Origin of the sequence: Acinetobacter sp. S4397-1, assembly GCF_024129285.1 — a bacterium.
Lineage (GTDB): Bacteria > Pseudomonadota > Gammaproteobacteria > Pseudomonadales > Moraxellaceae > Acinetobacter > Acinetobacter lwoffii_C.
In genome coordinates this window covers 1-51288 of the sequence record NZ_JAMXXZ010000017.1, presented here as the reverse complement: position 1 = coordinate 51288, position 51288 = coordinate 1, and the positions used below count along the sequence as shown (strand labels likewise).

Here is a 51288-nt window from a genome sequence, read left to right as displayed (position 1 = left end):
AGCTAAAAGACTCGGTTTGAGATTCAATCTAATTGCTGGAATTTATAACTTGGAGCTGAGTAAAAAATGACTTATGAAAGAAATCTATTATTCTTAAAGATATTTTGATTCGTAATTTTTGTTTCCTGAGATTGTAGAGCATCATATAAAAACTCATAATTTTGAGCGAAAAATTCCGCATCGAAATTTTTATCTTTTTTCATTTGATTTAAATTATCTTGTGCTTCTTCAGCATATTTTTTATAGTCAGAAATTTCATTAGCTGTCGTTGTATTCGATAAAACTATAATCTGGCCTGGTTCAAGTGTACTTGTAGATGATAGATCTAATATATGAGGGTTATTTTTTTTAAGAATTTCCCAGTCAGATTTTATTAGAGGCTGCTTGAATATTCGTTTAGACCAATTAATTAATTCCTCCTTTTTCTTTATTAAATACCATGCTACTTCTGCATTATTAAGATAAATCTCTCTAATATTTTTCTTTTCTTTTTGTGTTTGTTCTACGGTTGTTTTAAAATCAAAAAAAACTCCAATTATTAGGCTGAGAATAAGCTTTTACTGCTATTTTTTGAATAACTTCATTTCGATAAAAAATTAGATATATTAAGGTGTTTTGTGGAGAATATATATGAAACCACTTAGTAAAACCTTTATCATCAAATTCTCCTTCATATGTAAATATAGTTTTTTTAGTAAGAGGGTTACTGACCATAAACTTATAAGTTAAGTCTTTTAATTTTAAAGGAGGATAAACTTTAAATTCTAATCTAGAATATTTTATAGACATTTAATTAATCCTATATCTTTTTTGCATCTTGGGCTTCTTCAACCTCATTTATTAACACTCTTGTAATAATTTTTTGGGAAGAGCCTGTTCTTTTAATTTTCATAAAACCTTCAGAGTCAGTTATTCCTTTTTGTAAACACCCATCTTCATCTATTAAAATATATGGTGTATTTATTAAAGGAGTTTTTTCTTTGTTTTTAACCTGATATTCCAAAATATAAGAATTATCAATGATTGGTAATATAGGAAATTTTTGAGAAATTTTTTCACTATTTTCAAATAAATGCTGCCCCGCCTTTACCTCAAACTTGCCACCCGTTGTTGACAAAATTCCCGCACTACTGATTTCAATCTGTGACCCGCCCGCAGTTAGTACAATCTTTTTGGCTGCAGTAATTTCGATCTGATCTTCAGTAGAGATAATTTTGACGCCTTTACGCGCAATAATGTCCATCTCATTATTCTGCGCCTGTAGTTCAACTTTACCTTTTGCCGCATACGCTCTTACACCTTCTTGAGCGGCAAATAAACTTATTTTTGAAGCGGCATGGCCAATAATATGTTTTTGTGAACTCAGGTTAATACTGTCGGCTGCCTGATGGCTGATCTGGCCATCTGCAGATAAATGAATATCCTGCTGGGCACTCAGCGCAATGGATTGTGGGGCTGACAGAATCATAATCGCCTGTTTAAAGGCAGCTGCTTTGTCTTGATCCTTTTGTTCAATTTGCTCAATAAAGCTTTTTAAATTCTCAAAGATTTCAAGCGGATCAGTTTGCTGATTTTTAGCCACCTCACTCAGTGCCTGACTCGCCTGCAGACCTGATTCCAGCTGGTTTTTTGCCGGTTCAGCATTCATATGTGAGCCATCTGCAGCTTGCTGTTTATGAGTCGAGATCAATAAACCTTCACCGGCACGAATTGCGCCCCATTGGTCAGTACGCAATTCAAAGCCTTCACCCCGTCCTTCACTTTCAGCCTGTTCTTTCGGATGACTCAAATTACCCAGATTGAGCTGACTGGCCGCATGACTGCTGTGCAACTGTGCGCTGATCTGCCCGGTGGTATCATCAAAACGCAGCTGGTTAAAACCTTGCCCCTGCACTTCTTGCGAACGAATACCACTGAGTTTTTTAGTCTCTGGTAGCTGTCCTTTCTGATCAAACCTGGTCGGTGAACGTTGACCTTCATGAATCCGGCCTACCACAAAAGGCCGGTCAATATTGCCATCAAAAAAGTTAATCACCACAATTTCACCAATACGTGGCAAGAAACGGACCCCATAACCTTCACCGGCCCACGGGGTCAGAACATCCACCCAGGCTGAATCGGTATCGCTGTCATTACTACCTGCGCCACTGTCATGGGCATGGTCATCTGAACGGGTAAATAGAAAACGGATTTTGATTCGCCCCCATTTATCGACATGAATTTCCTCCCCTGCTGGCCCGACGACTTTTGCCCGTTGCGGATAGGCTTGGGGTCGATGCAATATAGGTTGATATTCAGGCACGACGGGAATATTGCGACGTTGCAAGACTAACTGATTGGCCTGCCGCTCATCAGCATCCTTAACTGCTGTCACCTGCCAGTGGCTTTGCTGGATTAACGCACTGACCTGTGCATTCAGGTCTTTCGGCAAATTATTCTGGTTATAGAAGTGCTTGGAGATGATTAAAAATTCTTTATCTGCCGCCTCATGCTGGTCAATTTCAGGATGCTGATCGAGTCTGAACCAGTAGCCGACCTGAGCATCACGCACCGTCGATGTCGCTAGAAATTGCTTGGCCTCAGCGGCATAAAAATGTTGTAAGTTCTGGTTGACCTTCTCGATTTGTGCAGCTGAGGCTGGGGTGGCCTGATCTTCCTGCTGAAGGTCGGTCACCCATGCTGGACTAATATGCCAGGCTTGTTCCAGTCCCAGACTGGCATTGTTCTGCATCTGGCTATGCTGATGCTTGCTTTGTACTGAACCGGCGCCTTCTTCCTGACTCAGGCGATCGGCATGCCAACGCTGGATATAGACAGCGGTCGGCTGTAACTGCCGTTCGGCAATAAAGCTGCTAATGCTGTCCACCTGCTCTGTCGCACTGGAACGATGAAAACGGATTGCCCGGCGACGTAGTGCCTGATAGTGGCGATTATCATCAATCAGTCTGAGCTTTTGCGCTGCAATCGGTGCAGAAGAATGCACGACCATCAGCTCAGACTCATCAATCAGCCAATTAATCCCTTCACTGCGCCATAAACGGGTTAAAAAATCATAGTCGGTTTCATTCGACTGCATGCTAAAAGGACGCACATCATAAGTCTGCTGCAAACCGGATAAATCTAGCTTAAGTGCAGCGGCAAATAGTGGACTTTTACTCTGCCATTCTTTAAAGATAACTTCAGTAATCTCACGGACATTTTTGTCCATAAATACGCGGCTATTACGGCGTTTATGCCAGAGCGAGGTTGCATCGTCTAGAGTCAGTTTATAAAGCGTTAAGGCTCCATCACTTTGCCCCTGAGCAGCCTGGGTGATAATCCCGGAACTGCGAAACAGTTGCCCCTGATCTGTCACCTGATCGACGGCGACCTGTGTGCCTATAAACTTTTTTAGCGGAATCAAGGCATTGGTAGATAGACAGATGAGCTCAACCTTCATGCCCCAATTCAGAACATGCTGACCATCAATGCGTTGCAGGAAAACTTCTGTATTGAGTTGCGGATGAGAAAATTGAACATGTAAAGCACGTTTCTGCGCACTTAAACCCAATTGTTCAAGTACCTGAGCAATAGAAATTCTTATCATTTTTAATTTTTATGACTATTTTTTCGGCATTATAATGAATTTAATTGATTAAGCCTAGCCTGTTTTATCTGACCTGTTTATTTGCTTTCCTTATGAGTTGAGCTTGAAGGTAAAAAATCTTTATTTAACTCTTCTTGTTTTAGTTCAAGCAGGTTTTCTATTTTAAATGCAGAGGGTTTACACAGCCGTAGAACCTGTATGTACTTAAATAGAAAAGGCAAATGATCAAGTTCATCTGCCTAAACTCGATTAGCCTTTCTTCACCAGATAATGAAATTCTTTATTGCCATTTTCATCTAAACGTTCTTCCTGCAACAGCAGTTCGTGCCCCAAATGCATACAGAACTTTGGAATATCCCAAGACGTTGAGTTATCCGTTGCAAAAACCTCAATCACATCACCGGCTTTGGATTTACGGATCGCCTGATGCAGCATCATTACCGGCTCAGGACAGCGCAGACCTCGGGTATTTAATTGCAAGCTAGGCGTCATTTCAGCTTTAGACATGGGCAGACTCAGGAGTTTAAAATCGGGCTATTTTAGCATAAAGTGACTCAGGCATTGCAGCATCCGGTTTTAGTCGGACGGTGAAATACTTGTTGACCCATCTGATCAGGATTTTACAGCACAATTACAATAGACAAGTGTATTTTCTGCGGTATGATAAAATCACGTTTTTTTAGATATTAAGAGTCTTTAGGAAAGATCATGCACGAGGAATCAGGCCCGTCGTGGGGTATGCGCGGCTTACGTAAATGGCTGGGAACTGCACCCGAAACTCGCGACGAACTGCTAAAACTAGTACAAGATTCACGTCGATTTTTAGAACCCGATACTGTTGCCATGCTTGAAGGCGTTCTTGATCTGCCTGCAACCAAAGTTCGCGAGGTCATGACGCCAAGAACATCCATGATCAGCTTGCAAGAAGATGATGAGTTGCTGGATATTCTGCATGTTCTGGTGGAGTCCGCACACTCACGTTTCCCGGTCTTTTCATCGGATCAGCCGGATAATGTGGTGGGTATTCTGCTGGCCAAGGATTTATTGCCGTTTCTGACCGAGCCATCTGCAAAAGTGGATATCCGTGCGTTGATGCGTCAGCCGCTGTTTGTACCAGAAAGTGCGCGTTCGGATCAGCTTCTACGCATGCTGAAAAATACCCAGACTCATATTGCCATCGTCATCGACGAATATGGCACCACCTCTGGTCTGGTGACCCTGGAAGATATTCTGGAAGAAATTGTCGGCGAAATTGAAGATGAGCATGACAATGCGGATGAAGAATCACAATATATCGTACCAGATCAAGATCCAGCGACCGCCAATACCTGGATTGTTCAGGCGCTGACCCCGATCGAGTATTTTAATACGATGCTGGATACCCAGTTCTCAGATGATGAAGTGGAAACCATGGGCGGATTATTGCTACAGGAAATTGGTCTGGTAAGTGATCTGGAAGGTCAGGTGATTGAACTGGGCAACTGGCAATTTACCATTCTTGCAGCAGATTCCCGTTCTATTCATCTGATTCGAGCAGTACGCCAATGAGAGCGTCTTTTGACAAGTTAATGCATACTTCATCGCCACAAAAACCATTACCTCTGATTTATCCCTTATTGATTGCCCTGTTTGCAGGAGCCATATTCAGCTTAGCATTGGCACCTTATCATTACTGGTGGCTGGCCATTTTGTCCCCTGCATTGCTCTATGCCTGTGTACGCGGACGTAGTGCCAAACAAGCATTTGCTATCGGCTGGGCTTATGGAATCGGCCTCTGGTTTGTGGGAGCGTTCTGGCTATATACCTCTATCCATGTCTATGGTGATACCAGCGCGGTTATGAGTCTAGTCATGATCCTGATCATGGCCATGGTCATGGGTTTATTTACAGCGGTGCAGACCTTTGTTTATCGCCGTTTTTTCCCGGAAACCCCGCTCACGTTTGCCCCACTGTGGGTACTTTTTGAATGGGCAAAAACCTGGGTATTTACCGGTTTTCCGTGGCTCTTTGTCGGCTATGCCTTTACCGAGCGTTATCTGGATGCCTATGCGCCATTATTTGGGGTATTCGGGGTGTCGTTTGTGGTCATCGTTCTGGCATGTGCGCTGGTCGAAATTCTGAACAAACGCTTTTTCTGGGCTATTCCTTCAGCCATCTTGTTATTGGGTGCATGGGGCGCAGCACAACTGAGCTTTGTCGAGCCAAAAAATCAGAAGCCTTTAACGGTTTCCCTGATTCAAGGCAATATTCCTCAGGATCTGAAATGGTTAACCGAATATCAGGTTAAAACCCTGCTGATCTATGCCAATCTGAGCAAAACCGAATGGGGACGTGATCTGATTGTCTGGCCTGAGTCCTCAATTCCCATGTTCCAGACCGATATTCAGGAATTTTTAGAGTCCATGAAAGTACAGGCAGAAAAGTCAGGTACAGCATGGATTACTGGAATCCCGTACTGGGATCTGGAAGAGTCCAAGACAGCAGGCTATCCAAAATACTATAACAGTATTATGGCCACAGGTGACGATTCTAGCGGGCTTTATAAGAAACAGCGTCTGGTGCCGTTTGGTGAATATATCCCCCTCTCCGGCTGGTTAAGCTGGGTTTTGCCTAGCCTGCAAAATGACCCGTCTATGAGTGGTTTCTCACGTGGTGCTGATAACCAGCAGCTGCTGAATGTGAAAAATCAGCATCTCGGTTCGGCCATCTGTTATGAAGTGGCTTATCCCAATTTAACCCGTCGTAATGCCAGTCAGAGCGATTTTCTGGTCACTGTTTCAAATGATGCCTGGTTTACCGGCACAGCAGGCCCATTGCAACATTTACAGATGGTACAAATGCGGGCCAAAGAAAATGGCCGCTGGTTTATTCGCGCCACCAATACCGGGGTAACTGCGTTTATTGATCACAAGGGGCATATTGTGAAAAAAGCCCCGATGGATCAGGAAGCCATATTACGGGGTGAACTTCCAGCCATGCAGGGCCAGACCCTGTATACGAAATTCAGCGATTGGCCTGTCATGATCTTCTCAGCTCTGCTATTGCTAGTCGGCTGGCGTTTCCGTCCGCGTAAGGTAGATGTCAGCTTCAAGTCGAGACGGTAATTGAAATGAGAAAACAAAAAACCGGGACCTATAGTCCCGGTTTTTTAATTTCAGTATTTAGAGTTGAGTCGCCAAATAAGAGATCATACTGGCCAGAGTGAGCATCGGTACATGACGATAAATGTAAACGACTGCCTGTTCAAATGCTGAGCTTTGCTCGGCCTGAATGCGAATAACACTCACATTTAATGCTGACCAGAAACAGAGAGCGATTAAACTGCTCATCACACTGATGGCAAAGAAAGCTACTATAATCTGGCTGCTACCTTCGGTGTTCTGCCATAAATGAACGATTCCCTGACTGACCGGCAACATGCTTAAAACCAGAAGAACAGATTTCAGCATCAACCAGTGAAATTGGTTGATTTCATCTTTCAAGATAAATGCTTTCATATATTTCTCCGTTGGCGAGTCAGGTGCCTTTCAGAGCATTATGAGCTTTTTCAAATAAATAGAAAGTGTAGCTTTATTCATATCTTACGAGAATTGTAATAGATAAACATGGGAATAATTCTTATTATAACTCGCATATCGTTTCTATTATTTAATTTATATAATTTTCAAAGGCTTATATTATATTTTATAATTAATACCTATTATCACTTCACTGAATACAAAAATAAGCGATAAAGTGAAGTGATATATTCCATTCAGTGAGAATTTATAATGATTCTCGATTATGGCTGATAATAAATATCGCTATCCGTTCCATCCCCACCGGCCTGACCATCTGCCCCAAATGAGTACAGATCAAAAGCACGGCCCTCGGTTCCCGGCATCACATATTGCAGTTCATTTTCCCAACTGTCTTTTGGATAGCCCCCTTTAACATAACCGCCCGGTAGCCAGTTTTTCGCAGTTGCCGGCTGATTCACCAGAGCATCCAGCCCCCCGTCCTGCATACTTGGATATTTACCATTATCGAGCTTATATTGATCCAGTGCACCTGCAATACTTTGCAGTTTGATGACGGTGGTATCGACCTTGGCTTTTTCACCCCGCCCCATCACATTCGGTACAATCAGTGCTGCCAGCACTCCCAGAATCACAATCACCACCATGACTTCAATCAGGGTAAAACCTGCAGCCCTCTTGATTCGCATCGTATTTGGAATACCTCGACTCTGGTTCAGATTCCTTTTCATTTAATCTCTCGCATGTGTTTATATCGTTCAGAATATTCGGCTTCAGGTCAAGCACCTGAAAATTTTAACCGGTTTCTGTTTAAATCATATTATTCATATTTACAATGGGCAGCATCACTGCAATCACAATCACCAAAACAATACTGGCCATCAGCACCAACATCAGCGGTTCCATTAAAGCCAGCAAGGTTGAGATCAGGGTGGTGACTTCACGGTCCTGCATCTGGGAAGCCCGATCCAGCATCCGGTCCAGTTCACCCGAGGCTTCACCACTTTTGATCATTTGTACCATCATCGGTGGAAAATAACCACTGCGATCCAGCTGGGTTGCCAGGTTGCCGCCTTCGGTGACTTTTTCAGCGGCCAGATTTACCGCATCACGGATCACCCAGTTGTTACTGACAGCTGCACCAATCCGCAAAGCATCGACCAGCGGCACACCGGACTGGGTCAAAATGGATAAGGTACTGGCAAAACGCGCGGCATTAATGCCCCGGGATAATTTTCCAAACAAGGGCAACTTTAAGGTCAGGCGGTCAAAGGCATAATGCCCGGCGGTGCTTCTTAAAAAACGTACCAGCAGGAAGAAACTGGTGATACTGCCTATCAGTAAAAAGGGCCAGGCAATCCGGATAAAATCACTGGCTTTCATTAAAGCGACAGTAATCCACGGCAAGGCATCCTTGCTCTGGTCAAAGGTCTTGACAATATCCGGCACCACATAGGTCATCAAACCCATCACAATCGCAAAAGACATCAACAGCAGAATAATCGGGTAGATCATGGCACCCTGAATTTTTTTCTGCATGGCGAAACGGTTTTCCGTATAATCTGCCAGTTGATCCAGAATCAGATCCAAATGTCCGGAGCGCTCCCCGGCGGCAATCGTCGCGGTATACAGTTCAGGAAAACGTCCCGACTGCTGTAAGGCCTGAGCCAGGCTATGTCCTTCCAGCACTTTGGAGCGCACCGACATCAGCAGGTTTTGCACATGGACTTTTTCACTTTGTTTGCCAACGGCACGAATGGCTTCTTCCAGCGGAATGGCAGCCGCCACCAACACGGCTAATTGCCGGGTCATCAAGGCCAGATCATAGGCTGTGATACTTTTTTCAAACCATTTACGCTGATAGTGCTGGTCTTTTTTCTCGACCGGATCGACAGAGACCGGAACCAGTGCCTGATCTCTAAGCTGCTGCCGGATCTGGCGTGCAGAATCTCCCTCAAGCACGCCCTTTTGCTGCTTTCCTGAAGCATCAAGCGCAATAAACTGATATGCAGGCATTGTAATGCTCTAATTTTCCAAAATTTTTGCTTAACGCGGTTGCGTCAGACCACCGAAATCATTCATATTCTTTCATATAAATTATCCGCTCACTCTAACACAACTGAAATTTGAGCACGACGAAATTTCATCAGGACCTCTTTCATCATTATGCCGAATTCTGCTCCCCCTTCTGTACCTGTTCACCGTGTTCGCGTTGCGGTACCGGTACGTCTGTTTGATTGTTTTGACTACAGTTTAAGTCAGGAACAATATCAACAGGCCGAAGTCGGTGCCCGGGTAGCGGTTTCCTTTGGCCGGCAGAATCTGGTCGGTGTGATTACCGAAAAGCTGCCGCTGGATGCGCCGATTGATCCCAGTTTCAAGCTTAAGTCGATTACGGAGCTCCTGGATGAACGCGCCATTTTAGATGCTAAAGTTTTAAGTTTGTTGACATGGTCCGCACAATATTATCAATTCCCGATCGGTGAAGTGATCCAGACCGCGCTGCCGACATTATTGCGTCAGGGAAAACCCTACAATCTGCTGGCCCGGACCTGGAAGCTTCTAGAGCATGAGGCCGAAGCCAAAATTCGCCGCTCTGAAAAACAGCAGGAAGCTTACCGGATTTTAAAACTGCATCCGGTCGGTACGACTGAAAATGTACTCAATCTGGCCGGGATTGAAACCGCCACATTAAAAGCCCTGGAAAAAAAAGGCATTTGTTGCTGTGTACTGGAGCAGCAGGATTTCAGTCCTCAGCCGATGCAGCTGGCACAGATGCCACTGACAGCCAATCCTGAACAAAAGCATGCGATTCAGCAAATCCTCAAATACTGCAAGAAATATCAGGCTTTTTTACTGGATGGCCTAACTGGAAGCGGAAAAACTGAGGTTTATTTGCAGGTTATGCAGCAAGTGCTGAAGCAAGGCCAGCAGGTGCTGGTGCTGGTGCCCGAAATTGGCCTTACCCCCCAAACGATTAGCCGCTTTCAGTCCCGTTTTCATTGTCATATTGCCCTGCTACACTCCGGGCTGAATGACAGCAAGCGTTTGCAAGCCTGGCAGGCCGCTGAAACTGGTAAAGCTTCGATCATACTGGGCACACGTTCCGCCATTTATACGCCAATGCCGAATCTGGGCCTTATCATTCTGGATGAAGAACACGATCTGTCCTTTAAACAACAGGAAGGTTTTCGCTATCACGCCCGTGATGTTGCACTGTATCGGGGACATTTACAGCAATGTCCGGTGATTCTGGGTTCAGCAACCCCCAGTATTGACAGTTATGCGCTGGTTCAGCAAGGCAAAATGCAGGTGCTGGAACTCAATCAACGTGCTGGCAGCGCCTTAATGCCCAAAATCCATATTCTGGATTTAAAAGTCGCCCAAAAACAGCATGGCATCAGTCTGCACCTGATTCAGGAAATTAAAAAACGCCTGGCTAAAAAAGAGCAGGTGCTGGTCTTTCTTAATCGTCGGGGCTATGCCCCGGTACTGATCTGTGGTAGTTGTGGCTGGCAGGCCCAATGTCCCCATTGTGATGCCAATTTCACTGTACACCGCCAACCGTATCAACATTTGCACTGTCATCACTGTGGCACCATTCATCGTCTACCTGAACAATGTCCGCAGTGCCAGCATACCGAGCTGGTGACTTTAGGCATGGGCACCGGCAAGGTTGAAGAACATCTGAATGAGCTTTTTCCCGATTCTGAAGTGATCCGGGTCGACCGGGATTCCACCAGCCGGGTGGGCAGCTGGCAAAAAATCTATGACAAGATACAAAAAAGCGAGCCGGCTATTTTGCTTGGCACCCAGATGCTGGCCAAGGGACATCATTTTCCTTATGTCACGCTGGTCGCCATTCTGGATATTGATTCCGGTTTGCTCAGTGTCGATTTCCGGGCCACTGAACGTACTGCACAGCTGATCATCCAGGTGGCAGGACGGGCAGGACGTGGTGAGCATAAGGGCGATGTCTATTTACAGACGCTCAGACCGGATCATGCCTTACTGAATACGCTGGTCAATGAAAACTACCGCGCTTTCGCCAAGCAGACGTTAACCGAACGACAAATTGCCCAGATGCCACCGTTTCGTTATGCCGTGCTGATCCGCTGTGAATCCAGAGATCAGGCACAAAATACTGAATTCTTACAGAAACATGCGGCCCTACTCAGGCAATATCCTGATCTGGTACTGGATATCTGGGGGCCGATTCCTGCTCCTATGGAACGTAAGGCTGGACGCTATCAATCACATATGGTCCTGCTGTCTGCAGATCGTGCCCGTTTGCATTATTATGTCAGGAGCTGGTGGCAGAACCTGTTGCAGGAAAAGCCTTCCAGCATGAAACTGACCCTGGATATTGATCCGCAGGAACTCAGTTAAGACCATTGAAGCTGTCTGTATAAATAAAAGCTCAAGCGGATCGGATGAAAATAAAATTTAAGGCGGAAAAATGTCGATACTGTTGCAAATAACACTGGTCCTGGCAATGGCACTGATTATCGTGCCTCTGAGTAACATGCTCAAATTGCCCAAGGTCCTGGGCTATCTGTTAACAGGCCTGATTCTGGGACCCAGCGTTTTCACGCTGATCCAGTCACCCACTCTCCTACACAGCTTTATAGAGCTGAGCCTGCTGGGGCTGCTGTTCTGGATCGGGCTGCAACTTCGACCTCAGCGTATCCTGCAAATTCCCCAATCCAGCTGGATCATGGCCAGTTTACTCGTATTCGGTTCCACCCTGTTTTTTAGCCTGATGGCCTGGGCATTCTGGCAGCAACAGCTCTTGGTTAGTGTAGTCATCGGACTGGCCGGCAGCCTGTCTGCAATGACTTTGGTGACCCAGTACCTGAACGATCAGGAACAGTTGGCCAGCAGTACCGGTCAAACCACCTATTCCATTTTATTGATTCAGGCCTTGCTGGCAATTCCAGTATTGGCAGCGATTCCTTTATTTGCTGGCATCAACTCGACCGAACATGGCGTGGCTTATTTTGCCGCTATCATGACCACGTTTAGCGGCCTGTTCCTGTTCAATCATTATCTGATGCGGCCTCTTTATCGCTGGATTATAAAAACGGGCAGCCATGATTTACATATGCTGGTGGCTATGTTCATCATGCTGGCTCTATTGGCCCTGATGCATACCTTGGGGCTCAGCCTGTTTCTCGGTGCCCTGTTTGCCGGGATTCTGCTAGCAGACTCCGATTTTCGTCAAACGGTAGAAAGTAGTATCCAGCCCTTTAAAGGTATCGTGATTGGTCTGGCATTTATTGGACTGGGCATGTCCTTAGATGTTCAGGAACTATTTGATTTCCCCCTCACCATTCTGGCTGGCACGGCGGCCTTGATGCTGATCAAATTTCTGCTTGGGCTAGGCTTGGCACGTTATTATCAGCAAGCATGGCGCAAGTCTGCCCTGCTGGCTGTCAGTCTTGCCCAAGGTGGCGAGTTCGCCTTTATCGCCTTGGTGATGGCAAGCACTCACCAGCTTATGGATCAGGTCTTAGTATCTAGCCTTCTGTGGATGGTCAGCCTGTCGATGTGCTTGACACCGTTATGCTATCGGCTGCTACATAGCCAAATTCTGCCGCGGCTGGACCGGCAGAATCATCTGGCGGCTACTTTTAATACCGAGAGTGTGCCCTATCCACCCACGCCGGTTCTGCTGATCGGATTTGGGCGTTTTGGCCAGATCATCGCACGAATTTTAAGACAGCAACAACAAGCTTTCAGCGTCATGGACAGTCATGTCGAAGCCAGCCATGTGCTGTCTGAATATCATATTCCGTTTTATCAGGCCAATGCCACCGAACCGCACAGTCTGTATCGGGCCGGTATTGAGCAGGTGCAGCATGTTATCGTGGCAATAGATGACATTGAAGACAATTTGCTGGTGGTCCGGCATCTGCGGCTGAATTATCCAGATATGACCTTATGGGTACGTGTCCGTGACCGTCATCATGTACAGTTACTGCAAGACCTCGGTGTAGAACGGATCTGGCGGGAAACTTATGCCTCAGCACTGGAACTCGGCCAGGCCCTGCTGGAAGATTTAAATCCTGAAATGGAAGCGGACTTTTCGCAGTTTATCCAGACCTTTCGCCAACATGATGAAAACCTGCTCAGGCGTCAGTATACTTTAGACAGCGAAGATGCCCTGCATACTGACCGACACCGGCATCATCTGGCAGAACTGGAATATTTGTTCAGTCAGGAGCCGCTACACACACTGCAACCAGATACACAGCAGCAACAGGACATCAACCGCTCAGGAATTGATGCGACAAGAGATGATCTGGCATAACTTGTGTTTTACAATAGTGTCACCATTAAAGCAGGGTTATGGAGAATTTTATGTCTGATTTACGCCAACGCTTTTTTATTGAAGATAGCCCTGTTCGTGGTGAAGTGGTGCATCTTGAAGAAGCTTTACAAACTATTTTAGCCCAGCGCGACTATGCGCCTGCCGTTAAAATCCTGTTGGGTGAGATGCTCAGTGCGACAGCACTGCTGGCGAGCACTTTAAAAATCAAAGGGCGGATCAGTCTGCAAATTCAGGCCTCTGGTACGTTTAAATGGGCCATGGCTGAATGTAACCATTTGGGTGAAGTGCGTGCGCTGGCAGATTATGAAGAAGATCCACATTTTCAGCAGGCAAACGACAGCAGTACGGTACTGAAAACCCTGATCAATCCGGTACTGTTTATTAATATTGAGCCTGAATTGGGTGAGCGTTATCAGGGGATTGTTCCTCTGGATCAGGAAAATCTGGCCGGCTGCCTGATGCAATACTATGACCTGTCTGCCCAGATTCCGACCCGCATTGTCCTGGCCAGTGATCACCAGCGTGCAGGCGGCTTATTGATCCAGCTTCTCCCCCGCAATAGTGAAGAAGAACAGCGCCGTGTGGATGAAGACCTGTGGCCGCGTCTAACCATCTTGACCGAAACCTTAAAGCTAGAAGAGCTGATCAGTCTGGAAGCCAACGAAATTCTTTACCGTTTATATAATGAAGAAGAAGTTCGCCTGCCCGAAATAGAACAGCTGAAGTTTGGCTGTACCTGTTCTAAAGAACGTTGTGCAGTTGCTTTACAGCAGATTGGGGTCGAATCAGTACGTGAAACCCTGGAATTTCAGAATCCGATTGAAATGGACTGCCAGTTCTGTAACAGCCATTACACCTTTACTGCTGAAGAAGCATTAGGCCTGTTTGGCGAACACCTAAGTTAAGTCAGTTTCAAAAAAAAAGCATTCGTCAAGAATGCTTTTTTTTATTTATATTTCGATAACATCGTTGCAAATTTCCTCTTTTAAATAAAACCGACCTTTTGATTTGTTAATAATTAATTACCTTATAACAAACACCATTCACTTTATTTTAAATAAGCGAGATGCTTGTCACTGTTCATGGTATTGATTTTGTTAATGATTGCAAATAAATTAGAGTAATAAATCTAATACGGATAATCATTAGTCAACAGGCAAGTTATGATGAAAAATTTAAATCGTTTAATAATGGGGTTCACCTTGGCAACAGCGGCAAGTTTAAGTATTGCAGCCGATGATCCATTACTGGGGAAATGGAAAACGATTGATGATCAATCTGGATATTCACGTGCAGATGTTGAAATCCGTAAAAAACCTGATGGCAGCTATGAAGGCATCATCGTCGAAACTCGCAGTTTGCCGGGTGCAGAAAAAATGGGGATCTGCCATAAGTGTCCAGGTCAGCTCAAAAACAAGCCTTTCCTAGGTTTGCCATTTATCTGGGATTTTAAAGCAGACCCAAAAAAGCCGCGTGAATACCATGATGGCAAGGTTTTAGATCCGATCAGCGGTAAAGTCTACAAGGGCAAGGCACGTTTAAGTGCCAACGGTAAACGTCTAACCTTACGCGGCTATGTCGGAGTTTCAGTTATTGGTCGTAGCGTAACTTGGGTAAAATACTAATTCTCTAAGCTTTTTAAAGCTCCTCTTGCAGGGGCTTTTTTATTGGTCATGTTTTGAAACAATAAGGTACAAATAATAACTGTTTCAATATTCAGAAAATCACAATAATGGTTGGAAGGCGGTTAATTTTTATTCAAAAATGATGATCAAGCTTCAGTCTCGGCTTCAATTGCTTTGGATGGTTCAATTACAGTTCAAAGTTGGCACCTGTTTCTTCTACCAAGTGACTAAGAAGGGATGCAGGAGCGCAGGTCACAGTACCCGCATAGAAACTCGACAGCTTGCTCTTAAACATATGAAGTCTAACCGTTTTAAAGGCAAAGCTCCAGAGGAGACCCTGTCGGGTTTCATCTTGTTTCATTTCCAAGCTTTGGCAGCTGCTATAGCATGCCATTGGGGGCAGAGCAGCGAGATTTGGGCTACTTAAGCTTATCTCACTCTTCAGCATCATTTCCTGTTGAAGCTCTCGCCTGGCTGTTTAAGGAGTAAACCTATGACTACAATTCAGTATCAAGAGAATTTCTCACACGGTTCTATCCCTTCTGAAATTATGGATGATCGCACCTTTGATTTGATTCATTTTTCTGAAGTCTGCGGCCAAAGTCCGGAATGGGTCATGCAGCTGATAGAACATGGCATTTTACCGGATCGCTCCACCACACAAACGAGCTTCTTTTTAGGTGAGGATATTTCGCGTGCACAACGTGCTTACCGTCTGCAGCGCGATTTTGACGCTTCTTTCAGTGCAGTGGCAATGATGCTGGACCTGATTGATGAGGTACAGGAATTGCGCCGTGAGATTAAACACTTACATTTTAAATAGGCCTTTTCTCATGCCCTGTTCCTATTCAAATTGCTGAATAAAGTCAGGGCATAGTATGTTTTTCTTTGATTTTGAGAGTTCCTGAATTTCTATGAAGACTAAAGACTGCAATAAAAAAATGAAATATATGTTTCCCGAATATCGCGATTTAATTGTGCAGCTTCGCGAAGAAAATCCACATTTCGCCCGCCTGTTTGAAGAGCATAATGAGCTGGACAAAAAGATTGTCCAACTTGAGCTCGATCCGGTGAATCATGTGAATAATGACATTGAAGTCATTAAACGTAAAAAGCTTAAACTCAAAGATGAAATTTACCGTCTCCTGAAAAATGCAGAAGCTGATCCTCTGGAGTAAGACTCATCCTTAAAATGTAGCGCTTCATCCGGTTTAGCTATTAAGCGCAATCGGCATTTTTAAAGATCGTCTGGCAGAGATACATTTTTCTATTTCAGGCGGCTAAACTTTTCCATCATTTTCATGGTCTTCACTGTGCCTTTGACGGTTCCGGTCAGGCTGTGTTTAATCGGCTCATAGCCGATAAACCAGAGTAAGTTCATTTGCTGATTCACCTGTTCCTGTGCCAGCATATCAATCACACTTTTTTCACCACGTCCCACCAGATGCCGGCGATAAAAATAATAAACGAGCAAGACGGTAGTGATCAGCATAATCCCCAGCATGATCCAGAAACCTGTAGGCGACTTGAGTCCGGGAATATATTCAAAGTTCATGCCATAAATACCGGTCAGCAAGGTCAACGGTGCAAAGATCGCCGTGATGATGGCCAGAATACGCATATTCTCATTGGTCTGGTTGGCAACTGCGGAAAAATGTAAGTCAATCGCCGTTTGTACTGCTCCACGCAAACGTGTGGTGTGTTTTTGAATTCTTTCGATATGGCTGGTCAGGTCATCCACCCGTATCAGCATGATTTCCTGCTTTTCATTGCGTTTTTTTCCTTTAAGATGCGGATAGTTATCCACAATTTCATCGCGTAGCTCCTGCAGAATTTCAATTTGTTCTTCACATAAATTTTCTACCTGCTGGAAAGCCATATTTTCCTGTAACAGCTGATGCCATCTGGTAAAGCGGCGATGCCCCTGCAAGAGTTCCTGTTGCCAGAACTCTACCCGCTTGGTCAACGGAGTACGCAGATCCAGATAACCGTCTACCATGTTATTCAGCAAACGCAAGGCTAAATCTAGCGGAGTAGCCGGCAGTTTCCGTGGCTTATAATGCTCCTCGACTGAGCGGGCCAGCAGTGTACTAATGCGCTGGATATAACTCTCGACTTCTTTATTGCCCTGTTCGCGTATGCTGACCAGCACCTGCGGTGTCATGATCAGGCTCACTGGAGTGGTGGCCAGACCAAACACCCGTTCGTGTTTTTCATGAATCTGGGATTCCAGCTTGATCTGATCCTGCGGACTGATCAGCTTACGGAAGATCAGCAGGTCATAATCTTCCAGCGTATCAAAAGTGCAAGGATGTTCCAGATTTAAAATATCACGCAGATGGTATTCATTGACCCAAAGCCCGGTTTTGGCATACAACTCCTGCTGCCATTGCTCGGCCCGGTTGACCACATCTTCACGGGTACAATCCAGCCAGATAAAAGCAGGCTCAAGCTCAGGATTTAGGTGATCATGCACATAAATATGCTGGCTAGTGGAATGATGATAGAAATAATACTCTTGCATATCTCAATTATTATTTTGCAAATTTTATTACATCATGCCATAAAAAAGCCCTGTGCAAACCCAAGTCATCACTCAGGTCATACACAAGGCTGATTTTTTCAATTCACATCAGCTTACTGATGTGAATGTTTAAAGATTAAGCTTGTTCGATGTCTTTCATCGTCAATTTGATACGGCCACGGTTGTCAACATCGGCAACCTGTACTTTCACTTCCTGACCTTCTTTCAATACATCGGTCACGTTTGCAATACGTTCGTTCGAGATTTGAGAGATATGCAGTAAGCCATCTGTACCCGGAAGGATATTAACGAAAGCACCGAATTCAACGATACGAATTACTTTACCTGTATAAATTGTACCCGGTTCAATTTCAGCAGTCAGTGCCTGGATTTTGGCAATAGCCGCTTGTGCAGCAGCTTTAGTTTCACCAAATACACGTACTGTCCCGTTATCTTCAATATCAATTGCAGCTTTGGTCTCTTCAGTGATCTGACGAATAGTCGCACCACCTTTACCAATCACGTCACGGATCTTGTCCGGGTTGATATTGATGACCTGGAAGGTCGGCGCATGCATCGAAATCTCTGGACGTGCACGTGAAATCACCTGATTCATTTCGTTCAAGATGTGCATACGACCCGCATAAGCCTGGTTTAATGCAGACTCCATGATCTCTTCAGTAATCCCTTCGATCTTGATGTCCATTTGTAGCGCAGTAATACCGTTTGCAGAACCTGCGACTTTAAAGTCCATATCACCCAGGTGATCTTCATCACCCAGGATGTCAGAAAGAACTGCGTAACGCTCGCCTTCTTTCACCAGACCCATTGCAATACCGGCAACTGGTGCTTTCAGTGGCACACCTGCATCCATCAGTGATAGAGAAGCACCACATACGGACGCCATTGAAGACGAACCGTTTGACTCCGTAATGTCAGACACAATACGGATCACATACGGGAAGCGGTCAGCGGCAGGAAGAACGGCTTGAACACCACGACGCGCCAGACGGCCATGACCGATTTCACGACGTTTAGGACCAGATTCACGACCAGTTTCACCCACAGAGTATGCAGGGAAATTGTAGTGAAGCATGAAGTTATCAGTTTTCGTACCTGCAAGGGTATCCACCATCAACGCATCACGGGTATTACCCAGAGTTGTGGTTACCAGTGCCTGAGTTTCACCACGTGTGAACAATGCAGAACCGTGAGCACGGTCCAGTACACCCACTTGTACGTCGATTGCACGAACAGTTTTGGTATCACGTCCATCAATACGTGGCTTACCAGACAGGATGTTGTCACGTACGGTACGGTATTTAAGATCTTCAAATAATTCGTTGACTTCGTCAGCCAGACCGGTTTCGTCATTTTCTGGAACGAACTGAGCTAAGGCTTCTACCTGAAGTGCATCAAGGGCCGCATAACGGTCCTGTTTGATTGCAATCGTATAAGCTTCAGAAATTTTCGCTTCGAATGCTTCTTTCAATTTGCCAAGAAGTTCTTCGTTTTTAACCGGAGCCACCCAAGTTGACTCAACTGCACCAGCAGCTGCAGCAAATTCTTTGATCGCCTGGATCGCAATCTGCATTTCGTCATGACCGAACAATACAGCACCCAGCATCTGGTCTTCTGAAAGTTCTTTCGCTTCAGATTCAACCATCAGTACTGCAGATTCTGTACCCGCAACCACAAGATCAAGATCAGACTCTTTGAGTTGTTCTAGGTTCGGGTTCAGAATATATTCGCCGTTGATCAAACCTACACGTGCGCCGCCGATTGGACCACGGAACGGTGTACCTGCGATAGACAATGCTGCAGATGTACCCAACATTGCAGCAATGTCAGCATCCATCGTTTTGTCAGAAGAAATAACGGTTGCGGTGACCTGAATTTCGTTGAAGTAACCTTCCGGGAACAACGGACGAATTGGACGGTCGATTAAACGTGAAATTAAAGTTTCAGCTTCAGACTGACGACCTTCACGCTTGCCATAACCACCCGGGATACGGCCAGCAGCATATTGCTTTTCTTGGTAGTTAACAGTTAAAGGGAAGAAGTCTTGTCCTACTTTTGCTTTAGGTTGTGCAACAACTGCTACAAGCACCTGTACACCACCCATGGTGATTACGACACTGTTTGCCTGACGGGCCACACGACCGGTTTCTAAAGTTACAGTGTGCTGACCGAATTGAAATTCTTTACGAACAATATTAAACATCGACATGTTTTATTTTTTCCTGATTTTATTCTAGTGGAGACCCCTAAGGTTTGGCATTCACAGTACAGAACCGAGTAAATGACAAAGCTTAGAAGCCGACCTCACCAGAAATAAACATGATTTTTAAACACAAAGAAGGAGCGAAACATTCGCCCCTTCCTCTAACCTGACATTTGCCAGGTCGAACTTTGTTTTCATCAATATGGCATTCAAAATGCAATAATCCGAAAATAAAGATTTAAATCGAATTAACGACGTAAACCTAAAGCAGCAATCAAAGCGCCGTAACGAGTAGTGTCTTTACCTTTAAGATAGTCAAGAAGCTTACGACGTTGGTTAACCATACGGATCAGACCGCGACGGCTATGGTGGTCGTGTTTGTGCTCTTTGAAGTGACCTTGTAAATCATTGATTTGAGCAGTCAAAAGAGCTACTTGAACTTCTGGGGAACCCGTGTCGTTTTCAGCGCGAGCAAATTTAGCGATGATCTCTGCGCGATCTGCGTTTGTTAAAGCCATTCGATTTCTCCGAGATGCTTATATATCTTGATAAAAATCAAAGTAATGAGAATTCAAGACCTTGACTGCCGTGCATCACTACAGCAAGTTGCATATTTTAAGGGAAATTCAGCCAGATTGCAAAAATAGATCCGGCTTTTATCAATAGATGTCAGACTATTTTTCTTTGTTTCTGTCATCTTTGCTTCAATTCAAGCAATCACACCCTACAGTGATTTTTTATAAAGCCCAGAAGAAATGGCTTTACATGCCATAAACCTGATGAGGTCAAATACAAAAACGAGAATATTTAATATAACCCGAATCGCGGATAAGAAATGGACTTGAAAAACAGAAGGACTAGAGCCATCAGTTGAGTTACCACACAAAACCCACAACTCTAGTCCCGATGTTCAATAGTACCGAATTATTCTGTGTAATTGATGATTTCTTTCTTAAATTTGAAGCAACCTACTGGAAATTCCTCAAGCAAAGCCATCACTGCTTAAGAATCCGAAAAGCGCAACTGAGTATCTCTGAAATCATCTTTATCGCCATTTGGTATAAGTGTTCTCACTTCAATAATTTCAAAGCATTTTTTTCATGGCTGAAACAGGATAAAAGTCATTTATTTAAAAACTTACCTTGTTATCAACGCATGATTCACCTGATTAATATGCATCAATTAGCACTACATGCTTTACATGTAGCCTTAATGAAAGGTCAACGGAGCCAATATTTATGGGTTGACTCAACCACTTTACCTGTTTGTAAAAACCAACGGATTCAACGCCATAAATCATTATCTAAAATTGCTTCTCACGGTAAAAGCTCAATGGGCTGGTTCTACGGCTGTAAATTACATGTTGTGATGAATCAACTTGGAGAAATAGTTTGTTCAGCATTATCCAATGGACATGTGGCTGACATAAAAATGGTTGAGCATTTGGTTGAAGGCTTAGAAGCAAAGCTTTACGCGGATCGTGGTTATATCAGCCAAGATTTAAAAAGTAGGTTGAAAGATCAAGGTATTGATTTAATTACTTATCATCGAAAGAATATGAAGTTTATTCAACTACAAGAATCTGATGAATATCACTTAAAGCAGCGCAATAAAATAGAAACGTTATTCAGCTTATTGAAAGGACAGTACAATTTAGTGACGAGTAGAGTACGTAGTGTTTGTGGATTTCTAGGAGGGATTTATGCTTCATTGTGCGCATATCAATTGAGCCACAGAAATAAGCCAACCATTCGAGTAATCGAATAGTTGGCTTAAACAGGATTCAGGTAATATAAAAGTTTTTAAGCCGCGCATGCAGTGATAAACATCGATAAAAAAAAGCCCGAGTAAACTCGGGCTTTTTCGCGCTGTGGTCTCTTCTTTATCATATTATTTATTGTATTTTTTATTGCGTTTTAGGCTTATTATTATGTTAAAGATACATCCTGTAATTTAACAATCATCGTCCTGATATGGTAGATTTTGCCATAATCGAGAATTAGAACTAGAGGTGTTTATCCTCTGTACGTGTAAGCCATTTCATACAATAAGTTACGCAAAGCTTGCACAATGTTACACTGATAACCTATTTAATTACCCGGCTTACGAAATTTTATTGCGTAATTTTCTGTACTTAAATAATTCATTTAAAGCAAAATTCATTAAAAGCAGGCAATAAAAAAGCCCTGTAGTCTCTCCCAAAACTACAAGGCTTAGCGGCTGTAAGTTTCCTCATTCACTTACTTCACTGTAAGTTCGCTGTCGTTAGACATTCTTGTTGTTATTATGCGATTTATATTCAACTTTCCTTGTTGAACTCTTTGTGTGACCAATCTTCTCAAATCTTATGCAAAAGCTCTATGCGGCAATTTCCTGAATGCTTGTAAGCTTTTACCTACAAAGACTTCGTCTTTTTTGCCAACAAATTACTACAACATTCGATAATTTTTAAACTCAGGCCACTGTGCCGTGTGGTTCTTACACAGAGGGCCTGTATAAAGGCCTCCTGATCAACCAGCAAGCTTACTACTTTTTTTGCCCGGGTAATCGCGGTATAAATCAGCTCCTTACTGAGCAGACTTTTGGCCTGCTGATCCAGCACGACCGCAGTATGGGTAAATTCTGAACCTTGTGACTTGTGAATGGTCAGGGCAAATGCGGTTTCGATATTCTTGGGTAAACGCGTAGCAGGCACCCATTTTTCCAGACTGGGGAAATATACTTCAAACTGGGCCTGATCCTGCTGCTCTCGCCAGAAACAGATGCCGATATCGCCATTAGACAGGCCCAACTGGTAGTCATTATAGGTCATCATCACCGGACGGCCTTTATACCATTCCCCTTGCTTTAGCTGTGCTGAGGCCTGTAAAAAGCGCTGCTCCATCTGCTGATTAATCTTGTTTAGCCCGAAGTCTCCATGCCGGATAGCCGTTAAAATCCGGTAATCATCAAAGCAGCTGACGACCTGCTGGACATAGGCTTTAAAATTAGTGGATGAATCACCTAAGACAGCCTTGACATAGGCCTGATAGCCATACATCAGCTGCGCATAATACTGCTCCAACATTAATGGATCGGGTTTCGCTTCACGCTTTGGTAAATATTGCAATTGCAGCAGATCGACAGGCACCTGATCGGGTTGAATGGCCTGAAGCTCTCTTTCCTGGACAATGGCCTGCTCAAAGTGGCTGAGTACCATTGAAGGCGGGTGTGACTGCTGGATAAAATTGGCCATCGCACCGATCCTGGCACCCGGCGCAAAACGGCGTGTGGTGATCAGATGGACGCGATTCTCTTGCAAGACCGGAACCTGTTGCAGGTCAGCCAGCACGGTGCCGACATCCACTGAAGCCAGCTGATCGGCATCCCCCAATAAAATCAGCCGGGCATGATCAGCAACTGCTGCCAGCAGCATCTGCGACAGGTTCAGATCCAGCATGGAGGCTTCATCCACCACAATCACATCATAAGGCAAAGGCTGTCTGGCATGAAAACGCGGCTGGCCCTGATGTCCAAGCCCCAGCAGGCGGTGCAAGGTAACAGGTTGTACCTGTTTCAATGCTGCCAGGTCAAATTGCTTTAGGGCTTCACTCTGTAGGGCGTTTTGCAAGGCTTCCTTCATACGCTGTGCTGCTTTTCCAGTCGGAGCCGCCATAGCAATCCGGATATCTGGAAGAGTTTCGTGCAAGACCGCAATAATATGCGCCAAAGTATAAGTTTTTCCGGTTCCCGGCCCCCCGGTGATAATGCTCAGCGCCTGTTGAGCCACCATTTCTAGAGCTTTTTGTTGCTGGGGATCCGTTAAGAGCTTACGTTCACACGCAGTTAAGGCCAGTGTCGGAACAGCCTGCAGCTTGATTCTGGCAATGTGAGCTGCGACAGACTGCTCCAGCTGCCAGTAACGGTACAGATACAACGACTGGTTTTCAAAAACAAAAGGCGCAGCACCTGTAGCGGAGGATTCACACTGCCAGACCAGATGCTGCAAGAACGCTACCTGCTCCACGCTCGCTGGTATACAGCTGTTCCCTTCCTGCATGGCATCCAGCACCTGTTGAATGAGCTGTTTCGCAGTTTCTTCCAGTGGTGCCGGGCTAAAAGGGGGCTGACATAGATAGTCAATCCATCCCCTCAAAGAAGAGACTGGCTGCGACACGTGAATCTGCTCATTTTCCACACAGTTATCCTCAAAGTTATCCACAGGCTAGTTTTCTGTTTAAGCTGTATAAATTTTCCAAAATCGCTACCTTAAGCCCGTTTTTGCTGTTCAAAGTAACCCAAAATTTGATCCAGTTTTAACAGGAATTCTATGTCCGGCTGCCAATGATAAGCTCCCTGTCCGGCCTGACCATTCATCCCTCGCAGATACAGATAAGTCGCTCCACCCAGATGCTGCTGTATAGCATAATCCTGCATATTGGCTGACAGATAACGATGCAACGCCACCAGATATAAAGCGGCCTGCAACCAGTAACTGGACTGGCTCATATTCTGCTGAATGGCTTCTGCCGCGTAATGTTGCTGGTCTGGCCCCAGAAAGTTACTTTTATAGTCCGCAATATGATAGCGCTGGCCATCAAAATACACCAAGTCAATTGAGCCGGTCAGATAGCGGGCCGATTTGGCCTCATTGAACTCGCTCATGACAATGCCCTGTTCGGCAAACAGCTGATGAATCTGGCGGATTTGCAAGGGTGCATCGGTCAAGGAAAGATAAAATGGAAATTCTGACAAATACGCCTTTGCCTGCAACTGCTCCAAGGCAAAATCAGCCTGTAGGGGGGTCGACAGGATTTCCTTAACCCAACCATGCATCAGATTCAGTACCATATCTTCCAGAACTTCCTCCATCAAGGCATGAAAGGCATCCTGAAAAACAACCTCAACATTTACCGGCACGGTTGAAGCCGCTGCACTCAGCTGTGCAAGTTCCTGCTCAAAAAACTGAATAAAAGGCTCATCATCCAGCTCGGAAAAACAGGGCTGGAACTGAGCGAGAAAAGCTAAAAATCCGGCCTGTTGCAAATGCTGTACCGACTTGAAAAACAACTGCAATTCCTGCCGGTAGCTGTCACGCTGGCCATGCAGGCGAATACCGGTCAGAATCTTATAGTTCAGACTGGAAAGTACACGGTGCATACTCTGTTGCAGGGCTTCTGCCGAAAACTCCGAGTGCTGCGCAACCTGAGTCAACAAGGTCTTTAGATTCACACAAGCATGCTGATAATCCTGTGCAAACGCCTGCTCCAGCAAAGCTCGCAGCTGAAATGCCTGCAGGAATTTTTCTTTGAGTTCCTGCCAGATCTGCGGTGCCGTGTTTTTAAAACGGCGACGAATTTCCAGATTCCAGTAGCTGCGATCCTGAAAGTCAAGATGCTCAAAAATGCTGTGCAGGAAAGTTCCGGCAACGGTGCCCTTGGGAAAATTCAGCTTGAGCCAGTCCAGTGGCTCCTGAGCCGGCTGATCCAGATGGTTAATCTCTATTTCATCGGCCGCACTGTCGACGACTTCTGCATGGTTCACCAGATCATCCTGGAGCACAGCAGGTCGAAGCTGATGCTGGGCCAAAGCGGTAAAGCTGGTCCGGCTGCGGGGATAAAAATGCCGCTGCGGCAAAGCCTGTGCCTGCATTTCAGGCGGCGTTTGCTGCTGCGCCAGAATACGGGCGGGTTCCTGACTTAAGGACTGCTCGATCAGACTGTAAGGATGCTGAAAAGCTGCCTCGCCCTGCCCACGCCAGAACGCCAGACCTGCCTCAGTCTGTCCGCTTTGATCTTGCAATAGGGCATAAACCCGATGGCTGGCCCGGGTCAGCGCAACATACCAGAGCCGGTGATTCTCGGCAGCATTACGCGCAGCATTTTGCTGAATGGCCTGTGCATGCAAATCCTTGTGATTGACCCTAATCACCCGGGACTGTTCCAGTATATTGTCCTGGCCCGCAGTCGCAAGCGAAAAATTCAGGTTTCCTTTATGCATATCAGTCGCGGCATCCGCGCCCAGCAAAAAGACCACCTTGAACTCCAGTCCCTTGGAGGCATGAATGGTCATTAACTGAACCCCATGATCTCCCGACAGCTTGCGTTCTTTTTCATTGTCTTTGCCGGAAGGAGACTGCAACTGGCGCAAATACCAGTGATACAGCTTTTGCGCGCCCTGATAATATTCACTCTGCTGACACAGTATGTCGGTCAGATGGCGGACATTTACCACCACCCGCTCATTGTCCAGACTCTGACTGGCCACCAGATTGGTCCAGACCTGGAACAGGTTCAGCGCATACGTCCAGGCCGTGAGAAAGCCTTTCTCGAACCACATCTCCCGAATACTGTCCAGATCGGCAATATAGCGATTTAAACCCTCGCTCTGCTGTTGCAGGTCAATCAGTTTTTTCAGATTAAATCCCAGCAGCCGGGTCAAGAGTGCACGTTTGACTTTGGCCTCATTAAACGGGTCCATGATGGCGGTTAAAACCGCAGCAACATCCTGAGCAGTCGGGCTGGCAAAAACACTTTGTCTGGATTCCTTATAGCAGGGAATTCCCATGCGCTGCAGACGCTGCTTGACCTGCTCCAGCGGAAAGTGACCAAAAGACAGCACGGCAATGTCATCAGCGAACAGTGGCTGTAGCGGGTCCTGCTGAAAATAAAGCTGCTTCTGTGCCGAGCGATTCAGCAATTCCCTAATTTTCCAGACCACCTGATCAGCTTCAACGTCCTGCTCCCCCAGCTGAATCCAGCGCAAGGGATGCGGATTTTCCAGCTGGTTTTCAACCAGCGCCGGATGAGGACGGCTACCCGCCTGAATCAGGGTATAGTGCACCTGCTCACCAAAATCCATCTGGCATTGAAATAGCGCATCGACCACCTCAACCAGCGGTTTCACCGAGCGGTGGTTTTGCATCAGGGTGTAAATCCGGCCCTGCTTTTGCAGTACATCCGCACGTGCCTGGTTATAGGTCAGCATGTCTCCGCCGCGGAAACCATAAATCGCCTGTTTCGGGTCGCCGACCATGATCATGCATCCGGCTTGCACCCGTTTGGCATCGCGCCAGATTTTGGCCAGCAGGTCATCCTGATCCTGGTTGGTATCCTGAAATTCATCGACCAGAATCAGCGGATAACGCGCCTGTACACATTCGGCAAAGCGCTGGCCCTGCTGTCCTTGTAAGGCTTCGGCTAGCGTGCGGATTTGCTGGGAAAAAGTGGTTTCCCCCTGTTTCTGCAAGGTTTGCGGTAAACGGGTCTGCACGCTCTGAATCAGATGAAGTTCCAGATATTGGGTCAACTGCTTGAGCTGCTGATCCAGCTTCTGCTTGATGTCACATAAATGATCAATTGCCACAATCAAGCGACTTTGCAGAATCTGCTGCTGCTCTACTTCCGGACAACTTTTGTTAAAGACCTGCGTACTGGGCAGAAAGTCGGTTTTCTTGCGGCGCAAATAGCACAATTCCAACAATACCTGCGCAAGCTCGGGATCAAAAAAGCTCAGTGCCCCTTGGGTCTGGACTGCTGCCATCCACGTCATAAAGTTTTCACATATACTTGTTAACTTGGTGAAAAAACTCTTATGAAAATACTTCGGGGTGTCCTGACAATAGCGACGCAATAACGCCAGATCATCTTCATGGATGCTGAGCAGACGTCCCACACAATCTTCAAGCTCGGCCAGATCCCACTTGACTGCTTCAAGTTTTTGAAAATGTTGAGCCTTAAAATTCAGGGCATCCCGTACCAGCCCCATATAATGCTCTGCCGGTTTTAGCAGATTGTGTAAATAGAGATGATTAATGAGATATTGTGGCTGCTGCTGAATCCATTCCCTTAATCCATCATGCAGCAGTTGCTGGATATAAGCATCCTGATCTTCCGTCAGCTCTGCACGTTCAATCTTGCCGCTTTCAAAGGCAAATTCACGTAATAGCTTCTGGCTAAAACTGTCCAGTGTTCCAACAAACAACTCATCCAGCTGGTTCAATACCAGACGCAAGCGGCGCCGGGCATAGTCCATCCGTGAACCATAATCTTTCAAGACTTGCTGGAACAGCGGATCATTTTCACGTTCCAGTTGAGCAGCCAGCTGAACCGAATTCAGCTGCTGATGGCGCTGAATATAAGCTAAGGTTTCTTCGACTCTTAAGCGCACCCGGTTTTTCAGTTCAGCGGTGGCCTTACGGGTAAAGGTGGTTGCAATCACCTGATGCGGATAATACTGGTCCAGAAAAATCCGCACCATCAAACTGGATAAAGTATAGGTTTTCCCTGTCCCCGCCGAAGCCTCAATCCAGTGGAGACCATGAAAATGCATATCCTGAATTGGATTGGTCGAAACACTCTGCTTCTGGTTTTCTGACAGCAACATGTTCATTTTACCCACTCCAGATGGTCATGAATGGGCGCATACAGGGCATGAGCAAAATGATGACAGCACGTTTCCAGAGCCTGATCCGGGTCCTGATCCTGCAATATAAACTGCCAGTCCTGATGCAGCTGGTTAGATTCATCACTGGTCAACGGCCTGCTACTTTCATAACGATTATTCCAACCGTTCAGCAATTCCTGCATTTCGACAATCGTCATCTGCCCGTGTTCATTTTCAGCCCACTTCCAGTTTTTTTTCATCAATAATTCAGCTGGCAAGACCAGCGGCTGTTTTTGTCCAATTTCCCAGGCTTTGAACCAGAACTGTAAATACTCACGTGCCTTACTCGAACTTAGCCCGGAAAATTTCAGGGTTTTATCGCTGAAAATGACGATACGTTCCAGCACCGGGGCGCGCGCATCATCATGAATAAAAGCCAGCCACAGCAGATATTCCAGCCAGACCTGTGCCCGGCGTTTTTCCGATGCCGAAGAAGATTGCATACTGAGCCAATAGGCACTGTGCGCCACTTGCGGTACGGTAATATTTAACAAAATTTCAGAACTCAACTTCCAGGTCTGCTGAGTTACCGGGGTCAGCTCTTTATCCAGCTCAAGCAGGCGCTGCTGCAATCGCTGTTGCTCCTGCTGGCTACTCAGCCAGGTAGCCTGACGGGTTTTGCCAACCGGCAAACGATCCAGCATTAGCTCCGGCTCGATTTCCTGTTCTTGCTGTAACAGAAAATCCCGGACCTGATACTGTTCCAGTTTATTCAGTAATAAAGGCTCTCTGGCACTCGGCAAGTCGGCATATTTGACACTGGAAATCCCGACACTTTTTAAAAATAAGCGTGCGGGGAAAATCATGTCCCGAATCCACTCCTCGCCTTTGAGCACTCGAACTTCCTGAGGCTCCAGCGCAGGATAGTGCGCATTGATCCAGCTGCTGCGCTGGCCGGCAGCGTTACGGATATATGCTGCTACAGCAAACCACTGGTCCTGAAAGCGCGGTGTGCTGGCCACGGTAAATCCGGCCGGGTCAAAAGGCTGTAAAGGATGGACATGATACAGCTGCCGGATATGCTTGGCCACAGTCAGGCCATTGAGTTCCACCATAGCATCGACTTCAGCATCCGGCTGCTCTGACTCACAGATCAGGCCAATATGCTGGATCAGCTCCTGCAAGGCCATGGATGGATCACGCGCTTCACCATCATCTACATCGAAGCCATTATAAAATAGCCATAAATTTTCCTGTGCCAGCAACAAGGCATCTAAAAAAGCTCCCTGCTCATCATCCAGACGTGAACGGTCGCCAAGCTGCGGCTTGAGCATACTCATCAGGTCAAAAGGCACTTTCTGATGTCGGCCCGGAAACTTGCCGCTGTCCAGATTCAGCATGACCACCAGTTTATAAGGCAAGGGGCGGATTTGACCGATCTGGCTAAAAGTAATCTGCCCGCTGGGTTCTGCCTGTTCCAGCTGCATGTCGAGCGTATTCTGGATTTCTTCCAGTACATACGGCAGCGGCAGACTGAGCGCGACCAGTTCCTGACTGGCATACAGATCATCCTGATCGTGATAATCTGCCAAGGTCAGCATCCGCAGCTGCTTGTCAATAATTTCGGCCACGGTTTTCAGGGCGTCTACCCCCGCCTCCCGAAATTCATTCAGATCATTCCATAAATATTCCAGCCAGGTTTTCACCGGCGTACGCTGCCCTTGCTCATGGAGCATCAGCCAGTCCCGACGCTGCACCAGATCCTGATAAATCTGAATAAGCGTTGCAATTAAAGGGAAATCACTGCTTAGCACCCGAGCATAGCTCAAGGTGTCCTGAAACAGGCGATGCTCGGGCATCGCCATACCCAAAGCCAGACGGTCTAGGGCGAATTTAAAACTGTAACGGTAATCTTCATCCCCACTGCTCAGACTTTGCTGTAAATGCTGCTGGTCCAGCCCACGCTTAAAACCAGCCTCAGCGAGCAGCTGCAACATGCGCTCGACCTGACTATAGTCCAGTGCATAACGCTGCTGGGTGGCGTTCAAGCTCAGCCAGTCGGCAAAATCTTCAATACTAAAACGCTGATGCACCAGCTGAATCCGGCCTAAGACTGCGCGCCATGCATTGCTGACATCCAGACGCGATACACCGGCAATCTGGATCGGTAAATACAGGCTGTCTTTTTGCAGTCTGGGACTGCCTGGCTCACGTTCGCGCGGTGGTGGCGCAAACACACTACGAATCGCGGGTTCTAGCTCTTTCAGATTAGGGGCCAGCACCAGAATATCACTCGGTTGGCGCGGCTTTTCTTCCGTTCCCTGAGCCAGCCAATGAATCATCTGCTCTTTCAGGACTTCCAGCTGGCGCAAGGAAGAATGACAGACATGAATTTGTAGTGAATCATCGTCAGGTTTGAGCGGATACTGATGTTTTTCAGGTTCCAGCAGATACAGGATATCGGACTGTAACTTGGCCAATAAGCAATCTTGATATTCATCCACAAAGGCATCCGCCCAAAGCCCCTCTTCCCCCGAGGACAGTTTGGACAGAAGTGAGAAGTGATCGCGGGCCTGCTTGCCAAAACGGGTCAGCAAGGGATGACGGGACTCACGGTCTTCGGCATTGAAATTCAACTGAAATGCACTAAAAAAATGCTGGATTTCTTCATCACTTGGCTTGTGTCCCCGGCTCTGCTCATATTTACGGATAAAGCGTTCCTGCACGCCGAGGTCATAACGCGCCTTCCAGTCGGGGTCAACACTATCAGCCCAGTATTCCTGTGAAGGGTTAAAATGGAAAATATAAATATCAATGTATTGGCCCAGACGGCGCAAGAAATCCAGCTGGCCTGGCGGCAGTTCCAGCAAACTAAAGACCACCACTTGAGCGGGCAAACGTTTCAATACCTCAGCCTGAGATTCCGGATTTTCCAGCCGTTCCCAGTACAGCTGTTCAATGTCCAGAATCTTGGCATAATCATCCTGAAACACATGCTGCCATAACCAGCGCTGCCAGGCTTCCAGCTCACGTGCCTGGATTTTGACAAAATCCCCGACTGGAATGACCTGCCCGTTTTCATCCTTTGGCATATAGATCATCTGTTCAACATCCAGGGCAATATCTTGCCCCCAGGCCTGCAACCAGTTCGTCGGGCAGCTACATTGCTGGGGAGGGCAGCCACGTGCGCAATAACCGCGATAGTCCATATAATGGCTAAACAGACGCGACACCTGTTCGGCCACCCAGTACAACATGCTCTGCTTTTTCAGCTGTTTTTCGGTGCCCTGCTCCAGACGGTCAGCACTGTCATAAATCCGCTTGATAATAGAATACAGCGGATGGTCTACATCCAAACACATCTCAGCGGGTAAAATATATTTACGTAGGGCCTGAAACATCCGCCACTTGATGATAATCCGGGGAATGTTGGCCTCACGCACCTGTTCAACTTCCTTAGGACTGTTCAGCACCCACTGATAGGAACTCCATTGAAAGGCACGAATGCGGTGATGAAACTGGGTATTGGCACTGATCCCCTTTTTTTCGGCAATTTTCTGGGTCAGCCAAGCTTCCACCGCCGGTGATGGCACAATAAAATGTCGCGGCTGTAACACCTCGAACGGATTTTGTGCTGCCTGATTGACAATACGCAGCATACTATCCAAAAGTACATCAATACGTTGACTCTGAATAACATGAATTGCCATGGCTTCCCCTGAATATAAAAAAATGCAGCCTTAGTACAAAACAATAAAGATTATTTACTATACTTCGCGACTGGTCTATGCGACTTTAAAACCCATATTTTGCTCAAAAATTTCTTTGAAAAAAGCATCTTATTGATGTTTGAATAGAAAAAAACAACATACAGCTTTAAGGTAGCCCCCATGAAATTAGATAAAATTCCTGACCGTATTGATCCGAGCCTCGATCTGGACCGGATCCGCAATGAATGTTTAGAGATCGTCAAAAAACGCGCCTACTGTTCGGCCGGTGCAGCCGTAATTCCCGTTCCATTTCTGGATGTGGTGATTGATGTCGGTATCTTGTCGCAACTGATTCCCGAGATCAATGCCCGTTTCGGCCTGGCACCCGATCAGATCAGTGTCTATGATGCTAAAACCCGTCAAGTCCACTGGCAGGAACTGCGTAAACGCGGAGTTGAGTTTTCCGGTCTGGTGGTGGCACGGACCGCGGTCAAAAAATCGTTGAATAATGTTGCAGCGAAAGTGATCACAAAGCAAGTCACAAAATTCATCCCCCTGGGTGGTCAACTGGTTGCGGCCAGTCTGGGTTATCTCATCATGAAGAAAATTGCGGAAGCACATGTCAACGACTGTTATCGTACTGCTAAAAATATCCAGCAAAAACAGATTGCTCAAAATAAATAAAATGAAAGGTGAGAAAGAGCAAGGATTATTTCCCTGCCCACCTACAACTTCAGGCAGACGATTCTGCCTGAAGTTGTTTTAAAATGGCCTTTAAGACTTCGATCCGAGCGGTGTTTTTATCGTCAGTGGCAATAATATGCCAAGGCGCAAGTTCGGTTGAAGTCCGCTCAAACATGTCTGCGGCGGCTTTCAGATAGTTTTCCCATTGCTCCCGGTTACGCCAGTCTTCTTCGGTAATTTTAAAACGTTTATGCGGAGTTTCTTCACGTGCCTTGAAACGCGCCGCCTGCTCTTCTTTGGAAATGGCCAGCCAGATTTTGATAATGACAGTCTGATGTTCAACCAGACTCTGTTCAAAGCGGTTAATTTCCCCATAGGCCCGTTGCCACTCAAGCGCACTGGCCAAACCCTCCACCCGCTCGACCAGTACCCTGCCATACCAGGAACGATCCAGAATACAGATATCATCATCGGTTTGTAACTTGGTCCAGAAACGCCATAAATATGGACGGCTGAGTTCATATTTTTCTGGTGCCGCAATGGTATAAATTTCATACTCACGTGGATCAAGTTTTTTTACAATCCGCTTGATGGCCCCGCCTTTGCCGGCTGCATCCATACCCTCAAACAGGATCAGGACATTGCGCGGATCATCACGTAAGGCACTGGCAACCCTGGAAGTCAGCTTTTTAAGTTCTGGCTTATAATCTTCCGCTTCGGCAAGGCGTTGCTCAGGTGATTTTAACCGCTCTGGAATTTTAGCTTGCTGCCATCTGCCGAGGGCTCTCTTCGGGTGCGCCGGACAATTTTTTAAAGCATTCAAAATGGCCTGGGCAAACTGCTGATCACGCTGTTTTTCATCTGCACCGTCAATAATCAGCCAGTCATCGCTAAAGCGCTGGCGCAGCTCCTGCACAGTGTCATATTGCTTCTTGTTACGCCAGTCCAGTCCATGCAGTTTATGCCAGCGCAACTCGCTGGGCTCAATCTGATCCAGACGGGCTTGCAACACCTGCCACGACAGGTCAATCCAGATTTTGACCACATCCACGTGATTGTTTTTCAGATCCTGTTCAAAAGCGCGCATCTCATCAATATAAGCATCAAATTTGGCCTCGCTGATGGGTTGTGTCGGCTGCATTGCCGTACTGATCAGGTCGCTATACCAGGTACCAAACATCACCATAAGCTGACCTTCCGCCGGAATAAAGCGTACATAAGGCTGCCAGAAAGGTTGTTTGTTATGCAGCATCAAGGGTCGGTCTGCTTTTACCCCCAGATAACGCGGATCGACCCACTCACGCAGCTGTTTGACTGCCTCCCCTTTACCGGCCAGCTCTATCCCATTCACCAGGATCAGTACACTTTTGGCATTTTTTCGGCCCTGGGTATTTTTTAAATTGTATTGTGCATCAATCAGCTGGAGGGATAACTGGTCTTCATCCATAAGCTGAAAAGGCGATTGTTCTAAATCCATACTGAGCCCTTTTCTCTTCTTCTTATAGGCAGTATAACGGGGAAATTTTCCACTCAAACAGGGCCAGCAACGTTTTTCACACGATTAGTTTGATTGTTTAAACAGCGAATTGACCTGTAAATCAGGTTTCATTGGTCAATTTGTCATGGCGAGATCCTTCAACACCCTCTAAGATTCTGACATCGTAAAAAATATCTGAACTATCATGTCCAAACTTGCCGCACTTGATGAGTTATTAGAACGTTATGATCAGCTGAGCTATCATCGCCAGTCCAAAATTTTAAGCCGCTTACAGGATGTACAGGCATGGCAGAAAACCCGGATGCAGCGTAGCCATCAAACCCATTTTTCAGCAAAGCAGAACCAGCTGATGGCCGACTATTTTCTCAACCGGCTTTATGGCGGACCGGATTTTGATGCGCTGGCCACACAAATTAAACGCCTGATGAAATATGCCCATAAAGCTGAAAAAGTTATTCCGGAAAATGCCATTAAAACTGGCACATTGGGGGTTGAACTGGCGATTCTGGCGGTACAGCTAGATGAGCAGGTGGCCATCCAGCTGTTGAAAGACTATCCGGCGGATACCCCGCTGAATGATGAGATGATGCGATTGGCTTATATAAAGCTGGATCAGGCACAGGCGCGTTTAAAACAGCTGGAACTGCTGGACCAGCTGGGTCATAGCCTGGATAAATACATGCGCTCCTTTATGGTCTATACGGCCTTTAAAATGTGTAAAGGTGCAGCAAATAAATATAATTTTCAGGTCATGTATGAATTTATGCAGGAAGGTTTCCTGGCCATGAAACCGTTAAAGTCGGCTGAACAGTTTGTCCGTGACTTTACCCAGGGCGAACGTCATATCATTGACCGGGTGCATGCTGGCGATCTGCGGCCCTTTCAATAAGCGTTATTTTTCACCAGATCAGGCAGCACTGAGACTTGCCTGCCCTCGGACTAAAAGTCATCCTTTTGCCCAGAGCAGGCCGTCATCCTACAAAAAGATAGCATGATCATGCACCCGAAAGATTTCAGCTGACTTGCTCATTTTTCTGTATATTATTCATAACAATTGCATGATGAATGCTGAATAACATCTTAGAATCTGTCATTATGCAGTCAATATAAGATTAACCCGATGACTATGTTAGGAGTGACTCCCATGTCGAATGAAAATCCAACACCTGCCCCTACCCCCGAGTCGGCACAACAGACAGACAAAGTGAGTCCATTCTTAACTGAAACTCTTCCTCAAGGCACCCCGCAAGGTCAGCAACAATCCCTCGAACAACGCCTGACCGATACGCCGGTGACCTCTACAATACCTAAATACAATCTGCCACGCGGCGCCAATACCGGCAATGTTGGTTCAACCACGCACTTTGGTTATCAGACTGTTAACAGTGATGAAAAAGCCCAGAAAGTGGCGGAAGTCTTCCATTCGGTTGCCAGCAAATACGACATCATGAATGACCTGATGTCTTTCGGTATTCACCGCCTGTGGAAACGTTTTGCGATTAATATGTCGGGGGTACGCCGTGGTCAGCATGTGCTGGATATTGCAGGCGGTACGGGTGATCTGGCTAAAGTTTTCAGCCGCGAGGTTGGCCCAACCGGCCATGTGGTACTCTCTGATATTAATGAATCCATGCTGAATGTTGGCCGTGACCGTCTGATCGATGCCGGCTGTACCAATGTCGACTTTGTTCTGGCCAATGCTGAAACTCTGGAACCCTTTGCAGACAACAGCTTTGATCTGCTGACCATTTCATTTGGTCTGCGGAATGTGACTGACAAAGATGCAGCACTTGCAGCGATGTACCGCGTGCTTAAGCCAGGCGGCCGTCTGTTGATTCTGGAATTTTCTAAACCAGTCTTTGAGCCATTTTCAAAACTGTATGACCTGTATTCATTCACCGCTTTACCGATCATGGGTAAAATCGTGGCAAATGATTCGGAAAGTTATAAATACCTTGCTGAATCAATTCGCATGCATCCAGACCAGCGCACCCTGAAAGGCATGATGGAAAATGCCGGCTTCCAGAACTGTGATTACCACAACCTGACTGGCGGCATTGTGGCCGTTCACCGTGGTTTCAAACTCTAAGAGGCTATACCAATGTGGTCAATTCTCGCCCTAGGGGCAATTGAACGCGTGATTCATCAGATGATTGATCTGGATGGCATTACCCGCATTCAGACCAATGCGCTAGCCGGTAAAATGCTGCGTGTGGTCATTGCATCACCACAGCTTTCGGTAGATGTATGCTTTGATGAAGGCAAGGTTCGCTTAGAAGCCACTGCAACCGGACATGCTGAACAGCCTTCTATTTTTGAGCAGCGCCCTTTTGACGCGCAAACGTCTAGCCTCGTAGAGGCAACAGCGACGCTAAACGTCAAGAATATGGTGGAACTGTTCAGCCTGTTGGTATCCGATGACATCGGCAATATTCCGCTACAGGGCGACTATAAACTTCTGCAGGAAATCCAGCGCATCATGCAGCAGGCAGAACCTGATCTCGCTGCTCACCTGAGCCCCTGGATTGGCCCGACTCTGGCCCATGAGCTGGGTAAACTGCAACTAGCGCCCCAATATGTCAAACGTGCCTTGCAGAGCAAGCTGTTCTTTGCTGAAGACACATTAAAAGAAGACAGTGGTTTATTTGCTCCACGCTGGCAAATGGATGACTTAAATCAGGATACCCGTATCCTGAACCAGAATTTAGATCGCGTTGAAGCCAGGATTCGCCAGCTTCAACAGCAGATTGATGCTCCACATAACTCTACATCCGACTAGGTACACCGCTTTATGATTCCGCATGTTTCACGTTTACGCGAACTTTGGCGCATCGCCGCGCACTATAGACTCGACACGTTGTTTCCTGCGGAAGAGCTTCCAGAAAAAGCACGGCATGTCCTGTCAATCATCCGCATGCATCCGGCGGCCTGGTCCAGCAAGGAGCGTAAAAATCCGCTCAAGCTGAAACTGGCACTGGAAGAAATGGGGCCGCTGGCGATCAAGCTCGGTCAGCTACTGTCAACCCGCCGTGACCTGATTCCGCCTGAAGTCTTGCAACAACTGGTTTTACTGCAGGATCGGGTCAAGCCTTTTGATAATGAAGTCGCCAAGATGCGGATTCAGGAGTCCTTAAAGGCGGATGTAAATACCCTGTTCGCCCGTTTTGATATCCAGCCACTGGCAGCTGCCTCGATTGCACAGGTCCATACCGCTGCCCTACATGATGGCCGTGAAGTCATCGTCAAGGTTACCCGTCCCAATATTCGCCAGCAAATTTTACAGGATTTTGAAATTTTGCAATGGCTCGGCGATGCACTGGAAAAGCGTCTCGAAGCAGCACGTGCCTTGCATCTGTCCGAGATTATTCAGGACTATCGTCAGATTATTTTAAATGAACTGGATCTAACGCTGGAAGCTGACAACACCCGCCGCATGCGTCATTATTTTACTGGCTCCAGCATGATGTATGTGCCTGAAGTCTATATGGATAGTAAAGATGTGCTGGTGGCGGAGCGCATTACCGGGGTGCCGATTTCAGATATTGCGACCTTTGACCGGTTGGGCATGGACCGTGCTGATCTGGCACGTAAAGGCCTGACCATCTTTTTTACCCAGGTCTTCCGCGATAACTTCTTCCATGCCGACATGCATCCGGGCAACGTCTTTGTAGAGACCATTAATCCGGCCAATCCGCGCTTTATCGCCCTGGATTGTGCGATTATGGGCGAACTGTCCAAGCATGACCAGATGACCGTGGCGCGCATGCTGCTAGCCGTCATGAATAGTGACTTTATGCAGCTGATCCAGATTGTACATCAGGCAGGCTGGATTCCACCGGGTACTGATCAGGATGCGCTAGCCCGTGAAATGCGCCGTACTGTGGGTCCAATGGTGTCCAAGCCAATGCATGAGCTGGACTTTGCCGGTATTCTGATTGAAGTCATGGATATTGCACGCCGTTTCCATTTGGAAATTCCGCCACAGCTGATGCTGCTGTTAAAAACGCTGGTACATGTGGAAGGCCTGGGTACCGATCTGTATCCGGAACTGGATATCTGGAGTCTGGCCAAACCGATCCTGACGGATTGGATCAAGGCTCAGATGAATCCGCAGAAGAATCTGAAAGAACTCGGTCAGAAAATTCCGGATCTGCTGTTAGGCGCACAGGATTTACCGACCCTGATGATCGACAGCCTGAATAGTCTGAAAAACCAGTCGGCCTGGCATGCCAAACAGCTCAATGAATTGCAAAGTATGCGCCTGCAAATGGAACATCAGCAAAAGCGTAGCTGGATGTTTGGCAGCATCATGGCAATTCTGCTGTCAATTGCAATTATTTCACCTTGGTTCGTTTCGGTGATTCTGATTGTGCTGGCGAGCGTTCTGGCAGTCTGGCGAATTTCGAAATAATTTTTTAAATAGCCTGATTCGTCAGGCTTTTTTATGCTTAAATTATTGAAAAAATAAAACAAGAATATCCAAATGAAATATAGTTTTTTATGGGCACTGTATCGCCAGAATAGACAAAAAACCTTTCTCACTGCACTACTTTACAGCTTCCCAACATGGATAGATATTTTTTTCTATATCAACCAAACAGCCCATTGGCTTGCATGGTCCCCTGCTGCCAATACCACATTCTACCGCCTGATTCATAGTGACTATTTCTGGCTCATTATCAGCTTTAACCTGCTTCCGTTGTTATTTCTATTCTGTCTACGACAAACACAGCTAATACTAGCTTTAAAAATATGGATAGGTATTGCAGGTAGTTTGTTTCTAATTCATGCTTTTTACTGGCCAAGCTATCCTATAACCACGCTTTTGATTATTTCATTTAATCTACCTTTTTTAAATTTACGCAATAAAGAACTCATGCACACTTACATCAACCCGATGCCATGACTCTCAAGTCACCTTAGGACATATCTTGCCATTGGGTCTAAAGACGCATCGATTAAAATAAGCACACACTTCGCTGGTATGGGTTGAATCATGGTACAGATTTTACAAAAACGGGCGCCTGCGCTGACGATTCGTGCTGGCCATCTGGCACGTGAGCTGATTCTGAAAGAAGGTTTGCAACCCGAACAGGTCGATATTGTGCCAGGCGCTGCAGGCGGCCCCAAAGGTCTCGGCATTCAGGGGCTGGATCAGGCAATTTTTGGTGAGTTTTTTTCACGGGCGCCACAGCGTAGAACCTTGGTCGGTTCATCCATTGGCAGCTGGCGTTTTGCCAGTGTAGCTGCCTGGGGAGCCAAAGCAGGCACTGAGCGTCTTGCAGAACTCTATACCCATCTCTCTTTTCACAAGAAAATGACCCGTCAGGAGATCAGTGACATCTGTCGTGGCATGCTGCTAGAGCTGGTCCAAGGCAAAGAAGCCGATCTGGTCAATCATCCGGACTATCACCTGACTGTCTTGTCGATTAAAGCCCAGCACATTTTCCAGAGTGACAAAGCCTTGCCCCTGCTGGCTTCTGTGGCTGGAATTGTTGGCACAACGGCGGTCGCACGCAGGCATAGCCGTCATTTTATGCAACGTGTGATTAGCCAGCCAAATCTTGGAGAACAGTTTAAAATTGCCGATGATGGATTTACCACCCACTATCATACGCTGACTGAACAGAGTGTATTGCCCTGGCTGATGGCATCTGCCTCCATTCCGGGGGTGATGGCAGCGGTGAATAATATTCCGGATGCACCGCAAGGCTATTATCGCGATGGTGGCCTGATTGATTATCACATTGACCTGCCTTTCCAAAGCAAGGGGATTGTGCTGTATCCACATTTTACCGACAGTATTACGCCGGGCTGGTTCGATAAACTGTTTAAACGTACTGCACATCCGGAAAATCAGGCCCGTACCTTGCTGATTTCACCCTCTCAGGAATATCTGCAAAGTTTACCACTCGGCCGTCTGCCAGATCGTAAAGATTTCAGCTTAAAAGGTTTGGACCAAGCCCAGCGGATTCAGCTGTGGAAACAATGTATTGTTGAAAGTCAGCGACTTGGAGATGAATTTCTGGAACTGGTGGAAAAGCAGAATTTTACCGCTGTAATCCAAAACTTGTAATGGTCACGGTCTGCCCAAATTATTTGTATAATTACTTTAATTTTTTGAACTGTTGAGATTTATGCAGAAGTTTTTAGTGGTCCTGCAATATGCCTGTTTGGCTTTTGGTCTTTATCTGATTTATAGCGTTAGCATGTCGTTATACACCCAGCAATTTGAGCTGATGGAACTGGTGGCTGATATTGGTACGATTTTGATCTGTATTGATCTGGGCGTATTTTTATTTACCAGTCGCGGTAAACAAAGCATTAGCATGGAAGAGTATGCCAAACAGCTGGAACAGCCGCCATCCAAGCTGGTCTATGTAACCCGAAAGCTGGGCCATCTCGGTATTTTATTGATTATTACCAGCTGGATTGTACCGATGGTTAATTCATAAGTATGTTCCAATAAAAAAACCTCCCGATGGGGAGGTTTTTTGTCAAACTTAAAGCTTACTTAGAACCTTTAATTCCGGCTTGTAATAACAGCGCACCCAAACCACCGATCTTTTGCTCTTGCGGTTTAGCCGCTTGCGGTTTCTTGCCCTGAGGACGCTCAGTTTGCGGACGTGCATGCTGTGGACGTTTGCCTTGTGGCTTACGCTCACCGCGCTGCTCATTGTCACGGCGTGGCTGGCGTGGTGCTTTTGGCGCTTCAGAACCTTCAGGACGCATCGACAGATTCACACGGTTACGTTCAGCATCTACATTTAATACACGGACCTGAACAATCTGACCGGGCTTCACCACCTTGTGCGGATCTGCAACGAATTTATTGGCAAGTTCAGAAATGTGTACCAAACCATCCTGATGTACGCCAACATCAACGAAAGCACCAAAGTTGGTCACATTTGTTACCACACCTTCAAGCTGCATGCCTTCCGTCAATTGCGCCACTTCAGTAATATCATCACGGAATTTGGCAGTGCGGAACTCTGGACGCGGGTCACGACCCGGTTTTTCCAGTTCAGCCAGCACATCCTGAATGGTCGGCAGACCAAACTGCTCATCGACAAATTCTTCTGCATTAATTTGACGAATGATTTCAGTATTACCAATGATGTCTTTGACAGTTGTGGCTTTTGCTTCCACCATCTTGCTGACCAGCGCATAAGATTCAGGGTGAACCGCAGAAGCATCTAATGGTTCTGAACCCTGCTGAATACGCAAGAAACCAGCCGCCTGTTCAAACGTGCGCTCGCCCAGACGTGGCACTTGTTTTAGAGACTGACGGTTATCAAAACGGCCATTTTCCTTACGGAATTCTACAATTTGCTGGGCAATGGATTTGTTCAGCCCTGCGATATAGCCCAGAATGGCCGCAGATGCCGTGTTGACATCTACGCCCACCGAGTTCACACAGTCCTCAACTACGGCTTCCAGCGTTTTGGCCAGGCCGGTCTGGTTGACGTCATGTTGATACTGCCCCACACCAATTGATTTAGGATCGATTTTTACCAGTTCGGCCAAAGGATCTTGCAAACGGCGTGCAATCGACACTGCACCACGAATGGTCACGTCCAGATCAGGAAGTTCCTGAGCTGCCAGCTCAGAAGCTGAATACACCGATGCACCTGCTTCAGAAACTGATACGCGAGTCAGTTTCAAGTCGCTATTCGCTGCCATCATTTCAGCAACCAAGGCTTCGGTTTCACGGCTGGCTGTACCATTGCCAATTGCAATCAGGTCAACATTGAACTCACGGCATAAACGCGCCAGCTCTGTTAATGAACCTTCTTTATCTTCTTTTGGTGCAAATGGATAGATCGTGCTATGTGCCAGTACATCACCAGACTCATTTACAACGGCCAGTTTTACACCCGTACGGATGCCAGGGTCGACACCTAATGTGGTACGTGCACCTGCCGGAGCGGAAAGCAGCAGATGACGCAGGTTTTCAGCAAACACCTGCATGGCTTCAGCTTCAGCTGCCAGACGTTTTTCAGTCAGCAATGAGTGCTCAATAGTGGGGCGAACTTTACCGAGCCAGAACAGTTTGGCTGTTTGTTTCAGGAAGTCCTGACGGGCTGGTGGCTGAATCTGGTCCAGATTGTACTCGGTTTCAATACGTGCCAAAGGCGCATCATCTTCACCGTCGACCTTAAGACCCAGGACATTCTCCTGGCGGCCACGTAACATCGCCAGTAAACGATGGGAAGGCACTTTATTCAGGCTTTCAGAGAAATCGAAGTAGTCACGGAATTTTTTACCGACTTCTTTTTTCTCATCCGAGGCGACCAAACTTTTCAATACGGCAGTTTGCGCAAACATGGCTTTCAGTTCAGCCGTCAGCGCAACATTTTGTGCCCAGTCATCAATCAGAATATGCTGGATTGCATCCAGCTGACTTTCCGTATCCGGATAATCTGCATGGCTAAAACCGGTCAGTGCTTCCGCAGGATCAAGCTCCTCTGTAAAGATGCGCTCTGCAACAGGACCTAAACCGGCTTCTTTGGCCTTAAACGACTTACTGGTACGCTTTGGACGGTATGGCGCGTAAATTTCTTCCAAGGCATTTTTGGTTTCAGCCGCATTTACCCGTGCCAGCAAATCATCAGATAATTTCTCTTGTTCTTTGAGTGATTCAATGACCTTTTCACGGCGTTCATACAAATCACGCAAATACGCTAAACGTGTATCGAGCTGGCGTAATTGTGTATCGTCCAGGCCCTGCGTTACTTCTTTACGGTAACGTGCAATAAAAGGAACACTGGCACCCTCATCAATGAGTTTGATGGCAGCTTCGACTTGATTTGGACGCACGGCAAGCTCTTTTGCCAACTGCTGAACTAAGTCAGTCATCGTGTTTGATCCCACAAGGATAAGTACTAAATGGCATGATTATAAAGACCAAGACTATAAAATCCACAACTGTTTTCATTAATTTATGCAATAGCCATCTCAAGCAGTGCTGCATTTTCTGCTTTTCCTGATAAAGTTTGCATGAACTTTGTTTTTTATCTGGAGTCCAAGCGCATTTTTTTTCAATTTAGATGTATATATTTGGTATCTATGTCTTGATTTTAACTGCAATATTTGGTGCTTTAGAGCATAGTCAATGAATAGTCATGAATCGTATACTCAACGCCTGTTTTCAGTTTTGTTTACGACGACAATAAAGAATAAGGAGCATCTCATGAATTTAGTGGTACCTGCTGAAAAAACCGATGCCGTACAAAGCGAAACCGACCGAGTCGAACGCATCCTGGTTGTCGATGATGACGTGCGTCTGCGTACCCTGCTACAACGCTTTTTGGAAGATAAAGGCTTTGTAGTCAAAACCGCACATGATGCAACCCAAATGGATCGGCTTTTACAGCGGGAATTATTTTCTCTGATTGTGCTCGACTTTATGCTGCCGGTGGAAGATGGCCTGAGTATCTGTCGTCGTTTACGCCAGTCCAATATCGATACGCCAATTATTATGCTGACCGCACGTGGCAGTGATTCAGATCGTATTGCGGGTCTGGAAGCCGGCGCCGATGACTATCTGCCAAAACCGTTTAACCCGAATGAACTACTGGCACGTATTCGTGCGGTTTTACGCCGTCAGGTGCGTGAGGTTCCCGGCGCACCAAGCCAGCAGATGGAAGTAGTGAGCTTCGGTCCATGGTCTCTGGATCTGTCTACTCGTACCCTGACTCGTGAAGGTCAGGTGGTCACTTTAACCACGGGTGAGTTTGCCGTACTCAAAGCCTTGGTACAACATCCGCGTGAGCCTTTGACCCGTGACAAGCTGATGAATCTGGCACGTGGCCGTGAATGGGGCGCGATGGAACGCTCGATTGATGTTCAGGTGTCCCGTTTACGTCGTCTGGTGGAAGAGAATCCAGCCCGTGCGCGTTATATTCAAACGGTGTGGGGGGTGGGTTATGTCTTTGTTCCAGATGGTGCGGAGTAATTTTTTCGTATCAGAAAAAATAGGATGAGTTGTCCGTATCTATCTTTCTGATTTTGAATTGCGTGACAAACTCATTCGCAACTGTTTAAAGCAGGAAGTATTTATCTCTAATGTTTCTACGACACAGTGAGGATTTGCTGCAATTTGACGGGTTTTGCGATGAGCAGCTCTGCTCCGCAAGATGGTTGTGCCTACTTTTGCCAAAACAACAGTAGGTTGAACCGAAGCTTTCAACCTTTATCTCAATTCCAGACAGTTTAACTCCGCTAGGATAAGGACTTTTAATTGACTCATCATAATTTGCTGAAATCATAGCACAGGATTGCTCAGTGAAACTCGACCCCATCGACCCGCAAGAATTTACCGACTTTGTCCGTTACTCGGAAAAAAAACGCACCCGCTGGGAACGTTTTTTAGACAAGATCAAACCTCGTTCCGCCGCCCTGCGCACCACGGTACTGGTGGTTTTTGTGGTGCTGTTCAGCCTGTTTATGTCGATCTGGTTTTTTTGGCGTACCCTGTATCTGCCTGAAATCCAGCAGCATGCACGCTATTTGGCAGTTGAACTGGAAATCCTGAACAACCCGAATCTACGCCTGTATCATAATGATCAGCAAGTGGATATTGATGCCTATCTAAAAAATCGTCTCGGTATCGAGTACATCACTGATCCGGCGGAATATCCCAATATTAGGGAAAAAGTTATTGCGGAGTTTTTTACCAACCAGATTGAAACAAAGCTGGCCAAAGAGTTAAGAATCGAGCAGGCCACCGTCTATTTCCAGTTTAAGCCAAGTCCGCAGATCTGGATCCAAACACCTGAAATGGATGGCAATTGGGTACGTGAGCCTTTAAAAACCTATGCTAACTATAGTCCTGAGCTGATATGGGGCTGGCTGCTGGGAACACCGCTCATTGCCGGGATTATTATTCTGATTCTGGTGCGCCAGTTAAACCGCCCGCTACGTCGCTTGCAAGAGGCGGCCAACAGTTATAGCAATAGCGGATCGGCGCCCTATCTGGATACCAATCACGGACCACTCGAAATCCGCCAGGTGAACCATGCCTTTAACCAGATGATTTATACATTGGATCAGACCGAACGTGATCGCCGGATTATGCTGGCCGGCATCTCGCATGACTTACGTACTCCGCTTACCCGCATTCGCCTAAGCGCAGAAATGATGCCCGATGAGGACTTTTTAAAAGAAGGCCTGATTTACGATGTCGAAGACATGGATGCAATTCTGAACCAGTTTATTTCCTATATGCGCGACGGCTCAGATGAAGATTTGCAAGATACCAATGTCAACGCCCTGCTGCAGGAGCTGGTCACCCAGTTTAAGCCCTTAGACATCCATTTTAGTCCTCAAGACATTCCGCTGATTCAGGTGCGTAGCATGTCCCTGAAACGCTTGATTGGTAACCTGATTAACAATTCAAAACGCTATGGTGCCGAGCCGATCGAACTTTCTGCATTTTCAAAAGGCGACCGTCTGCTCATTTCTGTGGCAGACCATGGCGAAGGAATTCCTGAAGATCAGATCGAAGCCCTCATGCAGCCTTTTGTCCGGGGTAATTCTGCCCGCACTGTACAAGGAAGCGGCTTGGGCCTAGCCATTGTAAAGCGTATTGTCGATATTCATGCCGGTGAGCTGCATATCCATAATCGCCCCGAAGGGGGACTGGAAGCTGTTATTTCCCTTCCTTTGCACAAACCTGATTCAGACGCTTCTGCCCCTGCGAGTACGCTCGATAAAATCCGACAAACGCTCACTGAGCATTTTTAAGATTAGAACAAAAAATGATCAGTTGATTTTTTAGCTTTTCTATACAATGGATTTTATATGTATTTAATTCAACAACTTAAAAAACATCAAATATTCTTATACCTACATTTCGTTAAAAAATTAGACCTTAGCCTAACACCTATGCAAAATGTTTTTTTTGATCGGTACAATCCGTATCATAGTTTAAGAATTAATGAGAGTTGAAATGTCTTTAGATCGTATCCGTTTAGCCTCCCTCCACAATAAAGTCATCAGCCCAGAACAAGCCGCTGCATTCATCGAAGATGGCATGACTGTGGGTATGAGTGGCTTTACTCGCGCTGGCGAAGCTAAGGCAGTTCCTTTGGCTTTGGTACAACGTGCAAAAACCAATCCATTAAAAATCACCCTGATTACTGGTGCCTCGCTCGGTAACGATCTTGACAAACAACTGACTGAAGCAGGCGTATTGGCACGCCGTTTACCTTTCCAGGTAGACAATACCTTACGTAAAGCCATTAACAATGGCGAAGTCATGTTCATTGACCAGCACTTGTCTGAAACTGTTGAACAAATGCGTAACCTGCAGTTGAAAAAGCCGGATGTTGCGGTCATTGAAGCTGTTGCGATTACTGAAGATGGCGGCATCATTCCAACAACATCTGTTGGTAACTCTGCAAGCTTTGCAATTTTTGCAGAAAAAGTGATTGTAGAAATCAACACCAACCTCAGCCCGGCATTTGAAGGCTTGCACGATATTTATATCCCGACTTACCGTCCAACACGTCAGGCAATTCCATTGACTCAAGTGGACGAGCGTATCGGTACGCATGCGATTAATATCGACCCATCAAAAATTGTGGGCATCGTATTTAACAGCGAATTCCATGACTCTCCATCTACTGTGACTGCACCCGATGATGAGACTCAGTCTATTGCAAACCACCTGATCGCTTTCTTTGAACAAGAAGTGGCTGAAAAGCGTTTACCGAAAAACCTTGGCCCGCTTCAGGCAGGTATCGGCTCAATCGCTAACGCTGTATTGACGGGTCTGAAAGAATCTAATTTTGAAGATCTGGTGATGTATTCAGAAGTACTGCAAGACTGTACTTTCGAATTGATCGATGCTGGTAAAATGAAATTTGCTTCAGGTTCTTCAATTACACTTTCTGCAAAATATGGCGAGAAAGTATTTAACAACCTGGAACACTACAAAGACAAACTGGTTCTTCGTCCACAAGAAATCTCTAACCACCCTGAACTGGTTCGCCGTTTAGGTATTATCGGCATCAACACTGCGCTTGAGTTTGATATTTACGGTAACGTCAACTCGACTCACGTCTGCGGTACCAAAATGATGAACGGTATTGGCGGTTCAGGCGACTTTGCACGTAATGCGCACCTAGCGATCTTTGTGACTAAATCAGTAGCAAAAGGTGGCGACATCTCTTCTGTGGTTCCATTTGCCTCTCACATTGACCATGCTGAGCATGATGTCGACATTCTGGTCACAGAACAGGGACTTGCTGACCTGCGCGGCCTTGCTCCACGTGAGCGTGCGCGTGCGATCATCGACAACTGTGCACATCCAATGTACCGTGATGCCCTGAACGACTACTTCGACCGAGCCTGTGCAAAAGGCGGCCACACCCCTCATCTGCTTCGCGAAGCATTGGCGTGGCATTCTAACTTTGAAGAACATGGTCATATGCTGACTGCAGAAGTTGCAGTTAAAACAGCATAAGCTAAAGAAGCGAACCATTTAAAAACGCCCTGCGGGGCGTTTTTTTATTCCCCCCAGGTTTAAACCCTGCCATGCCGGTGCTGTTATTTGAGCTACAGATGCGGGCACTTTTGCTGAAGGACTTTAAATTCCGATTCTTCACCCTCATACTGAACTCAAGAGTCAAATCAGAGACATGCTATGCGCGTAGATATTTGGTCAGATGTAGTCTGTCCGTTTTGTTATATTGGTAAAAAACGTCTGGAAGCCGCTGCCGAAGAAGCCGGGATTGAACTTGAGCTACATTGGCACAGCTTTCAGCTCGACCCGGAAGCACCGCCTCGTCAGGAAATTTCCAACTCGGAGCGTCTGGCCCAAAAATATGGCCGTTCAGTTGCCGAAGTTGAAGACATGCAGCGCAATATCGCCGAGATGGCAACGGCGGAAGGAATTGAATTTAACTGGGAAGGTGCCAATTCTGGCAATACCCTGAATGCACATCGTATTATTCATCTGGCCCAAAGCAAAGGTTTGGGCAATGAAGCCCAGGAAGCCTTCTTCTATAGCTATATGACACAAGGTCTGGCGATTGGCGAGCGTGAAACCCTGGAAGATGTCGCTGCCCGGATTGGCCTGAACCCAGTTGAAGTCGATGACCTACTGGACTCAGATGAATATGCGGACTTCGTACAGTATGATCAGGAAATCGCGCGTGACCAGCTCAAAGTGACTGGTGTCCCGTTCTTTGTCTTTGATCAGCGTATTGCCCTGGCAGGTGCACAGCCCAAAGAAGTCTTCTTGCAGGTTTTGGCCAAAGCCTTGGAAACACCACACACTGGTTCGGCTGAGCAGTGCTCTGCTGACGCTTGTGACCTACCCAACCAGCCTGAATAAATAGGCCCCACTAAAAAACCCCCATTCAAGCTGGGGATTTTTTATAATAATTATTTATTGGTACCGCGCTTTATTCACATTTAATCAACCAGAAAACTAATCTTGAGATTGACGCGGTATTCGGTAATTTTATTGTCTTTAATTACAACTTTCTGCTCATTAATCCAAGCTCCCTGAACATTCTTGACGGTTTCCGTGACCTTTGCAATGCCAGTTTGGATGGCATCCTCAAAACTCTTATTACTACTGGAGTTGACTTCGACGACCTTTGCAATTGCCATGATAAAACTCACTGTAAACATGAATGAATGGTTATCTTAGACTGTTTTTCAGGCTGTACGTTGTTTATTAAACAAGCTATAGCAAACGCTTACAGGGTTCAAACAATACAATAAAATCGGGTTTGCTTCTACTTGGAGCTTCCCTAAGAGCCTCTCTATTACTTTGCACTTTTATCTCTCTTCACAGGTATAAAAAGCCTATAAAATCAGACTTGAAGCATAGAGCAAACACTCTAATTCATTGTTTTAAAAGTATTATTTTTCAAAAAAATTTACATTTTGCCGAATTGATCATTTTTTAATAATTGCCATTTGATATGATTTCTACGTTATTTCACTCTCCCATTCATTCTGTTCACGCTGTTGAACATGCTTATCTTAAAGGTCAACTTATGAACATGCTTAAATTTGCTTTGGCTACTGCAATCATGGCTGTTTCTATTCAAGCCTCAGCTCAAATTGCACAAATGGTTTATCTGCCAGACTTTCCTGTGAAAAAAGCTGAGACTGAAACCGTGCAGACAGAGCCTACACCTGTAGAAGATGAAAAAGCGGCTTAATGCTCAGGTATTTTTCATGTGTACAGGCTGAATTTTCAGCCTGTTTTTTTATACTCAAACAAGGCAAATGATGCCCAAATAAAAGAAGAATTTTCTCAAAATATCAACCTCTCCCCACTTTTTATATTTTCTATTGATTTTTATCACTTTTATTAACTTATATTCATTCAAAATTGCAGGAAAAGTACTCAACATCAGTTCTGAGTTATTGTATGATTTAATGCATCTACAACTCTTATAAATTTACTTTATTATTTAAATTTTGCCATGCATACACTTCAAGCTTTGGTTCAAGGAAAAGTCACACCTCAAATGATTTCTATTGATCATTTAATTGAAATGGCTAAACGTTATAACGATCCTCATTCCGCCGAATACAAACTGATAGAACTGGCCACCAATATATTGCTAGCACAGGCTTTGGACCAAGCGCTGAAACATGTCTAGAGAAATAAAATGAATGCTTTAGTAAAGGCAAAACTGATTAAAGAATTACATGAATTAGAGCAGGCACTGGATCATGACTCCCTCAGCCTATATGAAACCGCCTGCGCCAAGAAAAGAATTCATGACATTTTTAATTTGTGTGATGAACCTATTTTTAAAAGCCAGATTTTTGCTTTCAAAAGCCGTACCCAACCCGAACTGGCCGCCTATCAGTTTGTGGCCACCACCTCTTATCAACTCAGTTTTCGTGGCTATTTCCACAATGACACTGAGCTCATACGCAGTTTGAAAGCTTTTTCTGTAGCAGGCTGGGCATTTTTACATCATCCTCAGCAGGGCTGGCAGCTCTGGTTTATGCCATCGGCCGAGATGGAGCCGCAGCACAGTCCTTGGAATGATCTGGAAAGCTGTTATCACTGGCTATTGCAGCACCCCTGCTTTGATTTAAAACCAGATCAACAGCGCATGCCTTTGGGTCTACTCATTCCTTTCGCCGAACAGCCTGCTACCCCGGAAATTTCCCCTTATCATTTGAGCGATTCCCCATCACCTGTACATGCTTCAACCACAGGGATACAGACTATTCCCCTGCTCTCACAAGTTGTACAGGAAAGCTCCGAAACTCAGGCATCTCTCCTAAGCATGCAGCAAACCTCTTTGCCACACCCGGATACAGCTGTGTCGTATGAAGAGCTTAACTTTCCACTCAACCTGCAACTTGCTGATATGCAGGCGCAGGTACAGCCTCTGGAAATCTCTGATCTGGCGCGCTTATGTAAACTAGAGCTGGATCCTATTGTCGCACCGTGGCATGTCGATCTGGCTTTATATTATGCAGCCGAAGATCAGTGGCAAAACCAGCCCGTGTATTTAATTGAGCAGCTAGATGAACATGGGCAATGGTTGAAATACCTGATGCTTCTGGGTACTTCCAGCCTGCAACAGGCACAGCAGTGTATAGAACACTGGGAAAGTTTATATAAGCGACACTGTATTGCGATTAAATCCATTCAATGGACAGATATTGCGCAGATTTTTACCCAGTTTGATCTCTTATATAACCTCTATCATGATCAGGCTGAAACCTGCTGGACCCACGCTTCCTATCTGCCTTTTATCCCCGCTTCCTCAATCCATACCTCTAAGTTTATCCAGTTTGAGGAAACCCCGGCAGATTTTTCTACTCCACTTTTATTGTTGCAGGAACATCAAAAAATCCGGGTTATTCATGGTGAGCAACGCCTGTCCCTGAACCCGCAAGAAAAGACTTATCCATATTTACTCCTGAAGCGCAGCAAGCATCTCAACTGGCAGAAGATCCACCAGATTATTTTGAGTCTGCCCCAACCTCTCTCTGTACACACCCTATATACTGAAATTCTTACTCAAATCACTGAATAATTGATGTTATTTTGTAGTTTCACCTTGCTTTTTTTCCTTATTTTTTAGAAAACTACTATTGAAGCAAGAATATATAAGAGCAAAAAATTTCTCATGCAAATTCTCTGTACACGACAAATTTCACAGAACCCTTATCCTATCAGGGTTCTGCCTTCTTAAAATTGCCAAAATTTCCTTAAACTCTTCTT

40 protein-coding genes are annotated in these 51288 nt (G+C 46.0%); 24 read left to right on the top strand and 16 right to left on the bottom strand.

Going from position 1 to position 51288, the window contains the following annotated elements; all coding sequences use genetic code 11:
• Positions 1–519: 519 nt before the first annotated feature.
• From NI467_RS09685 to tusA, 3 genes are all read right to left on the bottom strand, one after another.
• Positions 520–789, bottom strand: coding sequence for a hypothetical protein (locus tag NI467_RS09685; protein ID WP_253152664.1), 270 nt, complete (start codon positions 787–789; stop codon positions 520–522).
• Positions 790–799: 10 nt separating this feature from the next.
• Positions 800–3586 carry a type VI secretion system Vgr family protein gene (locus NI467_RS09680; RefSeq protein WP_253152662.1) on the bottom strand — a complete coding sequence of 929 codons (2787 nt, stop codon included), beginning with the start codon at positions 3584–3586 and terminating at the stop codon, positions 800–802.
• 249 nt (positions 3587–3835) lie between these two features.
• Positions 3836–4093, bottom strand: a complete 258-nt coding sequence (gene tusA / locus NI467_RS09675) for a sulfurtransferase TusA (RefSeq protein ID WP_253152660.1) — start codon at positions 4091–4093, stop codon at positions 3836–3838.
• A gap of 201 nt (positions 4094–4294) precedes the next feature.
• On the opposite strand from tusA, the gene NI467_RS09670 reads away from it, so the two are divergent.
• A complete protein-coding gene (locus tag NI467_RS09670; RefSeq protein ID WP_253152658.1) occupies positions 4295–5134 on the top strand; it encodes an HlyC/CorC family transporter in 840 nt (279 codons plus the stop codon).
• Positions 5131–6690 carry an apolipoprotein N-acyltransferase gene (gene lnt / locus NI467_RS09665; protein WP_253152649.1) on the top strand — a complete coding sequence of 520 codons (1560 nt, stop codon included), beginning with the start codon at positions 5131–5133 and terminating at the stop codon, positions 6688–6690. The genes NI467_RS09670 and lnt overlap by 4 nt, the downstream gene beginning before the upstream one ends.
• Positions 6691–6747: 57 nt before the next feature.
• On the opposite strand, the gene NI467_RS09660 is transcribed toward lnt, so the two are convergent.
• The 3 genes from NI467_RS09660 to gspF form a co-directional block, all read right to left on the bottom strand.
• On the bottom strand, positions 6748–7083 hold the full coding sequence (locus tag NI467_RS09660; RefSeq protein WP_151207366.1) for a hypothetical protein: 336 nt from the start codon (positions 7081–7083) through the stop codon (positions 6748–6750).
• Positions 7084–7367: 284 nt separating this feature from the next.
• Complete coding sequence (gspG, locus tag NI467_RS09655) at positions 7368–7835, bottom strand: type II secretion system major pseudopilin GspG (protein ID WP_374982207.1); 468 nt, start codon at positions 7833–7835, stop codon at positions 7368–7370.
• 79 nt (positions 7836–7914) lie between these two features.
• Entirely contained in the window at positions 7915–9120 is a 1206-nt protein-coding gene (gene gspF, locus NI467_RS09650; RefSeq protein WP_253152647.1) for a type II secretion system inner membrane protein GspF, read from the bottom strand.
• Positions 9121–9270: 150 nt separating this feature from the next.
• On the opposite strand from gspF, the gene NI467_RS09645 reads away from it, so the two are divergent.
• The 4 genes from NI467_RS09645 (at position 9271) to NI467_RS09630 (ending at position 15063) form a co-directional block, all read left to right on the top strand.
• Positions 9271–11493 (top strand): primosomal protein N', encoded by a 2223-nt coding sequence (locus NI467_RS09645; protein ID WP_253152645.1) that lies wholly within the window; start codon positions 9271–9273, stop codon positions 11491–11493.
• Positions 11494–11563: 70 nt separating this feature from the next.
• Positions 11564–13417, top strand: coding sequence for a cation:proton antiporter (locus NI467_RS09640; protein WP_253152635.1), 1854 nt, complete (start codon positions 11564–11566; stop codon positions 13415–13417).
• 50 nt (positions 13418–13467) lie between these two features.
• Complete coding sequence (gene hslO, locus NI467_RS09635) at positions 13468–14343, top strand: Hsp33 family molecular chaperone HslO (protein ID WP_151204802.1); 876 nt, start codon at positions 13468–13470, stop codon at positions 14341–14343.
• Between the two features lie 258 nt (positions 14344–14601).
• A complete protein-coding gene (locus NI467_RS09630; RefSeq protein WP_151204803.1) occupies positions 14602–15063 on the top strand; it encodes a DUF2147 domain-containing protein in 462 nt (153 codons plus the stop codon).
• A gap of 187 nt (positions 15064–15250) precedes the next feature.
• Here NI467_RS09630 and NI467_RS09625 read toward each other — a convergent pair whose 3' ends face one another.
• The gene (locus NI467_RS09625; protein WP_253152633.1) at positions 15251–15430 is read right to left on the bottom strand and encodes a hypothetical protein; all 180 of its coding nucleotides are present in this window, start codon (positions 15428–15430) and stop codon (positions 15251–15253) included.
• A 126-nt stretch (positions 15431–15556) separates the two neighbouring features.
• On the opposite strand from NI467_RS09625, the gene NI467_RS09620 reads away from it, so the two are divergent.
• Together NI467_RS09620 and NI467_RS09615 are read left to right on the top strand one after the other, a co-directional pair.
• Positions 15557–15886, top strand: a complete 330-nt coding sequence (locus NI467_RS09620; RefSeq protein WP_151207372.1) for a chaperone modulator CbpM — start codon at positions 15557–15559, stop codon at positions 15884–15886.
• A gap of 91 nt (positions 15887–15977) precedes the next feature.
• Positions 15978–16241: a YdcH family protein gene (locus tag NI467_RS09615; protein ID WP_151204805.1), complete on the top strand. Its 264-nt coding sequence runs from the start codon at positions 15978–15980 to the stop codon at positions 16239–16241.
• A gap of 89 nt (positions 16242–16330) precedes the next feature.
• Here NI467_RS09615 and NI467_RS09610 read toward each other — a convergent pair whose 3' ends face one another.
• The 3 genes from NI467_RS09610 to rpsO form a co-directional block, all read right to left on the bottom strand.
• Positions 16331–17587 carry a magnesium transporter CorA family protein gene (locus tag NI467_RS09610; RefSeq protein WP_253152631.1) on the bottom strand — a complete coding sequence of 419 codons (1257 nt, stop codon included), beginning with the start codon at positions 17585–17587 and terminating at the stop codon, positions 16331–16333.
• Between the two features lie 136 nt (positions 17588–17723).
• Complete coding sequence (gene pnp, locus NI467_RS09605) at positions 17724–19811, bottom strand: polyribonucleotide nucleotidyltransferase (RefSeq protein ID WP_171480687.1); 2088 nt, start codon at positions 19809–19811, stop codon at positions 17724–17726.
• A gap of 248 nt (positions 19812–20059) precedes the next feature.
• Complete coding sequence (rpsO, locus tag NI467_RS09600) at positions 20060–20329, bottom strand: 30S ribosomal protein S15 (RefSeq protein ID WP_151204808.1); 270 nt, start codon at positions 20327–20329, stop codon at positions 20060–20062.
• Positions 20330–20717: 388 nt separating this feature from the next.
• On the opposite strand from rpsO, the gene NI467_RS09595 reads away from it, so the two are divergent.
• Complete coding sequence (locus NI467_RS09595) at positions 20718–21578, top strand: IS982 family transposase (RefSeq protein ID WP_253152630.1); 861 nt, start codon at positions 20718–20720, stop codon at positions 21576–21578.
• A gap of 628 nt (positions 21579–22206) precedes the next feature.
• Here NI467_RS09595 and recD read toward each other — a convergent pair.
• From recD to NI467_RS09580, 3 genes are all read right to left on the bottom strand, one after another.
• On the bottom strand, positions 22207–23988 hold the full coding sequence (recD, locus tag NI467_RS09590) for an exodeoxyribonuclease V subunit alpha (protein WP_253152629.1): 1782 nt from the start codon (positions 23986–23988) through the stop codon (positions 22207–22209).
• Between the two features lie 71 nt (positions 23989–24059).
• Positions 24060–28175, bottom strand: coding sequence for a UvrD-helicase domain-containing protein (locus tag NI467_RS09585; protein ID WP_253152666.1), 4116 nt, complete (start codon positions 28173–28175; stop codon positions 24060–24062).
• A gap of 2 nt (positions 28176–28177) precedes the next feature.
• Positions 28178–31885: an exodeoxyribonuclease V subunit gamma gene (locus NI467_RS09580; RefSeq protein WP_253152628.1), complete on the bottom strand. Its 3708-nt coding sequence runs from the start codon at positions 31883–31885 to the stop codon at positions 28178–28180.
• Positions 31886–32065: 180 nt separating this feature from the next.
• Between NI467_RS09580 and NI467_RS09575 the strand changes: the two genes are divergently transcribed.
• Entirely contained in the window at positions 32066–32569 is a 504-nt protein-coding gene (locus NI467_RS09575) for a hypothetical protein (RefSeq protein ID WP_151205391.1), read from the top strand.
• Positions 32570–32618: 49 nt separating this feature from the next.
• On the opposite strand, the gene NI467_RS09570 is transcribed toward NI467_RS09575, so the two are convergent.
• Positions 32619–34046 carry a phosphate--AMP phosphotransferase gene (locus NI467_RS09570; protein WP_151205390.1) on the bottom strand — a complete coding sequence of 476 codons (1428 nt, stop codon included), beginning with the start codon at positions 34044–34046 and terminating at the stop codon, positions 32619–32621.
• 205 nt (positions 34047–34251) lie between these two features.
• On the opposite strand from NI467_RS09570, the gene NI467_RS09565 reads away from it, so the two are divergent.
• The 7 genes from NI467_RS09565 (at position 34252) to NI467_RS09535 (ending at position 40522) form a co-directional block, all read left to right on the top strand.
• The gene (locus tag NI467_RS09565; RefSeq protein ID WP_174659186.1) at positions 34252–34956 is read left to right on the top strand and encodes a hypothetical protein; all 705 of its coding nucleotides are present in this window, start codon (positions 34252–34254) and stop codon (positions 34954–34956) included.
• A gap of 255 nt (positions 34957–35211) precedes the next feature.
• On the top strand, positions 35212–36156 hold the full coding sequence (gene ubiE / locus NI467_RS09560; protein ID WP_151205388.1) for a bifunctional demethylmenaquinone methyltransferase/2-methoxy-6-polyprenyl-1,4-benzoquinol methylase UbiE: 945 nt from the start codon (positions 35212–35214) through the stop codon (positions 36154–36156).
• 12 nt (positions 36157–36168) lie between these two features.
• Complete coding sequence (locus NI467_RS09555) at positions 36169–36846, top strand: SCP2 domain-containing protein (RefSeq protein ID WP_151205387.1); 678 nt, start codon at positions 36169–36171, stop codon at positions 36844–36846.
• A 12-nt stretch (positions 36847–36858) separates the two neighbouring features.
• The gene (locus NI467_RS09550) at positions 36859–38478 is read left to right on the top strand and encodes an AarF/ABC1/UbiB kinase family protein (protein ID WP_253152627.1); all 1620 of its coding nucleotides are present in this window, start codon (positions 36859–36861) and stop codon (positions 38476–38478) included.
• A gap of 72 nt (positions 38479–38550) precedes the next feature.
• Positions 38551–38973, top strand: coding sequence for a hypothetical protein (locus NI467_RS09545; RefSeq protein ID WP_253152626.1), 423 nt, complete (start codon positions 38551–38553; stop codon positions 38971–38973).
• A 90-nt stretch (positions 38974–39063) separates the two neighbouring features.
• Positions 39064–40143 (top strand): patatin-like phospholipase family protein, encoded by a 1080-nt coding sequence (locus NI467_RS09540; RefSeq protein ID WP_253152624.1) that lies wholly within the window; start codon positions 39064–39066, stop codon positions 40141–40143.
• A 61-nt stretch (positions 40144–40204) separates the two neighbouring features.
• Positions 40205–40522, top strand: a complete 318-nt coding sequence (locus tag NI467_RS09535) for a hypothetical protein (protein WP_151205673.1) — start codon at positions 40205–40207, stop codon at positions 40520–40522.
• Between the two features lie 55 nt (positions 40523–40577).
• On the opposite strand, the gene NI467_RS09530 is transcribed toward NI467_RS09535, so the two are convergent.
• A complete protein-coding gene (locus NI467_RS09530; RefSeq protein ID WP_253152622.1) occupies positions 40578–42926 on the bottom strand; it encodes a Tex family protein in 2349 nt (782 codons plus the stop codon).
• A 334-nt stretch (positions 42927–43260) separates the two neighbouring features.
• Between NI467_RS09530 and ompR the strand changes: the two genes are divergently transcribed.
• From ompR to NI467_RS09510, 4 genes are all read left to right on the top strand, one after another.
• Positions 43261–44025 (top strand): two-component system response regulator OmpR, encoded by a 765-nt coding sequence (gene ompR / locus NI467_RS09525; protein ID WP_151207397.1) that lies wholly within the window; start codon positions 43261–43263, stop codon positions 44023–44025.
• Between the two features lie 329 nt (positions 44026–44354).
• Complete coding sequence (locus NI467_RS09520; RefSeq protein ID WP_151207398.1) at positions 44355–45815, top strand: ATP-binding protein; 1461 nt, start codon at positions 44355–44357, stop codon at positions 45813–45815.
• Positions 45816–46020: 205 nt separating this feature from the next.
• A complete protein-coding gene (locus NI467_RS09515) occupies positions 46021–47538 on the top strand; it encodes an acetyl-CoA hydrolase/transferase family protein (RefSeq protein ID WP_253152620.1) in 1518 nt (505 codons plus the stop codon).
• Positions 47539–47718: 180 nt separating this feature from the next.
• Positions 47719–48411, top strand: coding sequence for a DsbA family protein (locus NI467_RS09510; RefSeq protein WP_253152618.1), 693 nt, complete (start codon positions 47719–47721; stop codon positions 48409–48411).
• 80 nt (positions 48412–48491) lie between these two features.
• On the opposite strand, the gene NI467_RS09505 is transcribed toward NI467_RS09510, so the two are convergent.
• Positions 48492–48692: a dodecin family protein gene (locus NI467_RS09505; protein WP_151205002.1), complete on the bottom strand. Its 201-nt coding sequence runs from the start codon at positions 48690–48692 to the stop codon at positions 48492–48494.
• A gap of 392 nt (positions 48693–49084) precedes the next feature.
• On the opposite strand from NI467_RS09505, the gene NI467_RS09500 reads away from it, so the two are divergent.
• The 3 genes from NI467_RS09500 (at position 49085) to NI467_RS09490 (ending at position 51100) form a co-directional block, all read left to right on the top strand.
• Positions 49085–49252 (top strand): hypothetical protein, encoded by a 168-nt coding sequence (locus tag NI467_RS09500; RefSeq protein WP_171478843.1) that lies wholly within the window; start codon positions 49085–49087, stop codon positions 49250–49252.
• 267 nt (positions 49253–49519) lie between these two features.
• A complete protein-coding gene (locus NI467_RS09495; RefSeq protein ID WP_151205004.1) occupies positions 49520–49699 on the top strand; it encodes a hypothetical protein in 180 nt (59 codons plus the stop codon).
• Between the two features lie 9 nt (positions 49700–49708).
• Entirely contained in the window at positions 49709–51100 is a 1392-nt protein-coding gene (locus tag NI467_RS09490; RefSeq protein ID WP_253152616.1) for a hypothetical protein, read from the top strand.
• Positions 51101–51288: the final 188 nt, after the last annotated feature.

Coding starts and splice junctions, on each gene's coding strand:
- NI467_RS09685 (WP_253152664.1), bottom strand. CDS start 789: ATGTCTATAAAATATTCTAGATTAGAATTTAAAGTTTATCCTCCTTTA.
- NI467_RS09680 (WP_253152662.1), bottom strand. CDS start 3,586: ATGATAAGAATTTCTATTGCTCAGGTACTTGAACAATTGGGTTTAAGT.
- tusA (WP_253152660.1), bottom strand. CDS start 4,093: ATGTCTAAAGCTGAAATGACGCCTAGCTTGCAATTAAATACCCGAGGT.
- NI467_RS09670 (WP_253152658.1), top strand. CDS start 4,295: ATGCACGAGGAATCAGGCCCGTCGTGGGGTATGCGCGGCTTACGTAAA.
- lnt (WP_253152649.1), top strand. CDS start 5,131: ATGAGAGCGTCTTTTGACAAGTTAATGCATACTTCATCGCCACAAAAA.
- NI467_RS09660 (WP_151207366.1), bottom strand. CDS start 7,083: ATGAAAGCATTTATCTTGAAAGATGAAATCAACCAATTTCACTGGTTG.
- gspG (WP_374982207.1), bottom strand. CDS start 7,835: ATGAAAAGGAATCTGAACCAGAGTCGAGGTATTCCAAATACGATGCGA.
- gspF (WP_253152647.1), bottom strand. CDS start 9,120: ATGCCTGCATATCAGTTTATTGCGCTTGATGCTTCAGGAAAGCAGCAA.
- NI467_RS09645 (WP_253152645.1), top strand. CDS start 9,271: ATGCCGAATTCTGCTCCCCCTTCTGTACCTGTTCACCGTGTTCGCGTT.
- NI467_RS09640 (WP_253152635.1), top strand. CDS start 11,564: ATGTCGATACTGTTGCAAATAACACTGGTCCTGGCAATGGCACTGATT.
- hslO (WP_151204802.1), top strand. CDS start 13,468: ATGTCTGATTTACGCCAACGCTTTTTTATTGAAGATAGCCCTGTTCGT.
- NI467_RS09630 (WP_151204803.1), top strand. CDS start 14,602: ATGATGAAAAATTTAAATCGTTTAATAATGGGGTTCACCTTGGCAACA.
- NI467_RS09620 (WP_151207372.1), top strand. CDS start 15,557: ATGACTACAATTCAGTATCAAGAGAATTTCTCACACGGTTCTATCCCT.
- NI467_RS09615 (WP_151204805.1), top strand. CDS start 15,978: ATGAAGACTAAAGACTGCAATAAAAAAATGAAATATATGTTTCCCGAA.
- NI467_RS09610 (WP_253152631.1), bottom strand. CDS start 17,587: ATGCAAGAGTATTATTTCTATCATCATTCCACTAGCCAGCATATTTAT.
- pnp (WP_171480687.1), bottom strand. CDS start 19,811: ATGTTTAATATTGTTCGTAAAGAATTTCAATTCGGTCAGCACACTGTA.
- rpsO (WP_151204808.1), bottom strand. CDS start 20,329: ATGGCTTTAACAAACGCAGATCGCGCAGAGATCATCGCTAAATTTGCT.
- NI467_RS09595 (WP_253152630.1), top strand. CDS start 20,718: ATGTTCAATAGTACCGAATTATTCTGTGTAATTGATGATTTCTTTCTT.
- NI467_RS09585 (WP_253152666.1), bottom strand. CDS start 28,175: ATGTTGCTGTCAGAAAACCAGAAGCAGAGTGTTTCGACCAATCCAATT.
- NI467_RS09580 (WP_253152628.1), bottom strand. CDS start 31,885: ATGGCAATTCATGTTATTCAGAGTCAACGTATTGATGTACTTTTGGAT.
- NI467_RS09575 (WP_151205391.1), top strand. CDS start 32,066: ATGAAATTAGATAAAATTCCTGACCGTATTGATCCGAGCCTCGATCTG.
- NI467_RS09570 (WP_151205390.1), bottom strand. CDS start 34,046: ATGGATTTAGAACAATCGCCTTTTCAGCTTATGGATGAAGACCAGTTA.
- NI467_RS09565 (WP_174659186.1), top strand. CDS start 34,252: ATGTCCAAACTTGCCGCACTTGATGAGTTATTAGAACGTTATGATCAG.
- ubiE (WP_151205388.1), top strand. CDS start 35,212: ATGTCGAATGAAAATCCAACACCTGCCCCTACCCCCGAGTCGGCACAA.
- NI467_RS09555 (WP_151205387.1), top strand. CDS start 36,169: ATGTGGTCAATTCTCGCCCTAGGGGCAATTGAACGCGTGATTCATCAG.
- NI467_RS09550 (WP_253152627.1), top strand. CDS start 36,859: ATGATTCCGCATGTTTCACGTTTACGCGAACTTTGGCGCATCGCCGCG.
- NI467_RS09545 (WP_253152626.1), top strand. CDS start 38,551: ATGAAATATAGTTTTTTATGGGCACTGTATCGCCAGAATAGACAAAAA.
- NI467_RS09540 (WP_253152624.1), top strand. CDS start 39,064: ATGGTACAGATTTTACAAAAACGGGCGCCTGCGCTGACGATTCGTGCT.
- NI467_RS09535 (WP_151205673.1), top strand. CDS start 40,205: ATGCAGAAGTTTTTAGTGGTCCTGCAATATGCCTGTTTGGCTTTTGGT.
- NI467_RS09530 (WP_253152622.1), bottom strand. CDS start 42,926: ATGACTGACTTAGTTCAGCAGTTGGCAAAAGAGCTTGCCGTGCGTCCA.
- ompR (WP_151207397.1), top strand. CDS start 43,261: ATGAATTTAGTGGTACCTGCTGAAAAAACCGATGCCGTACAAAGCGAA.
- NI467_RS09515 (WP_253152620.1), top strand. CDS start 46,021: ATGTCTTTAGATCGTATCCGTTTAGCCTCCCTCCACAATAAAGTCATC.
- NI467_RS09510 (WP_253152618.1), top strand. CDS start 47,719: ATGCGCGTAGATATTTGGTCAGATGTAGTCTGTCCGTTTTGTTATATT.
- NI467_RS09505 (WP_151205002.1), bottom strand. CDS start 48,692: ATGGCAATTGCAAAGGTCGTCGAAGTCAACTCCAGTAGTAATAAGAGT.
- NI467_RS09500 (WP_171478843.1), top strand. CDS start 49,085: ATGAACATGCTTAAATTTGCTTTGGCTACTGCAATCATGGCTGTTTCT.
- NI467_RS09495 (WP_151205004.1), top strand. CDS start 49,520: ATGCATACACTTCAAGCTTTGGTTCAAGGAAAAGTCACACCTCAAATG.
- NI467_RS09490 (WP_253152616.1), top strand. CDS start 49,709: ATGAATGCTTTAGTAAAGGCAAAACTGATTAAAGAATTACATGAATTA.